At 33.9% G+C, this 54295-nt stretch carries 55 protein-coding genes and 2 pseudogenes (1 of these 57 running past the window's edge); 53 read left to right on the top strand and 4 right to left on the bottom strand.

Annotated features, from left to right (window positions below; genetic code table 11):
• The 12 genes from G7Y65_RS07120 to G7Y65_RS07175 form a co-directional block, all read left to right on the top strand.
• Positions 1–1016, top strand: partial view of a 2-oxo acid dehydrogenase subunit E2 gene (locus tag G7Y65_RS07120; protein ID WP_137600772.1) — the 3' portion only. It extends 286 nt beyond the left edge of the window; the window shows 1016 of its 1302 coding nt (coding positions 287–1302); the start codon falls outside the window, past its left edge; the stop codon is at positions 1014–1016.
• A gap of 2 nt (positions 1017–1018) precedes the next feature.
• Positions 1019–2425: a dihydrolipoyl dehydrogenase gene (gene lpdA, locus G7Y65_RS07125; RefSeq protein ID WP_042492580.1), complete on the top strand. Its 1407-nt coding sequence runs from the start codon at positions 1019–1021 to the stop codon at positions 2423–2425.
• A gap of 34 nt (positions 2426–2459) precedes the next feature.
• Complete coding sequence (locus tag G7Y65_RS07130) at positions 2460–3257, top strand: alpha/beta fold hydrolase (protein WP_042492581.1); 798 nt, start codon at positions 2460–2462, stop codon at positions 3255–3257.
• Positions 3258–3431: 174 nt separating this feature from the next.
• Positions 3432–5063 carry a peptide ABC transporter substrate-binding protein gene (locus G7Y65_RS07135; protein ID WP_042492584.1) on the top strand — a complete coding sequence of 544 codons (1632 nt, stop codon included), beginning with the start codon at positions 3432–3434 and terminating at the stop codon, positions 5061–5063.
• 542 nt (positions 5064–5605) lie between these two features.
• On the top strand, positions 5606–6691 hold the full coding sequence (locus G7Y65_RS07140) for a bifunctional glycosyltransferase family 2/GtrA family protein (RefSeq protein ID WP_150189656.1): 1086 nt from the start codon (positions 5606–5608) through the stop codon (positions 6689–6691).
• Positions 6681–8645, top strand: a complete 1965-nt coding sequence (locus G7Y65_RS07145; RefSeq protein WP_165314758.1) for a glycosyltransferase family 2 protein — start codon at positions 6681–6683, stop codon at positions 8643–8645. The genes G7Y65_RS07140 and G7Y65_RS07145 overlap by 11 nt, the downstream gene beginning before the upstream one ends.
• A gap of 3 nt (positions 8646–8648) precedes the next feature.
• Entirely contained in the window at positions 8649–10520 is a 1872-nt protein-coding gene (locus G7Y65_RS07150) for a hypothetical protein (RefSeq protein ID WP_052348386.1), read from the top strand.
• 3 nt (positions 10521–10523) lie between these two features.
• Positions 10524–11213: an EAL domain-containing protein gene (locus G7Y65_RS07155; RefSeq protein WP_137600774.1), complete on the top strand. Its 690-nt coding sequence runs from the start codon at positions 10524–10526 to the stop codon at positions 11211–11213.
• Positions 11214–11221: 8 nt separating this feature from the next.
• Positions 11222–12382 (top strand): GGDEF domain-containing protein, encoded by a 1161-nt coding sequence (locus G7Y65_RS07160; protein ID WP_042492588.1) that lies wholly within the window; start codon positions 11222–11224, stop codon positions 12380–12382.
• A 53-nt stretch (positions 12383–12435) separates the two neighbouring features.
• Complete coding sequence (locus tag G7Y65_RS07165) at positions 12436–13071, top strand: Rossmann-fold NAD(P)-binding domain-containing protein (protein WP_042492590.1); 636 nt, start codon at positions 12436–12438, stop codon at positions 13069–13071.
• A 19-nt stretch (positions 13072–13090) separates the two neighbouring features.
• Positions 13091–13894, top strand: a complete 804-nt coding sequence (map, locus tag G7Y65_RS07170) for a type I methionyl aminopeptidase (protein WP_042492592.1) — start codon at positions 13091–13093, stop codon at positions 13892–13894.
• 132 nt (positions 13895–14026) lie between these two features.
• Positions 14027–15043 (top strand): zinc-dependent alcohol dehydrogenase family protein, encoded by a 1017-nt coding sequence (locus G7Y65_RS07175; RefSeq protein ID WP_042492594.1) that lies wholly within the window; start codon positions 14027–14029, stop codon positions 15041–15043.
• Between the two features lie 110 nt (positions 15044–15153).
• On the opposite strand, the gene G7Y65_RS07180 is transcribed toward G7Y65_RS07175, so the two are convergent.
• Positions 15154–17067, bottom strand: a complete 1914-nt coding sequence (locus G7Y65_RS07180) for a sucrose-specific PTS transporter subunit IIBC (protein ID WP_042492596.1) — start codon at positions 17065–17067, stop codon at positions 15154–15156.
• A gap of 234 nt (positions 17068–17301) precedes the next feature.
• Here G7Y65_RS07180 and G7Y65_RS07185 point away from each other — a divergent pair, with 234 nt between their 5' ends.
• The 12 genes and pseudogenes from G7Y65_RS07185 (at position 17302) to G7Y65_RS07240 (ending at position 30026) form a co-directional block, all read left to right on the top strand.
• Positions 17302–18774, top strand: coding sequence for a sucrose-6-phosphate hydrolase (locus G7Y65_RS07185; protein WP_137600775.1), 1473 nt, complete (start codon positions 17302–17304; stop codon positions 18772–18774).
• A gap of 61 nt (positions 18775–18835) precedes the next feature.
• Positions 18836–19819: a LacI family DNA-binding transcriptional regulator gene (locus G7Y65_RS07190; RefSeq protein WP_042492602.1), complete on the top strand. Its 984-nt coding sequence runs from the start codon at positions 18836–18838 to the stop codon at positions 19817–19819.
• 310 nt (positions 19820–20129) lie between these two features.
• On the top strand, positions 20130–20837 hold the full coding sequence (gene treR, locus G7Y65_RS07195) for a trehalose operon repressor (protein ID WP_042492604.1): 708 nt from the start codon (positions 20130–20132) through the stop codon (positions 20835–20837).
• Between the two features lie 17 nt (positions 20838–20854).
• A complete protein-coding gene (locus G7Y65_RS07200; protein ID WP_042492606.1) occupies positions 20855–21343 on the top strand; it encodes a PTS sugar transporter subunit IIA in 489 nt (162 codons plus the stop codon).
• A 17-nt stretch (positions 21344–21360) separates the two neighbouring features.
• A complete protein-coding gene (locus G7Y65_RS07205) occupies positions 21361–22875 on the top strand; it encodes a PTS transporter subunit EIIC (RefSeq protein ID WP_165314759.1) in 1515 nt (504 codons plus the stop codon).
• A gap of 24 nt (positions 22876–22899) precedes the next feature.
• Positions 22900–25206 carry a glycoside hydrolase family 65 protein gene (locus G7Y65_RS07210; RefSeq protein ID WP_137600776.1) on the top strand — a complete coding sequence of 769 codons (2307 nt, stop codon included), beginning with the start codon at positions 22900–22902 and terminating at the stop codon, positions 25204–25206.
• A gap of 6 nt (positions 25207–25212) precedes the next feature.
• Positions 25213–25884 (top strand): beta-phosphoglucomutase, encoded by a 672-nt coding sequence (pgmB, locus tag G7Y65_RS07215; RefSeq protein ID WP_042492612.1) that lies wholly within the window; start codon positions 25213–25215, stop codon positions 25882–25884.
• Positions 25885–26089: 205 nt separating this feature from the next.
• Positions 26090–26407 carry a SemiSWEET family transporter gene (locus G7Y65_RS07220; protein ID WP_042492614.1) on the top strand — a complete coding sequence of 106 codons (318 nt, stop codon included), beginning with the start codon at positions 26090–26092 and terminating at the stop codon, positions 26405–26407.
• Between the two features lie 151 nt (positions 26408–26558).
• Positions 26559–26942 (top strand): VOC family protein, encoded by a 384-nt coding sequence (locus G7Y65_RS07225; protein WP_165314760.1) that lies wholly within the window; start codon positions 26559–26561, stop codon positions 26940–26942.
• A gap of 87 nt (positions 26943–27029) precedes the next feature.
• Positions 27030–27596: pseudogene (locus G7Y65_RS07230) on the top strand (LOG family protein).
• 404 nt (positions 27597–28000) lie between these two features.
• Complete coding sequence (locus G7Y65_RS07235; RefSeq protein ID WP_042492620.1) at positions 28001–29095, top strand: alpha-hydroxy-acid oxidizing protein; 1095 nt, start codon at positions 28001–28003, stop codon at positions 29093–29095.
• A 49-nt stretch (positions 29096–29144) separates the two neighbouring features.
• On the top strand, positions 29145–30026 hold the full coding sequence (locus G7Y65_RS07240) for a formate/nitrite transporter family protein (RefSeq protein WP_081839287.1): 882 nt from the start codon (positions 29145–29147) through the stop codon (positions 30024–30026).
• A 225-nt stretch (positions 30027–30251) separates the two neighbouring features.
• Here the strand turns inward: G7Y65_RS07240 and G7Y65_RS07245 are convergent, their stop codons facing one another.
• Positions 30252–30929, bottom strand: coding sequence for a type 1 glutamine amidotransferase (locus G7Y65_RS07245; RefSeq protein ID WP_137600779.1), 678 nt, complete (start codon positions 30927–30929; stop codon positions 30252–30254).
• A gap of 224 nt (positions 30930–31153) precedes the next feature.
• On the opposite strand from G7Y65_RS07245, the gene G7Y65_RS07250 reads away from it, so the two are divergent.
• The 4 genes from G7Y65_RS07250 (at position 31154) to G7Y65_RS07265 (ending at position 34666) form a co-directional block, all read left to right on the top strand.
• Positions 31154–32398 (top strand): peptidoglycan bridge formation glycyltransferase FemA/FemB family protein, encoded by a 1245-nt coding sequence (locus G7Y65_RS07250; protein WP_042492623.1) that lies wholly within the window; start codon positions 31154–31156, stop codon positions 32396–32398.
• Between the two features lie 114 nt (positions 32399–32512).
• Entirely contained in the window at positions 32513–33550 is a 1038-nt protein-coding gene (locus G7Y65_RS07255; protein WP_042492624.1) for an SGNH/GDSL hydrolase family protein, read from the top strand.
• A 17-nt stretch (positions 33551–33567) separates the two neighbouring features.
• On the top strand, positions 33568–34080 hold the full coding sequence (locus tag G7Y65_RS07260; RefSeq protein WP_042492625.1) for an NUDIX hydrolase: 513 nt from the start codon (positions 33568–33570) through the stop codon (positions 34078–34080).
• Between the two features lie 178 nt (positions 34081–34258).
• Positions 34259–34666 carry a hypothetical protein gene (locus tag G7Y65_RS07265; protein ID WP_042492626.1) on the top strand — a complete coding sequence of 136 codons (408 nt, stop codon included), beginning with the start codon at positions 34259–34261 and terminating at the stop codon, positions 34664–34666.
• Positions 34667–34678: 12 nt separating this feature from the next.
• On the opposite strand, the gene G7Y65_RS07270 is transcribed toward G7Y65_RS07265, so the two are convergent.
• Positions 34679–35221: a GNAT family N-acetyltransferase gene (locus G7Y65_RS07270; protein WP_137600781.1), complete on the bottom strand. Its 543-nt coding sequence runs from the start codon at positions 35219–35221 to the stop codon at positions 34679–34681.
• A 203-nt stretch (positions 35222–35424) separates the two neighbouring features.
• Between G7Y65_RS07270 and G7Y65_RS07275 the strand changes: the two genes are divergently transcribed.
• From G7Y65_RS07275 to G7Y65_RS07390, 25 genes are all read left to right on the top strand, one after another.
• Positions 35425–36405: a S66 family peptidase gene (locus G7Y65_RS07275; RefSeq protein WP_042492629.1), complete on the top strand. Its 981-nt coding sequence runs from the start codon at positions 35425–35427 to the stop codon at positions 36403–36405.
• A gap of 24 nt (positions 36406–36429) precedes the next feature.
• A complete protein-coding gene (locus G7Y65_RS09345) occupies positions 36430–36618 on the top strand; it encodes a hypothetical protein (protein WP_228179868.1) in 189 nt (62 codons plus the stop codon).
• Between the two features lie 21 nt (positions 36619–36639).
• Entirely contained in the window at positions 36640–36993 is a 354-nt protein-coding gene (locus G7Y65_RS09350; protein ID WP_275669049.1) for a GNAT family N-acetyltransferase, read from the top strand.
• 272 nt (positions 36994–37265) lie between these two features.
• Complete coding sequence (locus G7Y65_RS07285; RefSeq protein WP_042492630.1) at positions 37266–38339, top strand: DUF5105 domain-containing protein; 1074 nt, start codon at positions 37266–37268, stop codon at positions 38337–38339.
• Between the two features lie 93 nt (positions 38340–38432).
• Positions 38433–38948, top strand: coding sequence for a flavodoxin (locus G7Y65_RS07290; protein ID WP_141926813.1), 516 nt, complete (start codon positions 38433–38435; stop codon positions 38946–38948).
• A gap of 76 nt (positions 38949–39024) precedes the next feature.
• Entirely contained in the window at positions 39025–39780 is a 756-nt protein-coding gene (locus tag G7Y65_RS07295; protein WP_137600785.1) for an HNH endonuclease, read from the top strand.
• A gap of 142 nt (positions 39781–39922) precedes the next feature.
• Positions 39923–40417, top strand: a complete 495-nt coding sequence (locus G7Y65_RS07300; RefSeq protein ID WP_165314761.1) for a P-loop NTPase family protein — start codon at positions 39923–39925, stop codon at positions 40415–40417.
• Between the two features lie 496 nt (positions 40418–40913).
• The gene (locus G7Y65_RS07305) at positions 40914–41441 is read left to right on the top strand and encodes a hypothetical protein (protein WP_165314762.1); all 528 of its coding nucleotides are present in this window, start codon (positions 40914–40916) and stop codon (positions 41439–41441) included.
• A 10-nt stretch (positions 41442–41451) separates the two neighbouring features.
• Positions 41452–41655, top strand: a complete 204-nt coding sequence (locus G7Y65_RS07310; RefSeq protein WP_165314763.1) for a helix-turn-helix domain-containing protein — start codon at positions 41452–41454, stop codon at positions 41653–41655.
• Between the two features lie 157 nt (positions 41656–41812).
• Positions 41813–42721: an ABC transporter ATP-binding protein gene (locus tag G7Y65_RS07315; RefSeq protein ID WP_042492639.1), complete on the top strand. Its 909-nt coding sequence runs from the start codon at positions 41813–41815 to the stop codon at positions 42719–42721.
• Complete coding sequence (locus G7Y65_RS07320) at positions 42721–43491, top strand: DUF2705 family protein (RefSeq protein WP_042492640.1); 771 nt, start codon at positions 42721–42723, stop codon at positions 43489–43491. Before G7Y65_RS07315 ends, G7Y65_RS07320 begins: the two co-directional genes overlap by 1 nt.
• A 918-nt stretch (positions 43492–44409) precedes the next feature.
• Positions 44410–44652 (top strand): helix-turn-helix domain-containing protein, encoded by a 243-nt coding sequence (locus G7Y65_RS07325; protein WP_137600787.1) that lies wholly within the window; start codon positions 44410–44412, stop codon positions 44650–44652.
• A gap of 843 nt (positions 44653–45495) precedes the next feature.
• Positions 45496–45750: a hypothetical protein gene (locus G7Y65_RS07330; protein ID WP_042492642.1), complete on the top strand. Its 255-nt coding sequence runs from the start codon at positions 45496–45498 to the stop codon at positions 45748–45750.
• Positions 45751–45755: 5 nt separating this feature from the next.
• Positions 45756–45983: a hypothetical protein gene (locus tag G7Y65_RS07335; protein ID WP_137600788.1), complete on the top strand. Its 228-nt coding sequence runs from the start codon at positions 45756–45758 to the stop codon at positions 45981–45983.
• Between the two features lie 20 nt (positions 45984–46003).
• A complete protein-coding gene (locus G7Y65_RS07340) occupies positions 46004–46351 on the top strand; it encodes a hypothetical protein (RefSeq protein ID WP_042492645.1) in 348 nt (115 codons plus the stop codon).
• Between the two features lie 23 nt (positions 46352–46374).
• Complete coding sequence (locus G7Y65_RS07345) at positions 46375–46806, top strand: single-stranded DNA-binding protein (RefSeq protein ID WP_042492647.1); 432 nt, start codon at positions 46375–46377, stop codon at positions 46804–46806.
• 9 nt (positions 46807–46815) lie between these two features.
• Positions 46816–47835, top strand: a complete 1020-nt coding sequence (locus tag G7Y65_RS07350; protein ID WP_165314764.1) for a coiled-coil domain-containing protein — start codon at positions 46816–46818, stop codon at positions 47833–47835.
• A gap of 310 nt (positions 47836–48145) precedes the next feature.
• Entirely contained in the window at positions 48146–48454 is a 309-nt protein-coding gene (locus tag G7Y65_RS07355) for a hypothetical protein (protein WP_042492651.1), read from the top strand.
• Between the two features lie 13 nt (positions 48455–48467).
• Positions 48468–49253, top strand: a complete 786-nt coding sequence (locus G7Y65_RS07360; RefSeq protein ID WP_165314765.1) for a DNA/RNA non-specific endonuclease — start codon at positions 48468–48470, stop codon at positions 49251–49253.
• Between the two features lie 2 nt (positions 49254–49255).
• Complete coding sequence (locus tag G7Y65_RS07365) at positions 49256–49936, top strand: hypothetical protein (protein ID WP_165314766.1); 681 nt, start codon at positions 49256–49258, stop codon at positions 49934–49936.
• Entirely contained in the window at positions 49929–50276 is a 348-nt protein-coding gene (locus tag G7Y65_RS07370) for a hypothetical protein (protein WP_165314767.1), read from the top strand. Before G7Y65_RS07365 ends, G7Y65_RS07370 begins: the two co-directional genes overlap by 8 nt.
• Positions 50269–51684 (top strand): MobP2 family relaxase, encoded by a 1416-nt coding sequence (gene mobP2 / locus G7Y65_RS07375; RefSeq protein WP_165314768.1) that lies wholly within the window; start codon positions 50269–50271, stop codon positions 51682–51684. The genes G7Y65_RS07370 and mobP2 overlap by 8 nt, the downstream gene beginning before the upstream one ends.
• A gap of 84 nt (positions 51685–51768) precedes the next feature.
• A complete protein-coding gene (locus G7Y65_RS07380; RefSeq protein ID WP_042492659.1) occupies positions 51769–52038 on the top strand; it encodes a hypothetical protein in 270 nt (89 codons plus the stop codon).
• A 94-nt stretch (positions 52039–52132) separates the two neighbouring features.
• Complete coding sequence (locus G7Y65_RS07385; protein ID WP_155982498.1) at positions 52133–52303, top strand: hypothetical protein; 171 nt, start codon at positions 52133–52135, stop codon at positions 52301–52303.
• Positions 52304–52632: 329 nt separating this feature from the next.
• Positions 52633–53811: an RNA-directed DNA polymerase gene (locus G7Y65_RS07390; protein ID WP_052348389.1), complete on the top strand. Its 1179-nt coding sequence runs from the start codon at positions 52633–52635 to the stop codon at positions 53809–53811.
• Here G7Y65_RS07390 and G7Y65_RS07395 read toward each other — a convergent pair.
• Positions 53808–54295: pseudogene (locus G7Y65_RS07395) on the bottom strand (IS3-like element IS1163 family transposase); the annotation flags it as partial. The gene G7Y65_RS07390 and the pseudogene G7Y65_RS07395 sit on opposite strands and share 4 nt — an antisense overlap.

Below are 54295 nucleotides of genomic sequence, written 5' to 3' on the forward strand. Positions count from 1 at the left end.
AAGAAAAGCCAGCTGAACCAGAAGCAGCACCAGAGGCTCCGGTAGAACCAGCATCTGCAGGTAATGTTGTTGCAACTAACGGTCAAATTTTGGCAATGCCATCTGTACGTCATTACGCATTTGAAAATCAAATTGATTTGAACCAAGTACCTGCTACTGGTCGCCATGGTCATATTACAATGAACGATGTTGTTGGCTTTACTGGTTCACAATTAGGTGTTGAAGAGCCAGCAGCACCAGCACCTGAAGCTCCAAAGCCAGAGGCACCTGTTGCTCCGGCTGGACCAGCTCCAAAGATAGAACCAGCTGAGATGAAGTCTGGTCGTCAACCAATGAGTGGTGTTCGTAAGGCAATTGCTAAGGCAATGTCAGTACAAAATGCTACGATTCCAACGGTTACGAACTTTGATAGTGTTGAAGTATCAAAGTTGGTTGCACACCGTTCACAATTCAAGGAATCTGCTAAGGAACAGGGCGTTAAGTTAACATACTTGGCATATGCAGTTAAGGCATTGGCAGCAATGGGTAAGAAGTTCCCAGAGCTTAATGCATCAATTGATATGGATAGCAATGAAGTTATCTATCATGATACTGTAAATGTTGGTGTTGCCGTTAACGCACCATCAGGTTTATATGTACCAGTTATTGCACATGCTGAGAGTAAGTCAATTATGGCAATTGCAACTGAAATTGCCGACTTAGCAACAGCTGTTCGTGAAGGTACTATCAAGCCAGCGCAAATGCAAGGTGCAACAATTACTATCTCTAACCTAGGTTCAGCTCGTGGAACATGGTTCACACCAATTATTAATGGTAAAGAATCAGCTATTCTAGGGCTCGGATCAATTCTTAAAGAACCAATTGTTGATGAAAACGGCGAATTGGCAGTTGGACAGAATATGAAGTTATCACTAAGCTATGATCACCGTTTGATCGACGGGATGTTAGGTCAACAATCTATGAATTACTTTAAGCAATTGTTGGCTGATCCAAGCTTTATGTTGATGGAGGTATAAAAATGGTTGTTGGTGCAGAAGCAACAGACGTTGGTACAGTAGTTATTGGTTCAGGCCCTGGTGGCTATGTCGCCGCAATTCGAGCAGCTGAACTAGGTCAAGATGTTACCATTATTGAGCGTGATAATATTGGCGGTGTATGTTTAAATATTGGATGTATTCCATCAAAGGCATTGATTAATGTTGGCCATCATTATCGTGAATCACAAGAAGAAAATCCATTTGGTTTATCATTAACAGGTAAGTTAGACTGGGAAAAAGCACAAGATTGGAAACAACACAAAGTTGTTGAACAACTTACGGGCGGTGTTGCGATGCTTTTGAAAAAGCACCATATTCAAGTGATTAAAGGTGAGGCCACATTTACTGATAACGAAACTTTAAACGTTGTACAAGAAGATGGTCACCAATTGTTGCGCTTTGAAAATGCAATTGTGGCTGCTGGTTCACGACCTGTTAAGATTCCAAGCTTAAAGTTTGGTGGTCGTATTGTTGATTCGACTGGTGTCTTGAGCTTGCCAGAAGTACCTGAGCGTCTAATTGTTGTCGGCGGTGGTGTTATTGGTTCTGAATTAGGTGGTGCATATGCCAACTTAGGATCAAAGGTCACAATTGTTGAAGGTCTTGATCACACATTGAATGGTTTTGATAAAGAAATGACAAAACCAGTGTTGAATGACTTCAAGCAACACGGCGGTGAAATCATCACGTCAGCAATGGCTAAGGGTGCTACTCAAACTGATAAAGAAGTCACATTGACTTATGAAGTTGATGGTAAGGAACAAACGGTTACCGGTGATTATCTTTTGGTATCAGTTGGACGTAAAGCTAATTCCGATACACTTGGATTAAACAACACTGATATTAAAGTTGGTGATCATGGTTTGATTGAAGTAAATGACCAAATGAAGACGAGTGTATCTCACATTTACGCAATTGGTGACATTGTTGCTGGTCCAGCATTGGCTCACAAAGCAAGTTTTGAAGGTAAGGTGGCAGCAGCAGCTATTAGTGGCGCTGCAAATGCACGTGATTTGCACTACTCATTACCAGCAGTTGCTTATACACAGTATGAACTTGCTACGACAGGGGAAACGCCAGATTCTGTTAAAGAAAAGGGCTTGAATGCTAAGATTAGCAAGTTCCCATTTGCAGGTAATGGACGTGCATTAGCTATGGATGCAGGTGTCGGCTTTATTCGCTTGATTACCGATAAAGAGAGTAATGCAATGCTAGGAGCTCAAATTGTCGGTCCATCGGCTTCAGATTTGATTTCTGAGCTTTCATTGGCAATTGAGAATGGCTTAACTTCAGAAGATATTTCTTTGACTATCCATCCACATCCAACTTTGGGTGAAGCAATTATGGATGCAGCCGAAGTAGCGGATGGTTTGGGTATTCATGTATAATGGATAGAAATAACTAAATTGAGGTGGGTAAGCAATGTCTTTCTTTAAAACAAATGACGGTGTGCGATTACATTACCAATTTGATGGTAATTACGATCAACCGGTAGTTGTACTGCTAGGTGGTTATACAAGTATGATTACGACTTGGACGGCACAAGTTGATGATTTTAAACAAGCTGGTTTTCGTATTTTACGTTTTGAATATCGTAATCATGGTCAAAGTGAGCAAACGGACAAAGGTTTACGCATTTCACGGTTAGCGATGGATTTACAAAATCTGTTGGAATATCTACATGTTGAAGATTTTAGCTTAGTTGGTCACTCAATGGGAGCAATGGTGGCTAGTCAGTATATTTCTTTGTTTGGTGACCAGCATGTTAAAGCTTTGGTAACTGAAGATCAGACGCCTAAAATGTTAAATGAAGATGGTTGGCAGTATGGTATTGCTGATTCTTCATTTAAAGAAATTAGTCGAATTGCTGATGATTTTCCCAAAACGAAGTTAATACGCCAAACCATCGATAAAGAATTGAAACAACAAGTTTCAGCTGGTTATGTGCCATTTAATTTCAAAAAGAATCGACCATTAATGGTTGATGGTATTGTTCAGGACTGGCGAGACGTTGTTGCGAATGAACGTATACCACATTTGTTTTTAGCTGGTTCAGCTTCGCCTTTATATCCAGTAACACATACGCAAGCTGCCCGTGAATTACAACAAGTTGAAAATTCTGCTGTTCATATTTTTGATGGCTCCGGTCACATTCCACACTTAGAGTTTTACAATGAATTTAATCGTATTGTTATCAAATTTATTACAAAAAACCAGTGATAAATTTCATTAAAATATTGATTTAATAACTTAATACCATATAAAAGCCAAAGTTTATTACTTTGGCTTTTTTTGTTTTCTAAAAATAAGATTAAAAAACAATTAGACTAAATGAACGATATATGGTAATATAATGAAACAATTAACAGAGATAGGATGTAGAAGGTGAAAACTATGAGAAATATTGGGAAAATTACGGCATTAGCGGCGTCGGTTACAATGATTGGTAGTGTTGCGTTACCTGCAATCACTGCCTCAGCAGCGACAACAGGCAAGACAATCAATTGGTCTGAGGTAGCAGCATTACCAACCATGGATCCAGCAAAATCAACGGATACGGTATCAGCTGATGCTATTGGCGCAACAGGCTTACCATTGGTTCAATTTGGCAAAGGCAATAAATTAGAAAATGAAGCAGCTAAAAGTTATGAAAAATCATCAGATGGTTTAACTTATACTTTCCATTTACGTTCAGGTTTGAAATGGGAAAATGGTGAGGCGTTAACAGCTAAGGATTTTGTTTATGGATGGCAACGATCAATTGATCCTAAGACTGCATCAGAATATGCTTATTTGCTTGATAGTGTAAAAAATGCGCAAGCAATTCAAGATGGTGATAAACAACCAACAGATTTAGGAATTGAAGCAGTAGATGATCATACATTGAAGGTAACGTTAGAATCACCTTCTTCATATTTCTTACAAGAAATTACAATGCCAGTTTTCTTTCCACAAAATGAGAAATTTGTGAAAGAGCAGGGAAGTAAATATGGTACGTCTGCTAAAACTTACTTGTCAGCAGGTCCTTATAAATTAAAGGGATGGTCTGGATCAAATAACAAGTACTCATACGTGAAGAATGATAAATACTTTGACGCTAAGAAAGTTAAAACAAATAAAATTGCTGTGCAGACCATTAAGGATCAAAACACAGGTTATAATTTGTATCAAGGTAAGAAATTAGATTTCACGCCACTTTCTCCTGATCAAGTTAAGGCCTCGAAGAACAAATCAGGATACAAAGAAATTAAGACTGGTGCAACACAAGCTTTGCAAATGAATCAAGAAAAAGTACCAGAATTTAAAAATACAAAGATTCGTCAAGCAATTTCTTATGCAATTAATCGTCAAACATTGTCAGATAAAATTGTTACGGGTTCAGCTATTCCGGCAACAACTTATACACCAAAGGGGTTGGTAAAGAATCCAAATAATAATAAGGATTTTGCAACTGATGCTGAAGTGAAGGGCGCAATAAAGTTTGATAAGAAGAAAGCTGCGAACTTATTTAAAGAAGGATTGAAAGAAGAAGGTAAGTCTGATTTGTCAGTACAATTACTGACTGATGATGATGATACATCAAAGCGTGTCGCACAATTCTTACAAGAACAATTAGAACAAAACCTAAAGGGAATGGATGTTTCAATTAAAACAGTTCCAAAGAAGCAACGTTTGAAGTTGAGTACAGATGGTGATTTCCAAATGCTAAACTTTGGTTGGTTAGCTGATTACCCGGATGCTTCATCGTTCTTAGATTTGTATAAGTCTGATGCGTCATATAATTATGGTAAGTGGCAAAATGCTGATTACGATGCTACGTTAGAAAATGCTGAAGGTAAGAATGCTAACGACAAGAAGGCACAATATGATGACTTTAAAAAGGCTGAGCAAATTTTGGAAAAGGAAGCCGGTGTGGCACCGCTATACTACCGTTCAACAGCATCATTGTTGAATCCAAAGGTTAAGGGTGTAATTGCTAACCCAACAGGGGCACCATTTAATTTCAAATATGCAGTTAAAAAGTAATATAAAATTAATAACTAAGAACACTAGTAGTAATATATGAGGTGTGCCCCGAAAGAAAAAATTAACTTTCGGGGCATTTTTGTGATTAAAGTTTAACACTACGATAATAAGCAACGTCTATAAATGAAATTAGATAGTGGATTATGTTACTTATTAAAATAAACTATTTAACGGTGTTTGATAGATCTTAATAAATTAATTATTAGTGCTTTTCGATTTCGATACATAAATAATTTTATTATTATATATAATTTGTAGCCAAATAATGTCAAATATATTTGTTATTTAATAACAGGTATACCTTATATTAATCTTAAGTTAATGAATATTTTATATTGTTATATACAAATATACATTAAAAAAAACACATAAGGTGACTAATTACTGTTGTAACGCATTGTGTTAAATTAGTTGACATTGATTATTTATAATTGTAAACGTATTCAATTACAAATGTTGATATGGCGCTAGTTGACGCCCGTATTGAAAGTATGTACACTTTTAAATTCGTAGGACAAATAAGATATGTGAGATGTGATTAGATGAATAACAAATTATGTGATATTGCAATATTGATTCCAGCTTTTAATCCTGATGAAAAGTTATTGAAATTATTATTTGAAATTCACCAACAAAAAGGATTTAACCAAGATATCATAATCATTAACGATGGTTCAGAAGATGATTTAATTTTTTCAAAAATACAGCAAAATTATTCTAAAGTTAAAATATTAACTCATGAAAAAAATCGTGGTAAAGGACAAGCATTAAAAACTGGTTTTAATTTTATACTAACTAACAAGACAAATATAAAAGGGGTTGCCACAATTGATTCAGATGGTCAACATAAAGTGGTTGATTTAAAGAAACTTGAACATCATTTTATGAAGCATATGAATGATTTAATTATTGGCAGTCGTAATTTTGGTAAAGATGTACCATTACGCAGTAAGGTTGGCAACATTGTCACTAATCAATTAGTGAATCTATTAACCGGAATTAAAGTTAGTGATACACAAACTGGTCTGAGAATTGTCCCAATCAAATATATTAAACAATTAATAACATTTTCTTCAAATAGATATGAATTTGAATTTGATATGCTATTAGCAACTAAAAAAGCAGGTATTAATATTCGGGAAGTCCCCATTCAAACTGTTTATTTAGATAATAATGCGACTTCTCATTTTAGAGTGATTGCTGATTCGTTATCAATTTATAGTCGTTTTTTCAAATTTGCTTTTAGTGGCATGGGGTCTTTTTTGATTGATATAGTTTGTTTTTATATTTTTATTTACTTAATGGTTGGGAAGTCAGGTAATGCAATCTTATTGGCAACAATAATTGCACGACTTTGTTCAGCTATATTTAATTATATAATGAATAAAAAATTTGTTTTTTCAACTAGCAATTCACAACCATTAATTAAATATGTTGTTTTAATGTTAAGTCAAATGTTAATTTCAGGATTATTAACAACACTATTGACTCACTTAGCAAGACAAATGTATGAAACTGGTTGGATTACTTTAATTAAGATTATTGTTGATAGCTTTTTATTCTTAATTAGTTACCAAATTCAAAAGCATATTGTGTTTAAAAAAGTGGTGCGATCAAATGCAGCTTAAATTATATAAAAAAGTGTTATCTATCTTAGCTGTTGTTTTAACGATAATATATTTAATTTGGCGAATCTTTTTTACAATACCTAGCTATCAACACCATGAATTTGCATTTGTTTTTGCGATTGCGTTATTGGTAAGTGAAATAATATCAAATTTCACAGCATTTATTTTAATATTTTTAAGACTACGTTTTAATAAAAAACATAATAACGAGTTAGCGTTGCCAGAAATTAGTCAGTATACCAAGTGGCCTGATATTGATGTCATTATTGTCACACATGATGAAGAAATTTCATTATTACAAAAAACGGTTAATGCTGCTGCTAATATGACACCAGGATATGAGCAAAAGGTAAATATTGTCATTGCTGATGATGGCAACCGTTTGGCTGTAGAAAAGTTAGCAATGGACTATCATGTGAAATACATTGATATGCCTGAGAAAAATAATGCTGCCAAAGCTGGCAATATTAATCATGCTCTACAGCAACTATCAGCACCTTTGGTAGCTGTTTTTGATGCAGATATGATACCTCTTAAAACGTTTTTGTTACACTCAATTCCTTATTTTATTAAAAATGACTACGAACAACAAGAAGATGAAAATATTAAAAAATTAGGTTTTTTACAAACGCCACAAAGCTTTTATAATGCTGATATTTTTCAATACAATTTATTCTCAGAAAAAACAGCGACTAATGAACAAGATTTCTTTTCACGTGATATTAATGTCTTAAATGGTTCAAATGGCGCAGCAATATTTACCGGATCTAACGCCGTTTTTTCTCGAGATGCAATTAATGATGCAGGTGGTTTTCCTGAAAAAACGTTAACTGAAGATTTTGAATTAGGTGTACGAATTAATATGGCCAACTATACGAGTATGGCGACTGAAATTCCTGAATCAAGTGGTATTACACCAATGGATGTGAAAAGTGTCATTAAGCAACGTATTCGTTGGGCACGTGGTGTTACACAAAGTGCGCGTAATATTCATATTTTTTTCAACCGTAAATTGCCATTCATTAATCGTATGATTTTAACAAATGTTTATCTTTATTGGTGGTCGTTTATGCGCCGATTATTATTTATTTTGGCACCAATATTATTTGCTATTTGGCATGTTCAAGTTGTTGATGCCAATTTTTGGGTATTATTACTTTTTTGGGCACCAGGTTATTTCTTATTACATTATGTAATGGGGATGTCTAATACGAACATTCGTGGTGAACGGTGGGGTGAAATTCAAGAAACGTTTTTTGCACCTTATTTATGGCTACCTGTTTTATTAGAAACATTTGGTATCAAGCAAACAAAATTTAAAGTAACTGATAAAAATAATGGGCAGTCAACAAGGGCTTTACTGTATGGTGTACCTTATTTAATTTTGTGGTTATTAGATGTTTGGGCTTTGATTGTATTTAATTATGGTAAATGGGGATCAGAAATTATGTATGGTGCTGTCATCAGTTTTTGGTTATTAACACATTTAGTTAACTTAACTTTTAGTTTATATCTGGCATGGGGGCGTCAAATTAATCGTAAATTTGAACGTTTTGCACGTGAAATTCATGGCATCATCATAAACAATGATCAAGTTGAAAGTGTAATTGAAACAATTGATGTTTCTGATAGAGGATTATCGTTTAAGTCACCCGGCCCGCTGTTGTTACGAATAGGCGACCATGTCATGGGGACGCTGTATTACAATGACGAGTCTATTCAATTTACAGGTATTATACGTGTTACCTACTCTAACAATAAATATGGGTTAAGCATTGAAAATATGACTGATGAAAATCAAAATAAATTTTATAGTCTCATTTATGATGGGCAAAATATGTCATTGCCTTGGAAACAAGATGCTTGGATGACAATTTATGACGCATTGTTAATAAACATGATTTATCATCTTAAAAATAGTTGGCATAGAATAAGTACAAAAAGGAATGGATAGACAATGATTGTATTAGCATCATTATTTTTTTGCCTGGCGACAGGGGGGTATCGACAATTAGCGATGTTTTTAGGTAGCAACCGCTACCTTTCTTGGTTATTAGCAATTATTATACAAAGTATGATGGTGTATTTGGCTGCTTTAATAGGACAATTAAAATTTGGCATTTGGCTTACGTTTCTATTAGGGATGCTATTATTCCTTAGCACTTTTATTAAAAATGTGTGTAGTCGTGAAACTACTATTAAATTACACGTATTTGATGCGTGGTTTATTATATTTGGCTTTTTAATGATAATTGCTCTTTATCATAGTTCTTTGATACACTATGATAATTTTTCACACTGGGCCACAATCGTTAAATATTTAACTTTCGTTGGTCAGTTACCAGATGCACACCAAAATTTGGTTACCTTCACAGATTATCCACCAGCTACGGCAATGTTTTTAACTTATATTACGTCAATAGTTGGTTATCATGAAGGCATTTTGCTGATTGGGCAGTTTATGATGATATGGGCAAGCGCTTATGCTTTATTTGGTGGTTTAAGAGATCCTAAACGAGCAGTTATAACAGCGTCATTACTTACAATTATTAGCTTACTTAATATATTTAACATTGCTATTCGTATGAACAATTTATTGGTCGATTTTTTACTAGCTTTGTTGGCTGCTACTGGTATGGTAGCAGTATATTGTGAAAAAAAGAAACCAAAATTACAAAGTATGAGCGTTATTTTAATTGTTAATTTTTTATTGTTAACAAAGAGTTCAGCAATTTACTTTGGTATTTTGATTTTAGTGTATTTTGCAATTACTCGTTTTAAAGAAATGTCGCTAAAAGTTAATAAAATAAAAACGATATTTACAGTGATTTGTCATATTATTGTGACAATCTTACTGAGCTTTTTAGGATGGATGTATTGGCGTTTACATGTGGCACATGTATTTACAGCAGCATCTAAACATGCTTTAAATTTACAAGCATATGAAAATCAAGTAAGTCATGAATCACAGAATACTAAATTACTAATTATTAAAAAAATTGTGGCATATTTGTTCAATGTTGATACGTTATTTTTTAAAGGATTTTTGTTAATCAATGTTGCGTTATTAGTAACATGGGGAATTATACGTTTCTTATTACATAAGAAAAGTTTTAGTTTTAAAATGTTGTTCATTACAAATGGTATTATTTTACTTTATATTATTGGTGTTTTAGTGATGTTTTTGGTGTCAATGCCATATAATGAAGCGATCACTTTAGCAGGTATTGACCGATATTTATCAACAATCATTGTATTCAGTATTACGACAGCAGGATTAGTTATACTAAATGATTGCGATTTAGCCTCGTTCCAACCAGATATCTTATTAAGAGATGCTAAGAATTTTGCATCTCTGAGAACGAAACAATTATATCAAGAAACTACCTTTATTTTGATATTAATAGCAAGTGTTTTAATGTTGTCAGAAATTAATGGTATTAATTTTAATGCGCGTGAATCGCGTCAAGCATTGCCAGTTAAGCTTCATGAAATGTTGCCAAACCAAATTAAATTTAATCATAAAAAAATATTGTTAGTTGACGTTAATGCATCTGATGTTGCTAATAGTTATACACAATTTGTAGGACGCTATTACATGTTTAATGATCAAGTTATCGGTCGTGAAGCTTTTGATATGTCAACTAGTAAATTTAAAGACTTAGTATCACAGTATGATTATATTGTGATACCAGAAAAACACCAAACATTTTCGCTATTGGCTAAAAGAGCGTATCATCAAAAAATAGGTGCAGGTATATATAAGTCAAATCCAGATAACTTACAAATTGTTTCTGCTAAAAAATATATGAATGAGGTAAATGAATAAAAAATGGGTGATTTTTATTTTGTGGGTCAACAAATAATTGATGCTAAGTCACGTGAAGTACGTGAAGTAGAGTTATTGTTACGTGCTACTAATAAGGTTGGCTTTCCAGAACAAGAATTTCACAATTTATTAAATTCGTCACTTAAACAATATCAAGCATATTTAAAAGATTTAAACAATGAATTGATGTATTTGTGGGATAAGTACCCAACCTGTCAATTTAGTTTAAATTTTACTCAACAAGAATTAGAGTTTCCAGTATTGTTAACCTATTTAAAGTCGATTAATACTAATATGCGTGCTCGCATGATGATTGAAATAACAGAACAAGCGCCAAATAAAAAGTATACAGAGTATTCAGATAATATTAATGTTAGCATGTTCAAAAAAATACATGATTTAGGCTATAAAATTGCTTTAGATGACATTATGCAAGGTAATAATTCACTTGGTAATTTTATGCTAGTAAGGCCTTATATTTCACGAATAAAATGGTCATTTACTAATGGTGGTCATTATTTAAATCAGCAACAAATCTATTGGATAATTAAGCTGCTTAGAAGTTTAACTTGTGAAAAAGGTATTTCATTGGTCGTTGAAGGTGTGGAAGAAGAAATGATTTCATATTGGTTATTAACAATGAATGTGCACCAACAACAAGGATTTTTATTTGCAAAACCTGCAAAATTATAGGGGAATCTATGACAGATATATTTGATGTGTTGATTACACAATGTAATGCGTTATTTATTATTTTAGCTACAGTAGCAATTGATTTTATTTTAAGGCCATGGTTTGCAACATCTAAATATTCACGATTTTTAATGAAAACAGTCATGGCCTTCAGAATACTAAATCCGTGCTTAGCAATGCTTATTGTGACGGTTACGTTTTTACAACGTGACACTATTTTTGATAAATTAACCAGTATTAGTGTTGGCGTAGCTATGTTCTTTTATTTTTCATCTTTATTAAGGAAAAAATGGTTTATCAATTTAAATAATTTGTTAGTGATGCTTATTTTTTTAAGTTGTGTATATGGTAATATACCGACTGCTTCTAATGGACATGAACAATTTTTGTTATTAATTTCAATTTTGGGCACTTACACGCTACTTATTATTAATTATTTTCGCTTTGATTATGAGATCATGGTGGTTAAATGGCAACTAACGTCTTTTAAATTTATTATTATATATAGTATGGGATGGTGGAGTATATTTTTGGTTGATACAAATTTAACTTTAAAAATGTACATTGGACAGGTTCTATTATCTATTGTCTACATCATAGTTATTATATTTATGGATAAGGGAATTAATAAGCAACTACAAATAAAGCTACGTGAAATTGCACAGGATTTTTTAACGGGTATAGGTGATAGAACGATATTTGAACGTGAACTAACAAAATTATTTAATAATAATGATAAAACTAATAATCATTTGGTTTTATTTGATATTGATCGATTTAAGCAAATTAATGATGAATATGGACATTCAATGGGAGATTCTGCTTTAAGAATCGTATCGCAAACTGTAATAGATGAACTAGATGTACTACAGTTAGACGAAAATTTTTTTAGAGTGGGTGGTGAGGAATTTGCACTCTTATTTTCAGGATTAAACAAGCAAAAAGTTATACATACCGTTAGTAAAATCAGGGATAGCATTAATCAATTAGATTTAATAAATACTAATGATAAACCAATCAAAATAACACTATCGATAGGTATTGCAAAGTGTAGTCAAACGGATCAAGACAAACAAACACTGTATAAGCGAGTTGACAGTTATCTCTATATTGCTAAAAATACGGATAAAAATTTAATTAATTATGAAGGTGAAAACATCAATGAATAATTGATGTTTTCTTTCATTAGCGTTAAGTTATTACTATAAAGGAGAATTTGCTTATGAAAATAACAATCATGGGTGGCACTGGTTATCTGGGACAGGGAATTTTAGCTGGTTTCGTTAATAGTAAATATAATCATGAATTAATTAGTCTGTCTCGTTCAGGAATGGGGAATAAGCAGAATTTAGTTATGCCAGTTTCCTATTTAGCAGTTGATTTTAGTCATGATGGTAATTGGCAATCCGTCGTCACTACTTCAGATATAGTCATTGATTGTGTGGGAATTTTAATACCTAGTAAACGTAAACAAACGTCTTATGAAAAAAATAGTATTGAGCCTGCTAAAAAAGTAATTGATCAATTACAGGTAAAAACGGACAAAACAAAATTTATTTTTATTGCTGCTAATAATGCACCACGATTATTAGATGATTACTTAAAAGCAAAGCAAGAAGTGATTGATTATGGTCAAAAAAAGTTAGATAATCGATTTATAGCAGTTTATCCAGGAATGGTTTACGACTTACAACGATTGGGTAATTTTATACCGGGTATATTGTTAAATATTGCCATCAATGGCTTTAAAATACCCTTTTTAAAAAAGTATCGACCAGTTAAAAGAAGTGTTTTTAGTCAAGAAATTGTTAAAATAGCGGCTGGTCAATCAAGTCCGTTAACCAAAATTATAAGATAATTACTCAAGGAGAAATATATTGATTACTTTAAAATCCAATAGGGAAATATCAGGAATGGCTCATTCTGGTCAGATTTTAGCAGGTGCTCATCTAGCATTACGTGATAAAATTCATGTTGGCATGGATACTTGGGAGATTGAAGAAATTGTCAATCAATACATTTTGGACCATGATGCGACCCCTTCAGAGAAGGGATTTGAAGGTTATAAATATGCAACATGTATTAGTATCAATAATGAAGTAGCGCATGCAACGCCACGTAAAGGCTTGAAACTAAAAAATCATGACATTGTTACCGTTGACTTTTGTGTGAATTGGCATGGTTATGAAAGTGATTCAGCCTGGACATATGTTGTTGGTGAAAGTACACCAGAAATTGACCATTTAATGGATGTGACACTTAAAGCTTTGTATTTGGGTATTGATCAAGCTCAAGTTGGTAATCGCTTAGGTGATATTGGGTTTGCTATTCAAGATTTTGTTGAAAATAAAAATCATATGGGTGATGTCCGTGATTTGATTGGTCATGGGATTGGCCCCACTATGCACGAAGAGCCTAATGTCTTTCATTATGGTGTTCCCCATAAAGGATTGCGTTTAAAAGCTGGTATGGTAATTACCATTGAGCCAATGGTAAATGCTGGTGGTGATTGGGAAATTAGAACTGAAGTTGTTCCGGAAACGGGTTGGGAATACTATGTTTCAGCTGATGATAGTTTATCAGCTCAATACGAACATACGTTAGCAATTACGAATGATGGACCAAAGATTTTGACGTCACAAGATCCGATTATGGATGCTAAATATTTGTGGCAAGATTAATATTTTTGATAGACTGGCAGCCGGCTGCCAGTCTATTTTTTATTCAAAAAAATTCAATAAAAAAGTTTGTTATAATATGAGTAAGCGTTTACAATATAGTGAGGGACATTTATATACAAAGGAGAATTTATCATGGAAGCACTTGTTTTAACAGATATTAAAAAATTAGAAGTTGAAGAGATTGATCGACCAAATGTTTTACCTGATGAGGTTTTGATTCATACTGCTTTTGCTGGTATTTGTGGTACTGATCATGCATTATATGCTGGATTACCAGGTTCGACAGACGCAGTACCACCAATTATCTTGGGTCATGAAAACTCGGGTGTTGTGGCTGAGGTTGGGGATGCAGTCACAAATGTAAAAGTTGGTGATCGTGTAACTGTTGATCCTAATATTTATTGTGGTCAATGCAAATTTTGTCGTACTGGACGTCCAGAATTATGCGAAAACTTGTCAGCCGTTGGCGTAACACGTGATGGGGGCTTCGCTGATTACTTTACTGCACCAGCATCTGTTGTTTATCAAATACCAGATAATGTGTCACTGAAATCTGCATCAGTTGTGGAACCAATTTCATGTGCCGTTCATGGTATTAAGTTATTGAAGGTATCTCCTTATCAAAAGGCTTTGGTAATTGGAGATGGCTTTATGGGTGAATTATTTGTGCAATTACTACAAGCTTATGGTATTCACCAAGTAGATTTGGCTGGTATTGTCGACGAAAAGTTGGCTATGAACAAAGAAAAATTTGGTGTGACAAATACGTTCAATACCAATACAGGTGATGTTATTCCAGCAGAGTCTTATGATATTGTCATTGAAGCAGTGGGCATGCCACAAACACAAGAAGAGGCTATTGCAGCGGCAGCTCGTGGTGCACAAGTACTGATGTTTGGTGTTGGTGGCCCAGAGGCTAAATTTGAAATGAATACTTATGAAATTTTCCAAAAGCAATTGACAATTCAAGGATCATTTATCAACCCGAATAGTTTTGAGGATTCATTAGCATTGCTTTCATCTGGTAAGCTAAATGTTGAACCATTAATGTCACATGAATTGGATTATAAAACAGTTGATGATTTTGTGAATGGTAAATTGGGCGTTGTTTCAAAAGCAGTTGTCAAAGTAAACGGTGAAGAAGCTTAATCGATTATAATGATGTTATCTAAAAAGACCAATGAATTTTGTACTAGTCCCTGTCAACTTGATTGGGACTAGAGCATTTAATCATTGGTCTTTTTGTTATATTTAAATTTTTAAGGTGTCACAATAACGAATTGTTCACCATGTTCAATATCACCGTTACCAAGACGAGCGACATTATTAAAGTCAGTTGTATTTGTTATAGCTGTGATAACAGTTGTGTCATAATCAGCTGCAGCAACCTTGTTGATATCAAAACTACCTAATTGATCACCAACGTTAATATGTTGACCTTGTGTGACATTCGTTTCAAAAAATTGTCCCTTTAAATTAACAGTATCAATACCTAAATGGATTAGAACTTCAATGCCATTATCGCCTTTAATACCATAGGCGTGGTTTGTTTCATAAACAACCGTCAAAGTACCTGTAATAGGCGCATAAATGTTATTTTCAGTTGGCACAATTGCACCACCGTCACCCATTAGTTTAGAAGAAAATACAGCATCATTGACATCACTGAGGTCAGTTGCAACACCTGAAACGGGAGCTGCTACGATTTCATCACCATCATTAACGATTGTAGTTGGTGCGATATCATCTGAAACAGGAGCACTAACACCATCAATAACGGCCATTTTAGCACTATTCTTCTTACCATATAAGTATGTTAGTGAAAATGCAACTGCGAAAGAAACAACTTCACAAAGTAGATAGGCTGGGATAGATGTTGCATTAATTGATAGGAATCCTAGGAACCCAGCTGATCCTAGTGAAACAGCAATGACATGCATGAAGCCAGCTAGAGCTGCTGCAACACCTGAACCAATTAAGGCGCAAAAGAATGGGAATTTGTATTTTAAATTAACACCAAATAGCGCAGGCTCGGTAATCCCTAATAAGGCAGACACAGTTGCAGAAGACGATAAACCTTTCATCTTTTTATTCTTGGTTAGTGCGAAAACACCAAATGTTGCAGCACCTTGGGCAACATTGGCCATTGAAGCAACAACGAAGATAAAATCGCCATAACCAGTATGGTTTTGAGTAAATGCACTAATTAATTGAGTCTCAATAGCAGGGAAACTTTGATGCAAGCCGGTAAGAACAATTGGTGAATATAGTAAACCAAAAATACCAGTACCCACAAAACCAAGTGCACCATAGATAAATACGATGCCATCAGTAATGCCATCTGATAGTAAACGCATGACCGGTCCAACAACGACGAATGTTAAAAAGCCGGTCACCATTAATGAAATTAACGGCGTAAAAGTAAAGTCAACGGCTGATGGTAATTTTTTGTGCAAAAATTTTTCAACAATTGACAAAATGTAAACAGCAGCCAAGACTGGAATAACTTGGTAGTAATAATTATTTTGAGAGACTGCTAACCCAAAAATATCCCAATTATGGTTTGCAACTAAATCAGGTGACACCATAATCATTGCTAAAGCAGCACCTAAATATTGGTTAGCGCCAAAGCGTTTGGCTGCAGAGATTCCAACCAAAATAGGCATAAAAATAAATGGTGCAGCAGACATTAATTGAATCATGGCTGATAAGCCTTGAATAGCAGGTAGTGTCTCAACTAATGCTTTTGGTCCGAATAATCCTTCAGAAGTTAAGAAATTATTTAGAGCCATTAATAGACCACCAGCGACTAAGGCTGGAATGATTGGTACAAAAATATCAGATAATAGCTTAATAAAGGCCATAATAGGATTAAATTTTTTATTACCTTGCGCCAAATCTTTCAATTCCTCAGTCGAAACAGGTGATACATTTGCGATTTTGATTAATTCATCGTAAACATTATTAACATCACCTGGTCCAATAATGATTTGATACTGACCGTTTGTTTTAAACGTTCCTTTAACATCATCATTATTGTCTAATGCGTCTTGTTTGATTTTTCCCTCATCTTTAATGACTAAACGTAAACGTGTTGCACAGTGTGCAGCGGCAGCAAAATTGTCTTTACCTACAGCATCAACAATTTCATTAGCAACTTTTTTATGATCCATTTTTTTACTCCTCATTGGATATTTGAAAGCGGTTTCTTTAATTGCTACATACCTAGAATACCGCATTTATTTTATATGTCAAACGATTGACATTAATTTTTTCAAAATTATTTAAATGGCTTATTTAATAGCAATATAAGAATGTCAAACGATTGACATTTATTTTTATTTAACTTATTTTATAAGTGATAGATTTTAATGAAAAATTCACGTCACAAAAAGGAGAGCCTTAGTATGGCATGGACGAGAGAACAACGTTATCAAGATTATTCGAATTATTCAGAAACTTTGATTGATGGCTTAGAAAAGCAAGCAGATACATCACGGTACAAGCCCAAATTTCATATTAGTCCTAAATCTGGTTTATTAAATGATCCCAATGGGTTTTCATTTTTTGATGGTCAATGGCATGTGTTTTATCAAGCATTTCCTTTTGGACCGGTTCATGGATTAAAATCGTGGGTGCATTGTACTTCTGATGATTTAGTTCATTGGCATAATTTAGGAGTAGCATTACCAGCAGGTGATCGCTATGATTTACATGGTGCTTACTCAGGTTCAGCACAAGTTATTGGTGATCGTCTATTCTTAATGTACACTGGAAATGTTCGCACGCAAGATTGGCAACGAAAAAGTTATCAAAATGGTGCCTGGATGGATAAAGATAATCAGGTTACAAAGGTAACGAAACCCTTAATTGAGCAACCCGCTTACGTCACTGATCACTTTAGAGATCCGCAATTATTAAAAGTTAATCACGAATATTATGCATTAATTGGTGCACAGGATAAGCAAACGTTGCAAGGTGAAATGTCACTTTTTCAATCAAGTGATTTGAAAACTTGGCATGATAGGGGGTATGTTAAGCACAATTTAAATAATTTGGGTTATATGGTTGAATGTCCTAATTTAATTGATGTTGATAATAAAAAAGTTTTAATTTTTTGTCCACAAGGATTGCCACAAAATGAATTAGCAACAGCTAATATTTATCCAAATGTTTATGCAATTAGTGATCATTTTGATTTTGAACAAAATATTTTCCAAGCAGATAGTAATAAGATGGTGCAATTAGATGATGGCTTTGACGTTTATGCTAGTCAGGCCTTTAATGCACCAGATGGGAGTGCTTATTTGATTAGTTGGATTGGACTACCAGAAATTACGTATCCAACGGACCAAGAAAATTGGGCGCACTGTCTAAGTCTTGTAAAACAATTAAAAATTATTGATGGTAAACTTTATCAAAAGCCCGTTGCTGCAATGGCAAAATTACGAGATAATGAACAAATTTTGCCGAAAAAGGAGCGTGTACTAGTTGAAAATGCAGGACAACAATACGAACTAAAGTTAACGCTAGGTGCTAATCAAATAGGTAATTTACTTTTAGCAAGCGATGGTACAACAGAACATGCACTGCAATTGAAGTTTGACACGACAGAAGGTTATTTGTTGGTTGATCGAGCAAATGTTGGGGAAAAATTTGCCACAGAATTTGGTGAGCAACGCCAGATTGGCTTAACGCCAAATAAATCCTTGACTTTGGATATTTTTGTTGATCATTCAGTTTGTGAAATATTTGTTAATGGTGGTCAAAAAGTGATGACTTTACGTTATTTTGCAGAAAATACGCATACAACGATAGCCTTTTCAAATGAAGAAATAAGAGATTATTCGGGTCAATATTTTACACTTCAGGATATGTAAGCGTTATTTTTTTGGTACAATGGATAAATAGAATTTATTTGTTCAAAAAGGATGTGTCATTGTGAAACCAAAATTATCAGATGTTGCTAAAGAAGCAGGCGTATCGCCGACAACTGTATCACGGGTGATTAATAATCATGGTTATTTAAGTGCACAAACAAAACAAAATGTTTTTGATGCAATGGAAAAATTGCATTATCAGCCAAATTCATTGGCGCGTTCATTAAAAGGGAAAAAGACACGGATTATTGGACTCATTTTTCCTGGCATTACAAATCCGTTTTTTTCTGAGTTAATTGAGAAACTTGAAAAGAGTTTGTTTTTGCAAGGATATAAAGTTATTCTTTGCAATTCAGCAGATGATATTGAAAAAGAACGTGATTATTTGAAAATGCTATTAGCTAATCAAGTCGATGGTATTATTACGGGTGCACACAATTTAGGGATTATGGAATATCAAAATACCAATCTGCCGATTATTTCATTTGACAGACGCTATGCTGATAAAATGCCGACGATTAGTAGTGATAATTTGCAGGGGGGTATTTTAGCAACACAAACGTTATATGATGCTGGTGCCCGTCATATTTACTTTATGGGGAATCCTGATCAAAAAGGAAATCCAACTGACAAACGATTACAAGGATATTATCAACAAATGGATTTTTTAGGATTGGATCGTCATGTATTTCCAATTTATTTTGATGATACACCAATGATTAAACAAACATCTATTAAACGTTTATTAGAACAAGGGCAGGCTGATGGCATCGTTTGTTCTGATGACTTAACTGCTATTTTGGTATTACAAGTTGCAGCAATGCTTAAAATAAAAGTACCTGATAAGTTAAAAGTTATTGGTTATGATGGTACTGATTTTATGCGTACCTATTTTCCTGATTTAACAACGATTGTTCAACCGTTAGACGATATTGTTATGATGTTGGTTAAGATGTTAATACGGCGAATCGATAATGGTAATCAACCAATTGATGAAGGGGATTTTGTTCTACCGGTTTCATTGTATCGTGGGACTACAATTTAAACGACATTAACTAGAAAAACAGAAAAACACCACCTAATTGTTTAAGAATTCCAACAATTAGGTGGTGTTTTATACTATCTATGGCAAATTTTTATAGAAATCATAAAGGCTAGTCGAACGAAATTAGCATCATATGCTAATTTTATTTTGTAAGCAAATGTAATCAGATAAAAAACCTGACTAGCCCGGGAAATCATTACTAATCAAAACACTGTGTAACCTGACTAGTCCTGTTTTATAATCGTTGATGCGTCAACGTTGAAAACGATTTCATTGTTAGATAGAATAAAGATGTTGAAAGGGGGAACAAATGGAAAAATATCAAAAAATCTATCAAGATTTATTAAAGGATCTGCATAATCAAGTTTATTTGCCGGGTGACTTTCTACCCAGTGATGGCAAGTTGGTCATGCGTTATAAAGTATCGCGTGAAACTGTTAGAAAGGCAGTTAAATCTTTGGCAAATGACGGTTATGTGCAAAGATTGCCTGGTAAAGGGTCTGTTGTTCTAGATCGAAAGCACTTTGTGTTCCCTGTTTCAACGCTTGAAAGTTATCGTGAAATGGTGTCACAAGCTAACTTAAATGCTAGCAATGATGTCATTAGTATTGAGCCAGATGTTGAGATTCCTGAAAATTTAACTTTATCTGAGTCTTCAATATTGGCAACTTTAGTGGAAAGACGTCGACGAGTAGATGGTGAAGCCACTGTCTTAGATTATGATTACGTTAATCAAGAGACAGTCGCAACAGTGCCTTATGATGCAGCACAAAACTCATTGTTTGACTACTTTGAAAATCAATTGGGCTTACAAATAGATTATGCAATTAAGCGGATGACTGTTGAAAAAAGCAATCTGCGTGACCGTCAACTTTTACAAGTTGATGAAAAAATGGCTATGGTTGTTATTCGTAGTGAAACTCGATTAGCGGATAATCGTATTTTGTCATATACGGAGTCACGACATCGTGCTGATCGCTTTACAAGTGTTGAATTTGCAAGACGGCGTAAGGTATAACGAGGAGGATATTATTCATGTTTGGATTTGGCAAGAAAAAAGTTGTTGAAAATGATGTTAATTTATATGCACCAGTAACAGGAGAATTAATTAATTTAGAAAATGTTTCTGATCCTGTCTTTGCCGGTAAGATGATGGGTGATGGGTTTGCAGTCGAACCAAATAGTGGGAATGTTGTGTCACCAGTTGCTGGTGAAGTGACACTACAACAAGGACACGCAGTTGGTATTAAGCGTGTTGATGGACTTGAAATTTTAGTTCATATCGGTATTGATACGGTGTCATTAAATGGTGCACCATTTGCTCCACAAGTAAAAGTTGGGGACATTGTTTCAGGTGGTGATACCTTGTCAGTAGTTGATTGGCAGAGTATTGAAACTGCCCAGTTACCTAAGACGACAATGGTATTAATTACTAACTCAGCAGATAAGCTAGATAACTTGACGACAAATGTTGGTTCAGTTACGGCGGGTGAACAAGTTGGTCAAGCAATTGCCATCAATTAATTGAGGAGGAAATACTCATGGCAAAACAAGATTATGATGCATTAGCAAAGGACATTATCACAAACGTTGGTGGTAAAGAAAACGTTGATAAAGTTATTCACTGTATCACACGTTTACGTTTTTATTTAAAAGATGAAAAGAAAGCTGATTCAGCAGCAATTTCAGATTTAGATGGGGTCGCAGGTGCAGTTTACAATTCACAGTTGGGCCAATACCAAGTTGTTATTGGACAGGCTGTTGAAGATGTGTACGACAAAGTTATCGATCAATTGGGTGATGATGTTGTCGATGCAGAAGCAACTGAAGCAGCGGTTGAAGCAACTGGCGGTGCCACAGGTGGTTCTAATAAACCTAAAGGATTTTTTGGCACAATTAAGTATGGATTCCAGTTGCTAATTGGTACCATTACTGGTTCAATGATGCCGGTTATTGGTTTATTGGCAGCTTCTGGTATCTTAAAAGGATTTTTGACGTTATTTACATTTAATTTGGGTTGGATTGATGAATCATCAACCACATACCAAATTATTAATACAATGGGTGATTCAACCTTCTACTTCTTGCCTATTTTAGTTGGTTATACTGCTGCTAAGCAGTTGAAGTCGGATCCAATTATTGTCGCAGCGATTGCAGGTGTGTTAGTGCACCCAACGATGGTTGATTTAGGTGCTAAGACTTCAAAGAATTTCACTGAGTTTTTAGGTGTAACGATGAATGCAACTTTCTTGGGGCTACCAATTCACATTCCATCTTACACATATTCAATTTTCCCAATTATCTTTGCGGCTTGGTTAGCTCGTCCAGTTGGAAACTGGTTTAAGAAAGTTTTGCCACTAAGCCTTCGTTCAATTTTCCAGCCATTATTTACGTTATTCATTGTTTCAATGGTTGTCTTGGTCGTTGTTGGACCGGTTATCACTTTGATTTCATCAGGATTGGCAGCATTTATTAATTGGATTGTAACGTTAAACCAAGCAATTGCTGGTTTGTTGATTGGTGGTCTTTACCAAGTATTAGTTATTTTCGGTCTACATTGGATGATTGTACCACTTATTTCTAACGATATTGCCCAAACTGGTCATTCAGTTTTGAATGGTTTGATTAACTTTACAATGATTGCACAAGGTGCTGGTGCTTTGGCAGTCTGGGCTAAGTCAAAGATTACAAATATTAAGAGTTTGGCATTAGCTGGTGCACTATCTGGATTTGCTGGTGTTACTGAACCAGCCATGTACGGTATTAATTTGAAGTACGGTCGTGTTTTCTGGATGGCAAACATTGGTGGTGCTGTCGGTGGTTTGATTGCTGGATTGTTTAAGGTTGATATGTTTGGTTTCACTGGTTCATGGATTGGTTTCCCATCATTCTTCTCAAAGACAAATCCAAATAACATTTGGTATTTCGTAATCGCTGGAGTTGTCACAACAGTTGTGTCATTCATCGCTGTTTACTTCTGGGGATTCAAGGATTCTGATGTAAAGGCTGCTAAGGAAGCTGAACAAAAGAATGTGTTCAAGGACGAAGTTCAATAATTAATTCAAATAAAGGAGTTATAGATGAGTCAAAATAATTGGCAATTAGTTTATGATAATTTAACAGATGGTGTTAGGTCATATGGCGAAGAATCATTATTAACTTTAGGAAATGGTTATCTTGGTTGGCGTGGTGCTCCGGTAATGACATCTTATAGTGACGATCATTATCCAGGACTATATGTTGCTGGAATATTTAATCAAACAACAACGCCGGTAGCAGGGCGTGATGTGGTCAATGAAGATCTTGTTAATTTGCCTAATCCGCAATTGATTAATTTATTTGTCGATGATGAATTGGTCTCATTTGAACCAACGGCACGTGAATCGATCTTACACTTTGACACTGGTCTGTTGTCAGAAAAATTCACGTTACCAACTGCTAAAGGTGATTTGATTTTAGAAACTCAAAAAGTTGTTAATCCATATAAGATGCATCAATTAGCACTTAATATTTCAATTTCAGGAGATTTTAATGCCGATGTGACAGTGCAAGCTGTTATTGATGGTACTGTTGAAAATAAAAACGTTAAGCGTTATCGTGATTTTGAATCGCGTGAGTTCGATGTTACCGATATGACGGATAGTGTCTTAACTGCACAGACAAAACAATCAAAGATTATTTTAGCAGTTGGCGCAAAAACAACTAGTGGTGATGCAGAATTTGTATCAACACAGGCAGATAATCAAATTGTGACACAAGCGCAATTTAAATTAACACCAGATAGTGTCATAAATATCGATCGCATCATTGGTGTTGCAACTAGTTATGAAGAAGATAATCCGGTTGAGGTTGTTACGCAACAATTGACGGATACGTTTGCTGATATTAAAGCAGATGTGCAAAAGTATTGGCAAGGTGTATGGCAAGATAATGACATCGTGTTAGATAGCGATGATGCAGATTTGCAACGTATGATTCGTATGAACATTTTTCATATGCATCAATCGGCACAACATAATGCTAATCAATATTTGGATGCTTCTGTTGGTTCGCGAGGATTAACAGGTGAGGGCTATCGAGGTCATATTTTCTGGGATGAAATTTTCGTTGTACCTTATTTAGCTGCTAATGATCCAGCGGCAGCTAAGGATATCTTGAAGTATCGACTAACACGTTTGCATGGCGCACAGTTAAATGCACAATCAGAGGGCGAAGTTGGTGCAATGTACCCTTGGCAATCTGGTATGACTGGTGACGAACAAGCACAAATTATTCACTTAAATACTGTAAATAATAAATGGGATGCTGATAATTCCCGCTTGCAACGTCATGTATCGTTAGCCATAGTTTATAATCTTTGGATTTACGTGCAAATGACTGGGGATGAAAGCATCTTACGTGAAGGTGGTTTAGATGTTGTTGTTGAAACTTCAAAATTCTGGTTGAATAAAGCACAGTTAGAAGAAGATAATCGCTATCATATCGCTGGTGTGATGGGACCTGATGAATTCCATGAGGCTTATCCTAATTCAGAGACTGGTGGTATTAAAGACAACGCTTATACTAACTTGATGTTGACTTGGGCTTTGAACTGGTTACAAGAATTAGGTGCTAATCAACAGCTACCTGATATTGATCCATCCTTACTCGCAGAAGCGGAAGACGTTGCTAATAAGCTAGCCTTGGAAATTAATGAGGATGGTGTGATTGCACAATATGCAGGTTACTTTGATTTAAAGCCAGTTGATTTTGATGCCTATCGTGCTAAGTATACTGATATTCACCGAATTGATCGTTTGATGAAAGCGGAAGGATTATCACCAGATGATTATCAAGTCGCTAAGCAAACAGATTTGTTAATGACAATTTATAATTTAGGTCATCAACATATGTTGCAGTTAATTGAACAATTAGGCTATTCGGTACCAGAAAATTGGTTGCAAGTGAATAAAGATTACTATCTTGCTAGAACGGTACATGGTTCAACAACGTCACGACCTGTTTTCGCAGGGATTGATATAACGCTTGATAATAAGGAAGAAGCATTAGAATTCTTAACGACAGCAATCGGATCAGATTACTATGATATTCAGGGTGGAACAACAGCGGAAGGTATTCACATTGGTGTAATGGGTGAAACATTAGCAGTCGTTCAAAATGAATTTGGTGGTGTTAACCTACGTGATGGTGTTGTTGTCATTAATCCAAACTTACCAGTTGGTTGGCGACATCTATCATTTAAGCAACGCTTTCATGGAAACTTAATCGCAATAGATATTGTCCCAGGACAGGTAACAGTTGTAGCTGATCATGATATGGCTGTAACGGTTTACAAACAAAATGTCTACCTAAGTGCAAATGAACCTAAGTTAATTGAGGAGGTCTAGCGATAAATGACTAATTTTACAACAATTAAAGGTTTTGCGTTCGATATGGATGGCGTGTTAGCTGATACTGCAAAGTTTCATACTGTTGCTTGGCATCAAATTGCTGATGAGATAGGTACAACATGGACACCTGAACTGGCTGAAAGTTTAAAAGGCATTGATCGAATGGGTAGTTTGGCCTTAATTATGGCAGCTGGTGGTGTTGCAGAACAGTATGACCAAGCAGAACGTGAAAAATTAGCAGTTAAGAAAAACACACACTATCGAGAATTAATTTCAACATTGACGCCAGATGATATTTTGCCTGGAATGAAGTCTTTTTTGGATGAATTAAAAGCGGCTGGTTATCAGATGAGTGTTGCATCTGCATCAAAGAATGCGCCATTTATTATTGAACGATTAGGATTAGCGCATTATTTCCAGGCCGTAGTTGATCCAGCTTCGGTTACAGCAGGTAAACCTGATCCGGCAATATTTTCCGCAGCAGCAGATGTTTTACAACTACAACCAGCAGAGGTGATTGGTATTGAAGATTCATCAGCTGGTATTCAAAGTATTAATGCTGCTGGTGAAACAAGTGTTGGCATTGGTGATAAGAATGTTTTGCAAGAAGCTGACATTAATTTTGCGACGACGGCAGACGTCACGTTAACTGCAATTAAATCTGGTTGGCATTAAGTAATTAAATCTTATAAATTAAAAAATGGTAAATTGCTGATATATTGGTGATTTGCCATTTTTTAATCTGAATATTTTTGTTTTTTTTAGAATCATTGTGATGATAAATAATTATAATTATAGGAATTACCCTTGCATAATATCTAAATACGTCTATCATGAAATGCGAGCATTATTTTATCTGTAGGAGGAAATAAACGGAAAAATGAACAGCGAAACCGATAAATCTAGTGATAGACGGCGCTTTATTGATTCAAATAGGAGAGAGAAGGTAGTAAAGGTTATAAGTGAATTAGCAACGATTATGTGTGTGCTAATGTATGTCTCCTATATTGCCGAGATCAAAAGTAACCTAGCAGGTAATCCAGTTCCACTAAGTCAGCCGCTAACAATGATGTTAGATGCTATATTATGGACTGGATACGGTTGGTTAAAACAATATCGTGACTGGCCTTTGGTTATATCGAATGTGCCTGGTATATTATTTGGTATTGTCACTATTTTAACAATATACGTTCATTAAATTTAAATATAGATGATTAAAATACCTAATTACTATTACTCTTAGTCGTTAGGTATTTTATATTTGGTAATTTTTAATAATTGTCATTATTAAAGTAAACGTTTACAATAGTATTAATTAATCGCATTTAACAAAAATTTGGGGGCATATAATGGCATTAACTGATTACTTTTCAGGATTGCAGCATGTTGGTATTCCAGCTTCATCATTAACTGAAGCGGAAACATTTTGGACAAAATTGGGGTTTAAAAAAATTGGTGATTTTCCAGTCGGGAACGTTATCTTTATGCAACGTCAAAATTTAGTAATTGAAGCATGGATTGGGGATGACATTGTGGGAAAGCCTGGGGCTATCAATCATATTTCCTTAGATGTCACTGATGCTGAAGCAGCATTAGTTGAAGCAAAAAAAGAAGGCTTTAATTTAATTGATCACGATATACAACATTTACCATTTTGGGACAAAGGCATTAAATTTTTTAATGTACAAGGACCAGATGGCGTTATTGTTGAATTTTGTGAAATTGTTAAATAATAGAATAGTTGACATAAGCCATTTGCGTTAGATATTGTTCCAATTCAGATGGCTTATTTCATTAGGTATAATTAGAAAAGGTTATTTATGAAAAGAATCGCAGTATATTGTGGTGCAACAATGGGTAATGATAATGCTTACCAACAAGCAACAAAACAATTAGCTGACTACTTAGTTGAGCATAATTTAGAACTCGTTTATGGTGGCGGAGGTGTTGGGTTAATGGGCATGTTAGCAAATGAAGTTTTAACAAATGGGGGCAAAGTTCACGGTATAATAACAGAGCAATTAGTACAATGAGAGGTCGCTTTTAATAAATTAACAGACTTAAAAGTAGTTGAAAGTATGTCAGTACGTAAGGATATGATGTTAAAGTTATCAGATGCTTGTATTGCTTTGCCGGGTGGTCCAGGCACACTAGAAGAAATTATTGAAGCCTTTTCATGGGCAAGATTAGGAAATAACCCAAATCCATGTGTGTTTTTCAACGTTAATGGGTATTATTCTCCCTTAGAAGATATGTTTGATAATATGGTGATAACAGGATTTTTAACGGTTGCAGATCGTCAGAAATTATTATTTTCTGATTCGTTAGATGAAATATTTAATTTTATGGCACATTATGAACCACCTCAGATTAGAACCTATAATTAAAATAGGTAGTCACTGCTAGATTTATTAATAACACAGTGTATATATTGAACATTTGTCTTGTGTGTATAACACGAGGCTTTTTTATTTTCTTAAAAAAATTAAAATGACTATACTGCTTCGCAGGGGAAAATCACAAACTAACTAGATTCATTTTATAAACCATTTAGCCAAATAAATACGTATTTGAGTCATTATAAGTGAAGAAATCATGCATAAAATTAGCAAAGTAATCATAAAAGTATGTTTTTATTTTATTTATTTTTATATACCAATTTAGACTATTTTGTGAATTTTTTTAGATTTACTATTGAATTTTATTTAATAACAACGTATCATGTATTTCGTAGGGAAAATGTAAGCGGTTACATTTTTTGTAACTTAAATTTTAAAAGGGGATTATATTTATGAGTGAGTACGTTGCTAGTACACGTGAAGGAAAAGTAGATTTTGTTAATACCAATGATTTAGAAGAGGCAGCTAAAGAAACCATTCCGAGTGGGGGATATGGTTACATTCAAAGTGGTGCTGGGGATTTAATTACCTATAAGCGTAATGTTACAGCTTTTGATAAAAAAGTTATTGTACCTGGTGTTTTGCGCGATGTCGAAAATCCAAATACAGAAGTAGATTTTCAAGATATGCACCTAACAGCCCCTATTATCATGGCACCGGTTGCAGCACATGGATTGGCCCATGTTGAAGGAGAAAAGTATTCAGCAAAAGGGGTTTCAAATTTTGGATCTATCTTTACGGCATCTTCATTTGCATCAACAACGCTAGAAGATATTCGTGAAGCTGGTGGTCAAGATGCCAATCAATGGTTCCAATTTTATATGAGTAAAGATAATGGTATTAACGACCAAATTATTGCAACTGCAGAACGTAATGGTTCGAAGGCAATTGTCTTAACAGCTGATGCAACTTTGGGTGGTAATCGTGAAGCTGATAAACGTAATCACTTTACATTTCCGTTGCCAATGCCAATCGTAGCAGCATATCAATCTGGTGTGGGTCAGAGTATGGATGCTGTCTATAAATCAGCTAAGCAAAAGTTGGCACCGCGTGATGTTGAATATATTGCTAGTCATACAGATATTCCAGTTTACGTAAAAGGTGTACAAAGTGCGGAAGATGTTTATCGTTCATTAGATGCTGGTGCTCGTGGTATTTGGGTAACTAATCATGGTGGTCGTCAATTAGATGGTGGCCCTTCAGCATTTGAGTCATTAGAAACTGTTGTCGATGCCGTTAGTGGTCGAGCACCCGTTGTCTTTGACAGTGGTGTTCGTCGTGGACAACATGTTTTTAAGGCGCTAGCAACTGGAGCCGATTTAGTTGCTATTGGTCGTCCAGCTATCTATGGGTTATCGCTTGGTGGGGCAACAGGTGTTGAACAAGTATTTAATTTCTTTAAGGATGAGTTGGCATTAGTGATGCAACTTGCTGGTACGCAAACCATTGATGACGTTCGCAACTTTACATTGCGTGATGCCTGGTAAGTAGTCATATAGTCAAAAGTAGTCATATAGTCAAAAGGAGTATGTACTAATGGATGCACATGTTTCAACATCAAAACCGGCTCAGTTACCCGATTTTGATGTAACAACACCGATTGATTCAGTCAATGAAGACGTAGTTGAAAAATCACCACTATTTAGAAAAATAGACGTTGCTTTAATGAACAAAGTCTCGCTGTTTCAAAATAGTTATGCACGCTATGCAGCGCGTGCCATGCTGGCAACTTTGTTCTTAACGTTAGGAACGGCCGCTGCATTCGGAACAGCATTACAAGCAGAAAAATTGTTACCAGGTTCTGGTAAATTTACTTTTGCTTTCATGTTTAGTTGGTCATTGGTTATGATTATTTTCATGGGAGCGGAACTAGGAACGTCCAATATGCTGTTTGTGACGGTTGGGGTTTATCGTAAAAAGATTCATTTCTCAACTGCTGCTAAGGTTTTAGGAACAACGTTGTTATTTAATTTAATTGGGGGGATCTTCTTTGCTTATCTCATTTCATTAACGGGTCCGTTCCAAGATTTACCATCAAGTAATTACCTATTTGATGGTATCGCTGGTAAATTAAGTAAATCATCAATTCAAATTTTTGTCGAAGCCATTTTTGCTAATATTATTGTTAATACGGCCTTCTTCATTAACCTACGAATGAAAGATGATGCAGGTAAGGTGATGGCCATTATTTTCGTCATCTTTATCTTCGCTTTCTTGGGTTATGAACACGTTATTGCTAATTTCCCAGCATTCTCACTAGCATTCTTTGCCTCAAATGGCACAATTGCTGGTATGACTCTTGGGAGTGTACTGCACAACTTGTTTTTTGCCTTAATTGGTAACTATGTTGGTGGTGCATTAATTATTGGTATGACTTATGCTTGGATGAACAAGACTAAGACTGATTATGTTGATTAAAAAATAGTTATTACAAAAAATCGTGAAAGCGATTAATAATATTAAAAGCAGGAACAGATAATATGATATCTGTTCCTGCTTTTTTAAATTTCCCATTAAATTATGTGCAGCTATCCGGTCAACTTTGTTTGTTATATTTGTATAAAAATAACTAAAAAGTCTTGATGCCTAGTCTAACAATAGTTATCAGTACTGAATATTACAGGAAGTTAATTTGGAGAGAAGCTAGTCTTTATTGTTACTAATATAATTTAAAATTTGAAACATAGTTTCTTGGTTTTCTTTTGGTACAGGTGTGTTTAGAATATCCGTTGCCGTTTGATTAAAGATAGTACCTTTCACATAAGCGGCATCATTTGTGACAATTTCACGGACGTCATTATCTTGTGGTTCAAAATGAAATTGTAAGCCAACTACACGATGATTTAGAATAAATCCTTGATTTTTAACAGCATCACTAGAAAATAATAGTTCTGCTTCCTTTGGTATTTCAAAGATTTCTTCATGCCAATGTAATGCTACCAGTTTGTTAGGTAGATTAGGAATAGTTGTCGTTTGTGGATAAACTGGTGCCCAGCCGACTTCCTTTGCAGGTGATTTTGTGACTGCATATCCCATAGCCTTAGCAATTTGTTGGGCACCAAAACAAGCACCAAACATAGGAATATTTCTATTTAATAATTCTTGAATTAGGTTTCGCTCTTCTGCAATCCAAATTAAATGATCATTAGGACTCATTGGACCGCCTAAAATTATCAGCATATCTGTTTGATCAGCTGTTGGTAAAATACCGTTAAATTGATAGGGATGATATACATAAATTTTGTGACCATATTTTTCAGCCCAGTTGCGAATACTACCAGGGCCTTCATTAGGTGTATGTTGTAAAATATTAATACGCATAAATATTTTCTCACTTTCTCTTATGGATTATAGTAACAAAGTTTAACGGATTATTAAAACTGAAAGCAATTATCTAGATTTGGTATGTCAGATTGAAAAATTTAATCAGTTTTTCTGAATTGTGAATTTTATATGAATTTTGTCACTTAAATTTAAAATAAGTGTATAATAAAATCAATATATACATAGTATTGAAATATAAGAAATGGGCGAATTAAAGAACTATGAAGTTTATAGCATTGGATAATCAATTAGATCAATGGGAAACATTCGTTGAGACTAATGAATTAGGTAATTTTGGTCAAAGTAGTTACCAATTTGAGTTGTTATTAAGTAGAGGGCGTAAAGCAAAAGTATTTGGTGTCATTAGTAATACAGATGACATACTTGTGGGTGGTGTTGTGAACTGGGATCCGACAAGATTAGGTTATAAGTATTCACTAGATTATGGCCCTTTGGTAAAAGATTGGTCTGATACTGATGCTTTAAAATGCTTTTTTGATGGTTTAGTAGAATATGCTAAACGTAACAAAGGATTATATTTAAGTGTTTCACCAAATGCCATTTATCAAGAATTTGATAATGATGGTAATCCAATTTGTACACCTAAAAAACAAATCCTTGATGCCATGTGTGGATTGGGGTTCACACATGAACCATTTAAGTATGGCATGCAAGATACTGGGGTAACTGTTTGGCAATATGTGAAAAAGATTGACGGACAAACATATCCCGAAATATCAAAAAGCTATCACAAGATGGCTAAGCAGTATTTAAAGAAAAACAAACTTTTTCAAGTTAATGTGCGTGAATTATCCCGAGATGACCTACCTATGTTCAAAAAAATCATTGATGATACAGCACAACGCAGGCACTTTTTGAGTAAAGATTTAGAATATTTTGAAACAGCTTATGACAAATTCCAGGACCGCATTAAGTTTGTGGTAGCTGAGGTATGTTTTTCAAAATATATTCAAATCGCACAAGATAAGCTAGATAAAACAAATCAAGAAATTGAAAAATTACAACTTAAAAAAGAAACAGCATCTAATAAAACCCGTATCGATAAGCAACTTAGCGAGTTATTTAAACAAAGAGATAACCATGAGAAGCGTATTCAACATGGTAAACAAATGCGAATTCATGCAGGCAAAGATGTAATTCCAGTTGCTGGCGCAATGTTCATTATCATGCCACAAGAGACGGATTATCTATTCTCTGGGTCATATGAAGAATACAGTGAATTCTATGCACCCTATCAGATTCAGGATTACATGTTACGCATCTCGCAAAACTTAGGCGTTAAAACCTACAACTTCTTAGGAATTGATGGTAAATTTGATGGTGTACTTAAGTTTAAGACACAATTTGAGGGTATCGCACAACAGTTAATTGGAACTTTTAATATACCAATTAATCCTTTTAAATTTAACATATATAAAAATTTAAAAAAATTGGTTACTAAATAATCCTACATTTATATAGGTCTCATTAAAGGATAAAAGGGGCAAATATATATTAATATAGGGATTTTGAATGACTGTTTTAAACGATAAAGATAATTAATTTTAGGATAATTAAAAATGTTTAGTAAGTATATTAAATTTAGTCTGATGATAGCTACAGTACTGTTTATTTTATCTTTTCCCAAAAACGGGGTATCTGCTAATGTATTAGATCCCAAAACACCACAAAATATTAAACTACTACCACCGGTAAAACAGCATCGTCTCCTAACTACAAGAAAAGATGATACAAACTTGCTTTCAAATGAAATCTATTTTGGTAATAAACGTATTTTAATAATTGGCGATTCATTGTCTGTGGGATGGGATGGTAAACAAGTTTTAAAAAATAATTATCCAACGATATTAAAACGATTGTTAAAGCCAAAATCATTGAACAATGCGTTTTCTTCAGCTGGGTCACAAATATCTGGTAATAATAATGGTACGCCGATATTTGATTTATCAAATAATGTTTCGCGTATATTAACTACTAATATTATAAAACGTACTGATATTGTAGTGATTGAAATTGGAATAAATGATTTAGATTATAGTCGTAATAATTTAGGTTATGTGCAACAAAGATTACAAGCAAATATTCAACGGTTACGCCAGGCAAATCCAACAATCAAAATTTTTGGGATTTTACCTGTGAATTCATATATGCCTGTTAAACAAGGTGATTACGCTATTAATCAACTGAAAAGAGCATTAACAGATGTATACTTGAGTTTTGGTATACCAGTGCTTAACGTTACTGATTTTGGTGTTGCTAATTCACCGGCTGATTTAGGCGATAAGTTAGTCCATCCAACCCAAAAAACATATAGGCAGATGGCTACAGTTATTAGTAGTTGGATGAACAGTAATTACATAATGCTGGCGGATGAACATAATAGTAAACAATTATTTAACTCGAATGGTTGGCAAAAGAATGAATCTAATCAGTGGCAATATGCAATTAACAATGTTCTACAATCTGACTATCATGAAATTAATGGACATGGCTATTATTTTGATCCTAAAACAAAAGCATTGGTGACAAACCGAAATATTAAATATCTGGGTAGTCAGTGGTATATTAATAAAGTAGGTGAGGTATTTAAGCACTGACAACAAAGGGGTAAAATATGGCACATCAGAATATACACCGTGCATTTGGTGTTTATGGAATTATCACTATTGATGGTAAGTTAGTCGTAATTAAGAAAAATGGTGGCCCATATATTAATCGGTTTGATTTACCTGGTGGTAGTTTAGAAGATGGTGAATTACTAAAAGATGCTATCAATCGTGAAATACATGAGGAAACAGGTTTAGAGGTCTCGAAGATAACACAATTAGGGATTACGAGTTTTAAATATCCTTGGGATTATCTAGACTATACAATAAACCAACATATTACTGTTTTTTATGAAGTTCAAGAGTTTGCAGGTCAAATCATGGCTTCTGTTACACAGTTTGCAGGGCAAGACTCACTAGGTGCTCTGTTAGTTAATTTGGATCAATTAAATATTAATAACGCTTCGCCACTCGTTTTGAAAGCAAAAGACTATATTCAATCTGGGTTATTTAATACTAGCGATACTAGCATTGAAACTTGGCAGGTTTTGTCAGAGAATGAGCGAGTGTTCGGAAATTAAAGCATTTATCAATGCGTAAATTATAAAAGTCGTCAAACTGGAATTTATCTGAGTTTGACGACTTTTATTTTGACATTTAAAGTTGGAACCTTTAAATTGAAAATACCTTGCGTTTAACTTCATTATACGCTAATAAGATGGTTCGCAATATTGATATAGAACGTTGCAATGTCGGGTATTGAAAAGTATTAAGTGGAGGAAATTAGCAATTTTATTTAAAAATGATGAAATTTACGATGGCTTATCGGCAAAAGGTAAGTTAGCTTATTTAATTGATATTGAAAATGGGAAGGAGAATGACCAGGAAGCATTTCATTATGTTGATACAGAACTACCAGAATCAAGTGATGATTTTGTTTTAAGTAAAACGTTAATCAAATTAACTGGTAATGATAATGAGATACAAAAGGTTCTGAATTATATAGATAAGCAAGATGGCGCTAATGCAATACCAAAAGTAATTCAAGAATTAGGTGATTGTTTAAATATTAATTTAACTGATAGTGATGGTAGGTGGTTATTAGCCTGCATCATGGCATACTCGGACGATTATTATGATAAAGTTTTAAAAATAATTGCGAGTTGATCATTAACGTTATTAATCTAGATGCATTCTATTAAACCATTCATCACGTAAAATACCATATTTAACTGAATCCCAATATTTATTTTGCCAAAAACGAACTTGACGAACTTCAGCTTCCTTTTTTAATTGTAAGCTCTCAGCTAAAGCAATCATACGAAAATTTCCTGACCAAGTGGTTAAGCCGATGTGTGGTAAATTAGTCGTTTCAAAAAGTTCAGATAACCATTTTTCTAAAGCAATTTTACCGATACCTTGATGCCACTTAGTTTGTTTGTAAACAGTGATACCGACATCTAGCCATTGGTTTAGTGGTGCATCTTCGTAGTAAGCGGAAACTAAGCCGACCAGCTCATCATTAATCCAAATAGCTTTGCGCATAGGATTTTCTAAATAAGGATTAGACTTATCTAAATCAATAAATTCTTTTTTTTCGGGAAGTTTGTCGTGAAAATAAGGGCCATTCCATTTTGTCCACTCGGCGTTAGTATCACTAAAAGCCAATTGCCAGAATGGTAATAAATCTTTTTCGCTTAATTGTTTTAATGCAATTTGCATGATTACTCCTAATATTTTGTATATTGTAGACTACTTACTTCAGTGTTAATTATATACTGAAGATTATTTTAATTTCAATAGATTTACTCATAATAAAACGTTATAATATCAATATTATCAGTTAATAAATTAAAAATAAATGACATTATACTATTTATTATTTAATGGAAGGTAATAAGTAAGACATTGAAAGGATACAAACTATGCAAAAAATTTATCCTAAAAAATTACAACCGGGTGATGAAATTCGTATTATTTCGCCAAGCTCTAGTTTAGAGAGAGTTGGTGGGATGCAAGATAATTTAGTTGCACGAGAGCGTTTAGAGAATTTAGGTTTCAAAGTTACGTTTGGTGTGCATATTTATGAAAATGATCAACTATTTTCGGCCTCAATAGCATCAAGATTGGCTGACTTACATGACGCTTTTGCGGATAAGCAAGTTAAAGCAGTTATGACAACGATTGGCGGTTTCAATGCTAATGAATTATTACCCTATATTGATTGGACATTAATTAAAAATAATCCAAAATTTTTCTTTGGTTATTCTGACACAACCAGCTTGCATACTGCTATTTTTGCTAAAACAGGGTTAGTGACATATTATTCGCCAGCGTACTCTTCTTTTAAAATGGATGAACTGCAAGATTTCCAAACTAATCAATGGTTGAAAGCAGTATCAGGTCCAGCAGGTGGCAATTATGATTTAGCGACTAATGATGTATTTACAAGTGATCCATGGTATGACACATCAATACCAAGAAATTTTTTACCTAATAAATGGGAAGTGTATAATGATGGACGTGCTAGCGGGACCATCATTGGCGGTAACATTCAAACTTATCATTTATTATTTGGGACACCTTATTTTAAAAAAGTTATGCAACCTATTGCGTTTTTAGAAGAAGCTGAAGAAGGAGATGCATATGAATTTGACCGATTACTTGCACAATTTTTACAAGTTAATCCAGATATAAGAGGATTAGTAATTGGTAGATTTCCCAAAGAATGTGAGATGACACCTGATTTGCTGTTATATATATTAGACAAATATCCACTTCTCAAACAGATACCTGTCATTTATGATGTTGATTTTGGCCATACGCAACCTATTTTCACGTTTCCGTTAGGTGGCGAAGTTACAATTGATACTAATACGTTACAGATAACAGTTTATGAAGAATAGTTTTTATTTTCGGGAGGTTGCATGATGTTCCAATTTAAAATTGATGAAGAAGTAAGTTTAGCACTACCAAGGCCAAAAATTGATGCAGAAGCAATCTATGCTTTAATTGATGATAGTCGTGATGAAATTGCGCCATGGTTGACGTGGGCAAACTTTATGAAAAAACCAGAAGATGAAGAAAAATTTTTAGTTAAAACAATGGAACATTTTTGAAAAGGGTATTCTTTAAATCTGATTGTTCTTTATAAGAATCAACCCGCGGGTATGATTAGCTTTAACAGATTTCACAAATTAGATAATAGTACTGAAATTGGGTATTGGTTGGCTACTAAATTTGTTGGTAAAGGGATTATGCAACGAGCAGTTAGAGGGATGTGTGAATTAGGATTCATTGATTACAAAGTTAATAAAATCGAAATTCATACAGCGGTTGAAAATACACGGAGTAACAAGGTTGCAGAACGATCAGGTTTTCACCTAGATGGTTTAATTCGAGCTAGTAAATTACTAGAAGATGGTTATCATGATGGTTATATTTGGACTTTACTAAAAAGTGATTGGGGGATAATAAGAGGAATAGTTAGATAGATTTAGGATTGATGTCAGGCATATAATAAGCATCAATCTTTTTTAATGGCTTTTTATTCATAATACTTTTTACTCCAATAAAATATATAAATTAGTTGCTGAAACAACAGACTTCGTCATATTTTTGTTATAATTTAATTAGGATATCTCTCATCATATGTGACATTAATTCATATATGATGTTTTCCAAATATAATATTACTAAGTTGGCTTAAACATATAGATATGTGGAATTATGTTTAAATGCAGATTAATAAAAAGAGGTATTTATCATGAAAATGCATAACAAAATGGGCATTGCTATTGCATGTTTTATGGCAGTGGGTACGCTAGCAGGCTTTGGTGGCAGTATAGACACTGTCGCTGCTAAAGCTTCAGCACCTTCAAATGGCGCTGCAGTTAAAGTTAAGAGCGGTGAATATATTATTCCTGATAATAAAAAGACTTTATCTAGTGATAAGGCTTATTTGGCTTTAGATTTACACATTAAAAATAATGGTCCTAAAGTTAGTTTAATGACCAGTGATATTAAATTAAAAGATAAAAGTGGTAGTCGTATTAAATCCGTTCAAATTTACGGTAGTGGGGATGATTTCTCGACTATGGGATACGAAAAATTAGCAAAGCATGATACAACGAGTGGTTACGTTGTTTTCCCTGTTGCTAAAGATAAAAAATATACTTTAGAAATTGCACCGATGGCATCTGGTACTAAAAAGTATCCAACTACTAAGGTGAAGATTAACACTAAAAAGTATCAAGATCATACGCAAGATTCTCAAAAGGCTATGACAAGTTATGTTGATAGCGTGTTCTTAAACAAGCAAGATGGTAGTTCGTATGACAAGCTGCTTACTAATAAATTAGAAGATGAACAAGTTTCATATCGTAATGTTGCACGAGATTTTCTTGAAACAAGAGCATTCAACAATACAATTGCTGATGAAACAGCCGAAAATATGGTTAAGCAGATTCAAGATGTAAACAATAAAAAGGGATCTGTTAAGTATGCAATCAAATCAGCAACACCAACAACTGCTGAAATCACAGTTACACCAACATTGGTAAAGTTGTCTGAATTGTCGTCAGTTATTTCTGAGACACAACGTCGAATAGACGAAACGCAAAATGCGAATGGCAAAATGTCATATAGTGAAGTAAATCGTGCTGTTAAGGAATCACTTGTTCAAAAGTTCCCAGAAGTGCTAGAGAAGATGCCTATGCGTGAAGCTGATGGACAAGATATTAAATTAATTAAAGATGGTAAGAAGTGGACAATTGACACATCTGAGTCAGACTACTCATTTGAATCTTTGCAGAAGGAATTTAGTGGTAGTTTTAATTAAAAGGCAGGTTATTGAAATAACGTGTTAAGCCCTGTGAGTCGGTAATAAATCAACTTACGGGGCTTCATTATGTGTTTTAAAGGAGTTTATATTATGAATAATAATAAAAATTTAATCGTGTATTATTCACGAACAGGTAATACGGAAGCTGTAGCAAAATTAATTCATGACAAATTAGGTGGGGATGTTATAAGAATAGAAACAAGTGAAACGCGGCCGGCCAATTATCGACAGGAAGTTCAACAAAATCAAATGGAACAGGAAAACGGTATTCTACCTGGTTTAAATACTCAGATTAGTAGTCTAAAAAATTACAAGAATGTTTTTATTGGAACGCCAACTTGGAATATGGCATTACCGCAGGCAGTTGTTTCTTTCTTAACCAGTAATGACTTTACTGGGTTAAATATTTTCTCTTTTAATACTAATGGTGGATATGGTCAAGGGACAACCTTTGATCAGATTAAGACGTTAGCGCCAGATGCACATATTAATGATGGCTTCTCAGTTAAAGGTGGAGAAGAGAGTAAAGGTAGACTTTTAAATATTAAAGATGATCGTAAGTTAGAGGTGTCTCAGTTATTAGATGAGTGGTTAAATGAGTTTTGAATGGCAATGTTTATTTTGGCAGCCGTTTTATTGTATGCTTATGGTATAAAGTTTAATAAAGAAAGTACGTGCATAAATGAGTTCATTCATAATACCATCCAATAAAAACAAATATGATGCAACAAAAGCATTTAACGATTTGGATATAGTTCACTGGGTACAACATAACAATAAAAGTGTACAAGTTGGCGATATTATATATATATATGAGTCAAAACCTACACAAAAAATAATCTTAAAAACAAAAGTTATAGAACGAGATGTCTATAATTATCATATTGATGATTCACAATATAGCGTGATTGGTTTTGATTTTTCGAGTAAGGGACCTTGGTTTTCTTTAAAATTAGTGAAGAATGTTAACGTTAATATTTCACTAACAGATTTGCATAATCTTGGGCTTAAAGGAAATATACAATCTCTAAGAAGTTTGGACGATGCTACATCACAAGCAATAGATATAATATCTAACGACACTAATGGTTTAACTAGTGTTAAATTAACTGAGGGTAAAAAAATTCAATTTTATACTACCCGATATGAGCGAAATCCTAAAAATAGGCAAGTATGTTTGAATTATTATGGATATAATTGCATGGCATGTGGATTTAATTTTGAACGGATGTATGGTGAATTAGGCTATAAGTTTGTTGAAATTCACCATAAAAAACCACTTTTTTTGCAAAATAAAGAAGTTTCTATAGATCCAATAAATGATTTAGTTCCACTTTGTTCTAACTGTCATAGAATGATTCATAGAGATAAAACCAATATCATAACTTTAGACGAACTACGAAGTAAAATATCATTTACTTATACAAACTTTGATTAATTGTTTTGAAATGGGCTATTTTCGATAATTTAATTGTTTATTGGCTAAATTTAAAAAGATGAAAAATAATAGAAAGTGCTATAACTCAATAACGTAGGTTTAAAATTGATGCTATTTTAAATAAAATAATGGAGATAAATTTATGAAGCCTATTTTTGTTTTGATACGTGGAAATTCTGGTAGTGGTAAGAGCGTTTTAGCTGATGAATTACAAAAATCTTTTGGATTTGATGATTGTTTTGTGATACATCAAGATGTTATTCGTCGAGACATACTACATGCAAATGATCATGTAGGCACACCAACAATTGATTTAATAAAAACTTTATTTTTTGGGGGTGAATCTCGTTATAAAATAATTGTCCTAGAAGGTATTCTACGAAAAGATGTATATGGGGAAATGCTTATTGATTTAATTAATAATTTTGATGATAACGCTTTTGTTTATTATTTAGATGTATCATTCTCCATGACAATTAAATATAATCAAATGAAAAATCAACCTTTCCCGGTGGATAGTTTAAAAAAATGGTGGCGTGCCAATGATTACTTGAATTATAAAGAACAACGTTTGTCAAATGGGAGTACAAAATATCTTTTACAAAGTATTATTCAAGATATAACAGATAATACTTAATTAACATAGCAGATGTCTTAAACTACTTTTTTATTTATAGTGGTTTTTAAGATTAATAATTTAGTAAAACCGCAGTTGAATTTATCATAAATTTAGCTGCGGTTTTTGAGTGTTTAAACTATATTTTAATTACTAAATGAGGTTGTATAATCAATATTTTAGAGTATGTTTTTATAAAAATTATAAATAATCTATACTTTTAATGATTATTACGTATGTTAAAGAGTTAGCATGAATCAAAAGTCTTTTGTTTTTCAAATATTTCTTTCAATAATAGTTCAGTCAACAATAGACTTCCTATTTATGTGACGATATGAAGTTAACCAATAATAGTTTTAGTACGTAAAAAATAAGTGAATAATATTGAAGTAGCTTTTATGAAATATTTACATAGAATATCTAATTATAAAATATACAATATTGCTTAAAACTATTAAATAAATCATCACGATAATTAATTATCGTGATATAATAATTTCGTAGAGGAGATAAGAAAATGATAAAAAAAGAAAGTTTAATCGTAAATTTTCTAAGCTGGGGACTGATGATAGCTAAATGGTTGTTTGGGATAATGGTATTTTTATTAGTTACTATAGGAATAGGTTTAGCTGTCCCAGGAATTCGTAAGAATCTAAGTTATAGTACTAACATTTTAGGAATTTCTACTTCAAATCTGACCGTTGTATTTGGTGCAATTTTTGTAAGCTTATTTATTTTTATGATTTTTTTTGCAATAATTAGCTATTTACAAAAGCTCATAAAAAACATAAAGAATTTAAGCTTTTTTGAAATTACCAATTTGATAAGTATTAAGAAAATTTTACATCTTATTTTGGTGTTAATAATTGTACAAATATTTTATGGAATGTTGGAAATTGTACTAGGTATTTTGAATAATCAAGCCATTTCGATCAATTTTGCAGCTTTATTAATAAGCTTTATTTTTGTGGTGGTTGTTCAAACCATCTATATATTGTTGGATAATGGTTTAAAACTAAAAAATGAAAATGATTCATTTCTGTAGAGGGAATTAGATGATTAAAGTTAATTTAGCAAAAGTTTTAATTGATAAAAAAATGACTTCGAAAAAATTAGCCATAGAAGTCGGAATAACTGAGGCCAATTTATCAAATTTTAAGAATGGTAAGATGAAAGGAGTTCGCTTGGACACACTAAATCGGATTTGTGCAGCCTTGGATTGTCAGCCAGGTGATATTTTTGAATATGTCGTTGATTAAAAATTTAGATGATAGTAGAAAAATACATTGTATTACTCTTATTGATAATAAGAATTGTAAAATAAAGGTATAAACATACCATTCAAAAAACATTTAATATTGAATTTAATCGTCTGCACATTGTGAATTAAATTTTGTCACAGATACGAGGAGAACAATGAATAATACATTAGAAATAAAACACTTAGAAAAAAATTTTGGTAAGAAAAAAATATTAACAGATGTTTCATTTACTGTTACTAAAGGACATATTGTGGGGTTGGTTGGTGCAAATGGTGCAGGGAAAACAACCATTATGAAAGCTATTTTAGGATTGGTTGGTTTTTCTAATGGCACTATTACAATCAATGGTGAATCAGTATCATTAAATAAACATCAAGCTTTGTCTAAAGTAGGTGCATTAATTGAAAATCCAGGAATATATCCTTACTTAACAGGTTGGGATCATTTACGCTTGTTTGCTGAAAAAAACATAACCAAAAGTATGATGACAGAATTAGTTTCTGCTTTAAAAATGGATAAATATATTCATCAAAAGGCTAAAGGGTACTCACTGGGGATGAAACAAAAGTTAGGAATTGCATTAGCTTTTTTGAATAATCCTGATTTTGTTATTTTAGATGAACCGATGAACGGTTTAGATCCACAAGCAACGTTTGATTTGCGGCAATTGATAACTACTAAAGCGAATGAAGGAACAACCTTTTTAATTTCATCACATATTTTAGGTGAATTGGAAAAATTAGCAAAGGATTTGGTAATTATTGATCGTGGTCAAATTATTAAACAAACTACAACTGACGAGCTATTAAGTACAGGAGAAAAATATTTTGTTTTACAAACTAGCGACGATGATAGGGCACAGCAATTATTATTGGACCACAACTTTAATCTGAAAGAGGATATATCTATATTAGTTCCTAATATAGATAATAATAGTTTGGCTAATGCTTTAAAAGTACTTATTAACAATAATATTGATGTTTTGGACGTACAACATAAGGATAATGACTTAGAGGTTTCATTGCTTGAATTATTACAACATGGTGAAGAAGGAGTAAAATAATGAGTACCTTAATTAAACAAGAAATCTTTAAACTTGCCAGAAAACGCAGTACTTGGCTTTCGACCATTATTTTAGTCGTGCTACAAGTCGTATTGGCTCTAATTGTTAATAAATATCCAGACGTATTATCAATAGAATCTATATATATGGATGGATTTTTAGGGTTAGAATTAATATTCTTTTTTATGGTTGCTGCATGTAGTAGTATAATTACAATGGAATTTCAGTATAATACGGCAAAAGAGTTATTTTATCGTAAATATAGTCGTGGACAAATCCTAATATCAAAATGGATAACATTATTTTTGTACAGTGTTTATTGGTTTATTTTAACTTATGTTGTTACTTTTGGACTTAAACTTATCTTTTTCCCACACTTTGACTTAACTAAGAATGTTGGCCATGGTACCACATTGGTAATAAGTCAACTACAGTATGTTGGGTCTCAATTTTTAAGTTATTGGTTAATTTTGACGCTTGTATTATTATTAGCTAATTTGTTCAAAAGTTCTGCTGTTGCAACGTCTGTTGGACTAATAGGTTATTTTTTGATTAATATTGTTTCAGGTTTGATGGTATTATTAATTGAAAAATGGGATTGGATCAAGTGGAATCCATTAACTATGTTGATGTATCCAGCTCAAGTACAAGAGAACACTACTAAAGCAATAACACATTTAACAATTAATGAATTATTTACAGGGAACGTTATTTATATTGTTATCTTTCTTGGAATTGGTTATGTTATTTACCGTAAGCGGACTGTATAATCAGTGAACTTGCATCAGTTATAAATTATTTGAATATATAACTTTTTTAAAGTTAGCTAAACGAAAAGTATTCCGTAAATTATGTGGTTCTACAATTTTGGTTTCGATGTCAAATGGCATGAAAAATTGTAAAATTAACTAGAAATATAGCTTGTAAATCCGGCTGTTTTGCCAGATTTACAAGCTTTTTTATGTAGTAAAATTCACAAAAGTAGTTTAATGTATTACAATTTCTCCAATATGCTTAATATGTCGATTAGAGAAAATTTTTAAGAAAGCGTGTTTAATACCTTAGGTCCATGGCCAAGTTGGGAGGAAATGTTGCGGTCAATTAAAATGATGATGCTTATAAAAAAGTAACCTTAAACTAAGTGATATTTCAGAGTAATAAGTTATATCTAGGTAGAATTAAAGAAGTAATCTTAGCAAATATTATACCAACTATAGCCTTGGATTATTGATCATATTTTAGTTGTGGTAAATATTGAATTAAAATAAATTGACGTTCTTCAACGTGTACTGATTATTAAGGATATTTAATAGTTATATCGTAAATAACTATTATTATTTATTCTAAAGGAACAAGGAGACCAACTGGCAAAATGCATTATGGTAAAACTGGTTCAGAAATCTTAGCTATATTTAACAGTGGTGTCAGTAATTTTAATTGTTATGCATGGTCTTTTGACAATTCCCACATTTTTTAGTTGTATGAACTTTATTCTTAACTATACACAGTACTATAAACGTTGATATAAAGGCGTTTAGAGACGTGTATAGTTTTTTTATTACATTGGTTACAAAATAATGACAGACTGATTTTTAATCAAGTATATAGCTAGTCACCGGACTTAGTTCGGTTAATTTTTTGGTAAGAACTTCCATTATCGATATTAAAGAGTAAGGAGGTGAGAATTAATGGATTATAAAGAAAAAGAAACATTGGGGCAAGCAGTTAAAGCTTGGCGTGAAGATCATCATTATCGCATGGGTGATGCAGCTAATGTAGCAAAAATTCCATATGCAAGCTTTCAACGTATTGAATATGATAAAGGCACACCACGTATAAAAAATTTAGCATTGATTGCTAAGACATTAGGCATGTCCACTGATGAAGTCATTATGCGTTGGTTTAATGATGACAAACAAAAAGATCAATAACTGAAGATAACATCGCATCTCACAAATGACTGATGTTATCAACCGTTATTGATCTCCCAAAACTTAATAAATACCCTCTGTTGCGATTAGTACTGGTAATACTTTTTAAAACAGAAAGTACACGTATCATTTTCAAAAAAATGAAGAAAATGAGCTGGTTTTAGTGCGACATTTTTTAGCATCGAACCTAATGTGTAGATTAGTATAACATACTATAGCATATCATGTGAAGTCATGAATGAAAAGTTCATTTCTGAAGGTCATTACTGGTGTATAAGACGTTACTAAGAGCCACAGAGGGGGTATAGTAGCGTTTTTTGACTATACCAAGATGGCTTTTAGGCAGTTACAGAATGCGACGTTGTAACTTGTATGAGCAAACGGGGTTCGCATCGCCCACACGTCGTCAGAAAGGTGCCAGAGAACGTCGTAGCGAACGTTTAAAGTAATGTGGCGTAATTGATAGCCACTGGTGGTGACAACCAGACAAACGCGTCAAAAGGTCAGGGTGGACGTACTGAAAATGGCGTCACACGGCAATCACAATGACTTCATGGTGCTTAGTTCATAATTCGACCGTATAACTCGAAATGATGTTGTGATGGTAGCTGGGCAGTGCTGGCTTTAAACGTGTGCCAATTCTTGTAATTGGACGACAAAACAGTGATTTTGATCACTCTGATCGCAGTTAGTGTTTTGTTGGAATAGCTCGCTCAAGGGAGAACTCTCCTAACTAACGCTACGCGTTGTTGATGAGTTGTTAAGCATCAGTCTAATTAATGATTAACTACATGAAGTATGTCGTTTTGTTGTCCAGCAAGTTGGACAGAACGGAGAAAGAATATGTTAGAAATTGATAAATTAAAAACGATTGAACGCATGGAGCATCAACCAACAGCGTATGTGTATGTTGCTTTCGATAAGACCTTTTCAACTATTAGAGCTTATGCCGATAAGCAAGCCGATTTACATAAGCAAGTCTTGGCAATGCAAGCACAAAAGGTAGAGATTTTTTGGTTAGGACGATTGTCTAAAGCAGCCTGGGATGATGTGATGCAGCATTGTATTGTGTTAGAAACAGTGCGTGGGTGGAGGTGAATGAAATGAATTACCAGTACATTGCAGTGGATTGGCAGCGACGTCATATCTTATTAAGTGCCGAGTCAATGGCCAGTTTGAATCGGCTAATCTTATCTGAAAAAGGGCAAGCATTAATTTACCAACAAGCTGTTTGGATATACCGGATTGAGGCAGAAGTATTTGGCAAAGTAGTACAAGAAATTGATCGAACTGGGGTCGCTTTTAGTCAATTAGTACGACCTGATCATTAGGTAATTGTGGGAGGTAGGTTATGTGGGAGCAATTAGATTTAATTGATCAGCAGGCAACAGATAATGATAATCATTCTAATGAACATTATTCAGTTTATTATGCACATCGTGTATCAGCACAACGTATTAATCAAACAATTGAATTAGTTCAAATTAATCAGAAAAAATATTTATCGAAGGGACAACTTGTTGAAACTAATCAGCACGAATTGTTAGTTATTGAACGTCGTGTTTTAGCTAAAGAATTAGTCAAGATTACGTCTGATATTGTTTTGAAAGTGCAGATTAAAGAACAGTTGTTAGAAGAATATTTATTACTGACAATAGCGCAAAGTTGTCAGCAAATGGATGAATTGTTTAATAGTTAAAGTCATGAAAAGGAGAAAAAATCATGCAAACAAATATTCATGTGGGACGTCTGTTAAAAACATTTAATGTGCAAATGGTGGGTGAGAAAAAAGATATTAAAATAGTGCGTTTAGGTTTGGCAGTTAAACGGTATTTGAGCCAGAAATCCCAAACTGATTTCATTTATTACGTGGCGTTTGATAAGACGGCGGATATGTTATATCAGTATGCCAATAAGCAAGGACTACCACTTGAAGTTCATTTTAATATTCAAAGTCATCGCTATGAAACGACCGACGGTCAGCGTAAATATCAAACCACTAATGTGATCACATCATTCATGCCTTGGTCAACTAATAATCAAGACAAATCTGGTGTGGCGGATGATGAACTAGCAGCTGCAAATGACGAAACAGAGGCAGATGTTTTACAAGGGTTAGCCGGCTTAGTTGCGGATGATTTAGAAATTAGATAGGAGGATTTCATGCAGCATGTCAAAGTTAAATATAGTGAAAAAACGCATCTAAAAGAAGGTGCTGGTTGGTTCAGTCGTTGGTGGTATCGCAGATGTGTTAAGCATGATAATCGGCAATATAATCACTACGATCAGCAACGCAGAACCGTCACGTTACGTTTCCTAAGTTTACTCGGAATAGCTGCGGCTATTTTGATTTATTCTATGGTAATGCCACGGCCGTCAAGTACCGTTTCAACCAAATTAAATCAAGAGATGGCGTTTGGTAATCAAGGCACTAATGTTGCCTTAACGAAGAAAATTTTTAATGATGAAACGGGACTATTAGAATTACATTTTAAGTTCACCGGAAACGTTGATGATTCGATTACCACAGGCATTAATATGAAACGGTTTAAGTTGTCATTTGCTGGTGATCGGTATATTCAAAATGACCAATCTGAGTATCATATTTTGGCCACTTCACCTAATACAATGGTTGTCCAATTTGAGAAATTAAAGACTAATTTTCAAGATGTACGTATTAGTTTTGCAGACAAAACAATTGATACGGAAAGCATCAAAACGGCCGCTAATGATGACGAAAGTGCCACAAATAAACAAGCCAAAGCAAGCGATCAATTAGCCACAATTATCATTAACAATGATGATAAATTACCAACTAATTCACAACGTAAAGTATTAAGCAAAAAGCAGCTAGTTGTGGCCCAAACGAGAACAAATATTCAAGAACATGAACACAATATTAAAGAAAATCGTGCCGCGATTAAAGCGTGGCAAGCAGCCATTAAAGAACAAACGGAAAACGTGCGGGCAACGCGTCAACAAATGCAAGATATGACTGATAAAGAACGATCACAAGCTAACGAAACAATTGAGTCTTATGAATCAAAAATGACCGATCTTAAGAAAAATATTAGTGATGCAAAGACTGATATTCGGAGTGGAAAAGACAAAATTAAACACTTAGAAAAACAAAAAACGAAGCAACAACATGGGCAACTGAATGTCCCTAAATTAGCGCAATAACTTTTGCGGAATTGCTGCAAACTAATCAGTAATTCCGCAATATTTTTAACCAAATACATGGGGTGTCACTGGGGTGTCCGGATGGCATCCAGTGGGGTGTCTGGCGGGGTGTCTTTGGGGTGTCCAGTGGGGTGTCACTGGGGTGTCTTTTGAAAAATGGTAGTATCACCAAGAATGCCCGCACAGCGGGGTTATATCACAACGTGGTATCATTCCCCCTTAACCTGTTATTTATCATTGATGTATTTGAACTTTAATTTGGGTGCAATAAAGAATTTGAATTTTGACTTAATGATGGAGGTTTAACTTAATGACAAATCAATTTATAATGCGCAACTTATCAGACCATACTTTAAAGATTATTGATGCAGAAGCTGCACGAAATAATATCTCACGAAATGCTTTATTACAAATTGTCATTGAGAACTTTGCGAATAACTTAGAACAAGCCAATGCAAACGAAATTTTGTTGGAACCTTTGCAAGATGTTACCAAACAATTGAATACGTTAACGCATGCAACAACTGATTCACAACATGCAATCTCACATGATTTAACCGCTTTAAAAAATAGTATTGATCAGTTAATTAAGTACATGTATGACGATACATTTGAATAAAAGGAGAAACAAAATGTATGGTTATCAACGACGATGGCTACGTCGATTAATGGTGATAGTAATGACAGTGGTAGCAGTCTTAGTTTTTGTTAAACGAGATGTTATTTTAGATCATCTTTTTAATCAATTTAGTCAGTCAACAGCAGCACCTAAGATACCGCAAAAAGAGGACCCACAGAAAAAATTAGCCGCACAAGATTTTACAAATCAACAAGCGATGGTGGTTAATGATAATCAACCTAATTTTACAGCAAGCAATTTAAAAACAACCGCAGAACCCTGGCAAAAGTTGTCCCATCGGGATTGGTTAGGACGACCTAAACAAGCCAATGCTTTACTGAATCAAAAACAGATGCCAACGCTCAAAAGAAAAAAATTAACTGTTAAAACGCCTGGTTATCATGTGTATCGACTTAAGCAAAATGGTCAAGAAACATATCTTTATAATCGTTCACATTTAATTGGTTATCAGCTAACTGGATTGAACAATGATGCCCGTAATTTAGTAACTGGTACGCGTGTGATGAATGCTATTCATGAAGAAGATAACCAAGCATCAATGGAAACTTATGAGAATCAAATTGCAGCTTATTTACGACAATCGTCTAATCATTATGTTCGTTATCAAGTGACCCCATTATATCGAAACGTTGAACGTGTACCACGGGGTATTGAACTGGCTGGTCAATCGATTGGTGATGATGTGATTAAGTTCCATGTTTATATTTTCAACAGCCAACCAGGTTGGCAAATTAATTATTATACAGGCACAGCTTTACAACAAAGTGAGGAGAAATAATCATGCAAACTTTAAGTGAATTTCGTCAAAAATTAAAGCGGAAAAATCAGAATCGTATCAAGTATTTACGAACAAAATTTAAAAATTACGCCGATGAAGATTTGAATGAAAACGTTGCTGATGAACTAAGAGGCTTAATCAATATCACCGAAATTTTGGATCATGAGCCAACTGAAGAAAATAGTCGGTGTCGTCAAATTACTATCAAGACGAGTCAGCAAGAAGCTTGGTATCGTGATGTCTTTAAAACATGGCTTGACCAACATCCGGAAACGGGTATTAGTGGTGATAATAATGCTGGGATGTATCGTTTTGCGTTAACTTTTTTTGTAAATCAAGTCATCTTAAATCCAAAAAATAATAGTCTGTCATATGCTGATTTATTAAAGGGCATGGATGAAATCAATGACCCAGATCCAATGTTAAATCAAATCAATTTACAGATGAACGATTTAAAAGAAATGACCTCATTTATTGCAGCCATGGATTACTTAGAAAATATGCAAGTCTTTGGTCCAACGCGACAAATTGATGAAATAATTCAAACGGATATTCGTTCAGAAATTGATAAGAGTAGTCAGTATGCGAAAGACTATAATGCCTACCAGAAGCGTCGTAAAAATGATCTTGCAAACAAACGTCAGCGCCGTCGCGGTGAAGGAATGGAATTTAAACATGACTAATCAAAATTTTGATTTACAAGCAGCTTTAGAAAAACTACATGAAGAAGATTGGTTGCATCCTGATCAATCTGCCTTTCAAGATAAGATGACGGTTCAAGAAGTTGAAACGGAGAAGAACTATCGGCAAAAAAATTATTGGCTTGCGCAATTTTCCCATTTATTAATGAACCAGTATCAACAAAATAGTCATGCATGTGCTAGAATTTTGCACCAAACAAGTCATAAAAATATTACGCGAGCTGTTGCCCGTTATCCGGAATCAGATTTTGCAACTTTAAAGGACGTTCAGAAAAGTTTAGCAGCTTACGCACGACAACAAGGAGTGAAAACAGATGGCTAAAACAGGGGGCTTTGCGAATTTTGCAACGGGGGAAAAGAAAACAGGTGCCGTGTTATTACCAACACATTTTACGACAGCAGCACAAGCAACTAAAGCCGGTAAACAATTTGGTAATCTAGTGCGCACTTATGCGGCAAAAAGTTCCAAAGTAATGGATGAAAATAACCAAGCTTTGGTCGATATAACTGATGCTGAACAAGTCCAAGAGTCGAGTAATAGTTTTGGTTATAGTTCTCGCTTTTCTGCTACGGGTGATGAACACCCTCTGTTTGATAGTGACACGTTAAATATGACCGATGAGCAGATGGACAACCTGGAAAATAAACTAAACTTGGCCCAAGAAAATGGCAATATTTTGCATGAGATGGCCTTCTCAATACGAGGTGATTGGTTGGTTGAGAATAATCTGTATGATCCAGAAACAAAGCAATTAGATCAAGATAAATTAAAGCGGGCTGAACAACATATTGTGCACGATTTATTTGAAAAAGGTGGGTCACAACCTTTAGGACAAGGTCCTGATGATGTGGTTTGGTTTGGTGCCGTGCATCAAGATACTGACCACCTTAACATGCACATTTGGTACGCAAAGATTTCACCAGAAACGCGACCTAGTATGTTACTTAAAAGTGGTAAACCAAAAGGTGTTATTGATTTTAAAGCAAAGCACCAAGCTGAAAGTAAATTTCGTTATGAAATAGAATCAGACGCAACGAAAATTAAACGGGTAAATGTCTATGAAGCGGTGGGAAATTATCGCACACAAATTAAACAAGATTCTTTGACAAGGTTGGATCGGACACACAAATACACGGCGGACCTGCAGAAAATTTATGATGTCTTACCACAAGATTTACGGGGGCGTTGGAAGGTTGGTAACACTGATAAGTTAGTAACGAATGATACAAGCCGAATGGCACCAGCTAATCGACAAATGAATGGCTTGATTGATAAGTTATTGACGAATGAATTAAAAGATGATTACCAAGAATTTCGAGCAACTGCACAAAAAATGGATGACATGATGGCAGAAACGCATGGAAATCAACACAAAGGTCAAGAGAAATGGTCAGAAGCACAAGATAAACGACTACGTAAAGAGTTAGCTAATGGTATTTATCGGCAATTTAATGAACAGTTTAATACAGATCAGAAGATTAACGATGGTAAGTTTCACAAACAGGCCAAAGGGAATTTTGAAAAGGTTAAACAACGTAATGATCAACCTGAAAATCCTAAAATGGTGACGCCACACAAACCTGCACCTGTCGGTAAATTAAATAAAATTGCAAAACGGATGACGAAACAAAGTCGACAGGAAATACAACAAATGCATCGGATGTTACAAGACACGATGGTAGATCAATCACAAAATGTTAGTGATGAATCACTTTCACGGCATTTATAGGTTTTACAGAGTTAATATACAAATCGTTATTTGCAAAGGTGTAGAATTAAGGTATTGATATAAAACATAAAGAAAGGTCGAAACATGAGAAAAAAAGATTTATCAAGACAATTCGTTTTAGCCATTAATGATGTAGGAAAAAACAGTGAATTAGGGATTTTTTTAAGTACTTATCAGGCAAAATTAGACAAAAATCAGCTAAAAGGCCTTGAAATAACACGTTTTACTGATGGAATCTCAAAAGTAGTCCGTAAATCACATCAAGGTGTTCCAACATCTGTCACAAAGCTTATTTCTATGATAAATCAACGTGGTATTTTGAATGGCTTTGGCCTAGGCTTACGAATGTTCTAAAATGAATTATTAGTCAAGAAGTGACAAATCACTTTCACATAATTCAATGTGCTGTCCCAAATGTCTAAGGGTTTGTTTTCAGGATGGAGGGTTTATGAATAACAAAGAGTCAAGAAAACAAAGAACAATACGAAAGGCCAAAGATCGTAGACAATTAGAAGATGATGTAAAAGACATTCAATTCTATTCTCAATTTGTTCCAAATGAAGCGTTAAATATATCGGAAGAAATTTCAGATTGGCTAAATAACGATAATAATTGGTGATTTGCAAAAAATGAGATTAAATTATTAATTAATACAAATACACTAAAACAAGCCAGTATAGTTTATTTGGTGAGTTTTCATTTATAAGGTCTTTACACATTTATGAATAACAAATTAACATAAAAATACTCCTATACTTTCATTTTACGGACTGAATAAAAATAGTCCATTTTTTAGTATTAGAGCAAAAAAATCGATGCTTTTTAAGCTATACATGATGTTAGGAATACTTAGTTCATTTTTCAAATTTCATGTAAGTGTCATTGTTCTTCTTACTTTTTAGACAAATTTGATGCATAATTAAATTAATTAAAAGTTTGGAGAAAAAAATGTTTGATAGTAGCTTTTATGAAACGAATCTATATAATTCTTTGTTTTCTATAGAATTCTTAACCAGATTTGGATATTATGATTCAATAACGAAGACCGATAGTGTGAATACTTATGCTCAATCTGATAGCTTTTTGATTGACATTTTCAATATGGATTCTTTAGCTGATTACATGCAGAATCATCAAGGTGATTTAGAAAATCTATTTTTTAGTGATGTAACAACTGGTAATGAAATTACTGAACCAATTTCGTTCTCAATTCCAAAAAATTTGATTTCTAGGAGAGAGTACAAAATGCCAAATATATACAGCTATTTACAGTTGGCATATTATGTGACACTCAACAAAAATGAATTTGTTGACGCTTTCAACGAAAATAAGCATAGTACTTCTAAATATTTCAATCAATTGAAGTATAATTATACGGTTACTCAAAAAATTAGAGAAGGTCAACTTGCGGATGACAATAATATTCTCAATATGGATTTAGGTAATTTTTATCACTCACTTTATACACATACTATTTCTTGGATGCTGATGGGACGAAATGAGTCAAAAAAACACAGAAGAGGAGGGTTTAGTAATACATTAGATCATTTGATTCAGCAGGAACAATTTGGTGAAACCTATGGTGTTCCGGTAGGAAATCTAATATCAAGAATAATTACGGAATTATACATGTGTAATTTTGATAAACAAATAGATTCTGCTTTTGAAGGTGGCGTCAGATTTACACGATATGTAGACGATTTTCATTACACATTTACAAACGAATCACAAAAAGATGCATTCGTACAAAGATTTAGGTTCTTATGTAGAGAATATAGACTAAATGTTAATGAATACAAGACTAAAGTTGATACTTTTCCTTACCTCACGTCGCTAGACAAAGACTCAATATTTCATTACTTTGATAACAAATTTCAGGGTGAACAAATTTCTGAAAAACTACTGAAACAATCAATTATTGCATTTATAGATCTTTGTTTAAAAGAAGAAAGTCAAGGCAATAAAGGTTCTATTAAGTCATGTTTTTCAGTGTTAAATAATTTTCTAGAAAAAATCATTAAACAAAAAAGGTTAAGTAAAAAGTCAATTAATGCATTGTTCACAAATGACGAAAATTTGACGAACTTTAACTGCTCCTATGTCAATAAATGGCACATATTTTTCTAAACACTCGTTCTAATTCTGTCGGAATTAAACCAACTGATGTAATTTGAGGTCCGGATTACCAAGTCCTCAAAATTGGAAAAAGTTGTTTGAAAGGCAAACTCTCTCTTCAACAATGAGTGAAAAGCTTCAATTGGCCCATTATCATAAGGATAACCTTGTTTTGAGTATGAGTGGCTAATCTGATGCCGTTCAAGTAAAGTTTCAACTTCGTTGCTGGTGTACTGTGAACCCATGTCAGAGTGAAAATATTGTGGCTTTTGATGACATTCAAGCGCCTGATTAATCGTTTCTACAACTAACGTCGCCTCCATCTGACGACCAATCTTGAAAGCAAGAAACTTGATGAACCTTTGGTTCGTAAATAGAACTGAGATAAACCCAGGTTCCTGGACGTAATTCCAAATAAGTAATGTCAGCACCCCATATCCTTGCATTGGGCTGGTGCTTGATTAAATTGGGGCGTTGTGAATGATCCACATGAGTG

It is taken from the genome of Weissella sagaensis (assembly GCF_010306265.1).
GTDB lineage: Bacteria > Bacillota > Bacilli > Lactobacillales > Lactobacillaceae > Weissella > Weissella sagaensis.

Bases quoted from the DNA above. Each gene is read 5' to 3' on its own strand.
- G7Y65_RS07330 (WP_042492642.1), top strand. From the start codon at position 45,496: ATGTTAGAAATTGATAAATTAAAAACGATTGAACGCATGGAGCATCAA.
- G7Y65_RS07155 (WP_137600774.1), top strand. From the start codon at position 10,524: ATGGGTGATTTTTATTTTGTGGGTCAACAAATAATTGATGCTAAGTCA.
- G7Y65_RS07350 (WP_165314764.1), top strand. From the start codon at position 46,816: ATGCAGCATGTCAAAGTTAAATATAGTGAAAAAACGCATCTAAAAGAA.
- mobP2 (WP_165314768.1), top strand. From the start codon at position 50,269: ATGGCTAAAACAGGGGGCTTTGCGAATTTTGCAACGGGGGAAAAGAAA.
- G7Y65_RS07380 (WP_042492659.1), top strand. From the start codon at position 51,769: ATGAGAAAAAAAGATTTATCAAGACAATTCGTTTTAGCCATTAATGAT.
- G7Y65_RS07225 (WP_165314760.1), top strand. From the start codon at position 26,559: ATGGCATTAACTGATTACTTTTCAGGATTGCAGCATGTTGGTATTCCA.
- G7Y65_RS07340 (WP_042492645.1), top strand. From the start codon at position 46,004: ATGTGGGAGCAATTAGATTTAATTGATCAGCAGGCAACAGATAATGAT.
- treR (WP_042492604.1), top strand. From the start codon at position 20,130: ATGGAAAAATATCAAAAAATCTATCAAGATTTATTAAAGGATCTGCAT.
- pgmB (WP_042492612.1), top strand. From the start codon at position 25,213: ATGACTAATTTTACAACAATTAAAGGTTTTGCGTTCGATATGGATGGC.
- G7Y65_RS07160 (WP_042492588.1), top strand. From the start codon at position 11,222: ATGACAGATATATTTGATGTGTTGATTACACAATGTAATGCGTTATTT.
- G7Y65_RS07315 (WP_042492639.1), top strand. From the start codon at position 41,813: ATGAATAATACATTAGAAATAAAACACTTAGAAAAAAATTTTGGTAAG.
- G7Y65_RS07300 (WP_165314761.1), top strand. From the start codon at position 39,923: ATGAAGCCTATTTTTGTTTTGATACGTGGAAATTCTGGTAGTGGTAAG.
- G7Y65_RS07235 (WP_042492620.1), top strand. From the start codon at position 28,001: ATGAGTGAGTACGTTGCTAGTACACGTGAAGGAAAAGTAGATTTTGTT.
- G7Y65_RS07220 (WP_042492614.1), top strand. From the start codon at position 26,090: ATGAACAGCGAAACCGATAAATCTAGTGATAGACGGCGCTTTATTGAT.
- G7Y65_RS07180 (WP_042492596.1), bottom strand. From the start codon at position 17,067: ATGGATCATAAAAAAGTTGCTAATGAAATTGTTGATGCTGTAGGTAAA.
- G7Y65_RS07355 (WP_042492651.1), top strand. From the start codon at position 48,146: ATGACAAATCAATTTATAATGCGCAACTTATCAGACCATACTTTAAAG.
- G7Y65_RS07135 (WP_042492584.1), top strand. From the start codon at position 3,432: ATGAGAAATATTGGGAAAATTACGGCATTAGCGGCGTCGGTTACAATG.
- G7Y65_RS07370 (WP_165314767.1), top strand. From the start codon at position 49,929: ATGACTAATCAAAATTTTGATTTACAAGCAGCTTTAGAAAAACTACAT.
- G7Y65_RS07335 (WP_137600788.1), top strand. From the start codon at position 45,756: ATGAATTACCAGTACATTGCAGTGGATTGGCAGCGACGTCATATCTTA.
- G7Y65_RS07145 (WP_165314758.1), top strand. From the start codon at position 6,681: ATGCAGCTTAAATTATATAAAAAAGTGTTATCTATCTTAGCTGTTGTT.
- G7Y65_RS07255 (WP_042492624.1), top strand. From the start codon at position 32,513: ATGTTTAGTAAGTATATTAAATTTAGTCTGATGATAGCTACAGTACTG.
- G7Y65_RS07140 (WP_150189656.1), top strand. From the start codon at position 5,606: ATGAATAACAAATTATGTGATATTGCAATATTGATTCCAGCTTTTAAT.
- G7Y65_RS07305 (WP_165314762.1), top strand. From the start codon at position 40,914: ATGATAAAAAAAGAAAGTTTAATCGTAAATTTTCTAAGCTGGGGACTG.
- G7Y65_RS07270 (WP_137600781.1), bottom strand. From the start codon at position 35,221: ATGCAAATTGCATTAAAACAATTAAGCGAAAAAGATTTATTACCATTC.
- G7Y65_RS07345 (WP_042492647.1), top strand. From the start codon at position 46,375: ATGCAAACAAATATTCATGTGGGACGTCTGTTAAAAACATTTAATGTG.
- G7Y65_RS07185 (WP_137600775.1), top strand. From the start codon at position 17,302: ATGGCATGGACGAGAGAACAACGTTATCAAGATTATTCGAATTATTCA.
- G7Y65_RS07285 (WP_042492630.1), top strand. From the start codon at position 37,266: ATGAAAATGCATAACAAAATGGGCATTGCTATTGCATGTTTTATGGCA.
- G7Y65_RS07210 (WP_137600776.1), top strand. From the start codon at position 22,900: ATGAGTCAAAATAATTGGCAATTAGTTTATGATAATTTAACAGATGGT.
- G7Y65_RS07175 (WP_042492594.1), top strand. From the start codon at position 14,027: ATGGAAGCACTTGTTTTAACAGATATTAAAAAATTAGAAGTTGAAGAG.
- G7Y65_RS07365 (WP_165314766.1), top strand. From the start codon at position 49,256: ATGCAAACTTTAAGTGAATTTCGTCAAAAATTAAAGCGGAAAAATCAG.
- G7Y65_RS07290 (WP_141926813.1), top strand. From the start codon at position 38,433: ATGAATAATAATAAAAATTTAATCGTGTATTATTCACGAACAGGTAAT.
- G7Y65_RS07385 (WP_155982498.1), top strand. From the start codon at position 52,133: ATGAATAACAAAGAGTCAAGAAAACAAAGAACAATACGAAAGGCCAAA.
- G7Y65_RS07295 (WP_137600785.1), top strand. From the start codon at position 39,025: ATGAGTTCATTCATAATACCATCCAATAAAAACAAATATGATGCAACA.
- G7Y65_RS07250 (WP_042492623.1), top strand. From the start codon at position 31,154: ATGAAGTTTATAGCATTGGATAATCAATTAGATCAATGGGAAACATTC.
- G7Y65_RS07325 (WP_137600787.1), top strand. From the start codon at position 44,410: ATGGATTATAAAGAAAAAGAAACATTGGGGCAAGCAGTTAAAGCTTGG.
- G7Y65_RS07320 (WP_042492640.1), top strand. From the start codon at position 42,721: ATGAGTACCTTAATTAAACAAGAAATCTTTAAACTTGCCAGAAAACGC.
- G7Y65_RS07165 (WP_042492590.1), top strand. From the start codon at position 12,436: ATGAAAATAACAATCATGGGTGGCACTGGTTATCTGGGACAGGGAATT.
- G7Y65_RS07260 (WP_042492625.1), top strand. From the start codon at position 33,568: ATGGCACATCAGAATATACACCGTGCATTTGGTGTTTATGGAATTATC.
- G7Y65_RS07390 (WP_052348389.1), top strand. From the start codon at position 52,633: ATGTTTGATAGTAGCTTTTATGAAACGAATCTATATAATTCTTTGTTT.
- G7Y65_RS07205 (WP_165314759.1), top strand. From the start codon at position 21,361: ATGGCAAAACAAGATTATGATGCATTAGCAAAGGACATTATCACAAAC.
- G7Y65_RS07310 (WP_165314763.1), top strand. From the start codon at position 41,452: ATGATTAAAGTTAATTTAGCAAAAGTTTTAATTGATAAAAAAATGACT.
- G7Y65_RS07275 (WP_042492629.1), top strand. From the start codon at position 35,425: ATGCAAAAAATTTATCCTAAAAAATTACAACCGGGTGATGAAATTCGT.
- G7Y65_RS07150 (WP_052348386.1), top strand. From the start codon at position 8,649: ATGATTGTATTAGCATCATTATTTTTTTGCCTGGCGACAGGGGGGTAT.
- G7Y65_RS07360 (WP_165314765.1), top strand. From the start codon at position 48,468: ATGTATGGTTATCAACGACGATGGCTACGTCGATTAATGGTGATAGTA.
- G7Y65_RS07245 (WP_137600779.1), bottom strand. From the start codon at position 30,929: ATGCGTATTAATATTTTACAACATACACCTAATGAAGGCCCTGGTAGT.
- G7Y65_RS07240 (WP_081839287.1), top strand. From the start codon at position 29,145: ATGGATGCACATGTTTCAACATCAAAACCGGCTCAGTTACCCGATTTT.
- G7Y65_RS07200 (WP_042492606.1), top strand. From the start codon at position 20,855: ATGTTTGGATTTGGCAAGAAAAAAGTTGTTGAAAATGATGTTAATTTA.
- lpdA (WP_042492580.1), top strand. From the start codon at position 1,019: ATGGTTGTTGGTGCAGAAGCAACAGACGTTGGTACAGTAGTTATTGGT.
- G7Y65_RS09345 (WP_228179868.1), top strand. From the start codon at position 36,430: ATGTTCCAATTTAAAATTGATGAAGAAGTAAGTTTAGCACTACCAAGG.
- G7Y65_RS07130 (WP_042492581.1), top strand. From the start codon at position 2,460: ATGTCTTTCTTTAAAACAAATGACGGTGTGCGATTACATTACCAATTT.